Here is a 56753-nt window from a genome sequence, read left to right as displayed (position 1 = left end):
GCGCGTTCGACAATACCGGGGGGATCGCCCAGGCCCAGGGCCAGGAATCCATCAGCGCCGGTTCGATACAGAACACGGCCGGCAAGATCCTTTCGTTGAACGGCGACGGTCTGACGCTCAGCGCGACGGGGCAACTGCTCAATGGCGCGGGCGGCGACATTGGCGGCAACGGCGCGGTGTCGCTGCAGGGTGGCACCGTGGTCAACCAGGGCGATGTTACCGCGCAGACGAATCTGCAGGTCTCGGCGCAATCCGTCGATAATTCCGGTGGTTCGCTTGAGGCGGGACAGGACGCGACCCTCAACGCCGGTTCGCAGTTCAAGAACGTCAGCGGGACCGTGTCGGCCCAGGCGGCGACGATCAGCGCGACAACTCTCGACAACAGCGCAGGCAGCACGCAGGCCGCGCAACTGACGCTGGACGCGACGAACTTCGTCAATCACGCGGGCACGCTCACGCAGACGGGAACCGGCCCGATGGCGGTTAACGTGAGCGGCCTGTTCGACAATTCCGCAGGCGGCACGTTCCAGACCAACAGCACGAACCTGACGCTGTCGCCCGCTGCCATCGACAACGACGGCGGCTCGATCCTGCATGCGGGCACCGGCACCCTCGCGCTCGATCCCGGCAACGGTTCGGGGTCGATCTCGGACGTGGGTGGCCAGGTCACGAGCAACGGGCAGGTCGTGGCGACTGCCGGGTCACTCAACAATACCTCGGGCGATGTCGGGGGCAAGGCGGGACTCACGGCGAACGTGAGCGGCGAAGCGAACAACACGGACGGCAAATTGCTGTCGGGCGCGGGGCTGGGTCTCGCGAGCGGCACCTTCGTCAACGATGGCGGGACCACGAGCGCGAACACCAGCGCCACCATCACGACCGGCTCCCTGTCGAACCGCAACGGCGGCAGCCTCCAGGCCCCGGACCTCACGCTGGACGTGAGCGGCACGGCCGACAACAGCGGCGGCAGTGTGGCCGCGAACCAGCTCCAGGTGTCTGCGACCAACCTTATCAACGAGGGCGGGACGGTCACGCAATACGGAACCGGCCCGATGGCGGTCAACGTGAGCGGCCTGTTCGACAATTCCGCAGGCGGCACGTTCCAGACCAACAGCACGAATTTCACGCTTGCCCCCGCCACGCTCGACAACGACGGCGGCTCGATCCTGGATGCGGGCGCGGGCGTTTTCACGCTCACGCCAGGTAACGGCGCGGGGGCGTTCTCGAATGTGGGCGGCAAGCTTATCAGCGCGGGCACCATCAACGCGCAGATGGGCAGCTTCAACAACGGCAGCGGCACGTTCGCTGCGCAGCAGGGCATGACGGTCGCCGTCCTGAACGGGATCAACAACACCGCCGGCCTGATGCGCTCGTTCGGCTCGCTCGCGCTCACGAGCGGCGGTGCGCTCACCAACGCAGGGGGCAGTGTCCAGGCGGGTACGGGCGGAGCAAACGACAGCTCGACGCTCTCGGTACAGGCCGCGTCCATCGACAACACCCAGGGCGTCGTGAGCAACCTGGGTACCGGTAATACGTCGGTACAGGGCGGCAGCCAGATCGTGAACGCCGATGGCGTCATGACCGGCAACGGCGCGGTGTCGCTCGCCGCATCGTCCATCTCGAACACCCAGGGCGGCCAGGTGAGCGGCGCGAGCCTCGGGGTGCAGGCGGGCGACATCGACAACACCGGCAGCCAGATGGGCACCCTGCCGGGCTCGCAGGGCGATGCGGACATCACGGCAACCGGCACGATCACGAACACGAACGGCCAGATGGGAGCCACGCACGACCTGACCCTGTCGGCCACTACGCTGCTGGGCGGCGGTGTCTATTCCGCCGGCAACGACGTGTCGGTGAACCTGCAGGGCGACTTCACGACGACGCCCGACCAGCAGTTCGACGCCGGCCACAACCTCACCTTCACGCTGCCGGGCACCTTCACCAATGCCGCCATCGTGGAGGCCGCGAACGACCTGGGCGTGAACGCGGGCGATATCGTCAACAGCGGCGCCATGATGGCCGGCGGCACGCTCACGACGCACTCGGCTACCCTCACGAACACGGGCGCGATGGTCGGCGGCAGCGTTTCGCTCAGCGCGACCAGCAGTTTGCAGAATCTCGGACCGTCCGCGCTGATCGGCGCGTCGGATAGCAGCGGCACGCTCGAGCTGCTCGCGCCCGACATCGAGAACGTCGACAACGTCACGGCGACCGACACACAGGCGACCACTGCGATCTTTGGACTCGGCAGTGTCGTGCTGGCGGGTGGGAAAAATGCCGATGGCAGTTACACCAATGCGAACCTGATCGACAACGTCTCGGCGCTGATCCAGTCCTCGGCCGACATGGCGCTGTACGCGAACCAGGTCACGAACACACGGCGCGTGATGACGACCTCGGGCTCCTACAGCGTGCCGCTCGATGCCGGTTCGTCGATCATCCAGCAGCTCGGCATCAGCCTCTCCGGGTGTACCGCCACCTACATGGCCGCGTGCGGTCCCGGCAATCCGCAGGTGATGGGTTCCACGGGCGACCCGTCGATGATCGGCGGCGTGCCCACCGATCCGCCGCATGGCGGCCAGTGGAACAGCACGTACCAGTACACGACCTATACGGGCGTGGCGCTCGCGAACCTGATCACGGCGATCAGCCCGCAGGCACAGATCATCTCCGGCGGCAACCTCAATGCGTCGTCGGTGGGGCTGTTCCAGAACTACTGGAGCGCGGTCGCGGCGGTTGGCAACATCGCCATGCCGGCCACGCTCGACCAGAACTCGTGGCAGGGCCAGCTCGCGCCCGGTGTGCAGGTCACGTATTCGGGCTACTACCACTACGACAACTACGACAACACCGAATACAACTGGCAGTTGCCGTTCGGCAACCCCAATCCCCTGTTTCCGACCAACCACCCGGGCGGCTACACCCAGGCGGCGCCAGCCGATATCCGCACCTACGCCCTGCCGTCCTACGAATCGACGTTCGTCGCGGGCGGCACGATCAGCGGAACAGGCATCAACATCGACAACACGGCAGGCGATGCGGGGTTGCCGTCGATGAATCTCGCACCGGGTACGTCGCTGGCCGTCGGGATCGGGACGCTCAGCGGCTCGGCGGGCGGCGCGAGCGCCGGCACCGGTCCCATCAAGGGCGGCGGGGGCACGGTCGATCCGGCCATCGCGAGCGCCACCGCGCAGAACGTGCTGGACAATCTGACCATTCCGCAGGGTGGTCTCTTCCATCTGGATACCACGCCGGGTGCGGACTACCTGATCGAGACCAATCCGGCCTTCACGAGCACGAATTCCTTCCTCTCCAGCGATTACTACCTGAACCTGCTGGGATACAACCCGCAGACCACCGAAAAGCGCCTGGGCGACGGCCTCTACGAGCAGCAGCTCGTGCAGAACCAGATCACGTCGCTCACCGGCAAGGCGGTACTCGGCCCCTACACGAACACACAGTCGATGTACGAGGCGCTGATGGCCTCGGGCGCGTCGCTTGCGCAGTCGCTCGACCTGCCGCTCGGCATGGGCCTGTCGGCCGCCCAGGTGGCCGCGCTCACGTCCAACGTCGTCATCATGCAGACGGAGGTGGTGGACGGACAATCCGTGCTCGTGCCGGTCGTCTATCTCGCGCAGGCCAGCCAGCAGAACATGAACGGGCCGCTCATTGCTGCGACCAACATCGACCTGCAGAACGCGCAGACCTTCAACAATAGCGGCACGGTGGAGGCTGGCAACTCGCTGTCGATCAGCGGCCAGCAGATCAACGACGCGTTCGGCGCGCTGAAAAGCGGCGGGCTGATGGACCTGAACACGACGGGCGACATCAACTTCACCTCGGCGAACGTGAGTGCGGGAAGTCTGGCCTTGAACACGGGCGGCAACCTGATCCTGAACACGGCGACGAACACGCTGAACCAGGTCAGCGCCACGGGCGCGACGCGCGTGAACACGACGCTCGGCCCCATCGCGAACCTGGACGTGGCGGGCAACGCCTCGATCGTCACGGGCGGCAACTTCGAGCAGAACGGCAGCAACCTGGACGTCGGCGGCAATCTCGGCATGGCCGTGGGCGGCAACTGGGATATCGGCACGGTGCAGACCGGTGAGCACAAGGTAGTCGAGCGCGCGAACGGCGTGTCGGATACCAATATCAACAGCGCGACGGGCAGTACCGTGAACGTGGGCGGCGTGTCGGAAGTCGGCGTCGGCAACAACCTGACGGCAACGGGCGCAAACATCAACCTGGGCGGTGGCGGCATTCTCGCGGCAAAGGGTGACGCGACGTTCCAGGCGGCCACGACCACGTCGACGGTCGACAGCAACGACTCGGGCAGCGATTCCCACGGCAGCTACGCACAGACCTCGCACGTTTCCAGCCAGACGCTGACGGGCACGACGCTCAACTCGGGGAACAGCCTCACGGTTGCCTCGGGCAACAATATCAACGTGACGGGCAGCACGATCAACCTCGCCCAGGGTACGGCGACGCTTGCGGCGACCAACGACGTGAACATCGGCGCGGCCACCGCGACGCAGGTCGACAACTCGCAGGAGCAGCACAGCCACAGCAACCTGGTGAGCGGCATGCAGGAGGCCAGCTCGCGCGATACGACCATTACACAGTCCCAGGGTAGCACGGTCTCGGCGGATGCCGTGTCGATCAGCAGCGGTCACGATATCAACGTGACGGGCAGCACGGTTGTCGGGACCAACGATGTGGATCTCAGTGCGAAGAACGATGTCAACATCACCACGTCGCAGGACACGATGCAGTCCTCGGGCAGCCAGCAGGAGAAGCACACAGGCCTCGGCACGAGCGGGCTGTCGGTGACGGTCGGCACGAACAAGCTCGCCACGACCGACCAGGAGTCGAGCGTGACGAACAATGCGAGCATGGTCGGCTCGCTGGATGGCAGTGTCTCGGTCAACGCGGGCAACAACCTGACCGTAACGGGCAGCGACCTGATTGCCGCGAAGAACATCACGGGCACGGCGGCGAACGTCACCATCAACTCGGCGACCAATACGAGCAACACGAGCCAGACGCAGCAGACGAGCAGCAGCGGCCTGAGCATCGGCCTGGGTGGCAGCATCGGGGATGCGATCAACGGCGCGTACCAGCAGGGCCAGGCGCTCGCGAGCGGCAACAGCAATGGACGTGCCGACGCCTTGCATGCGATTGCGGCGGTGGGCGATGCGGCGCTGGCGGGCTACGGCGCGTACCAGATGGCGACAACCGGAGTCTCCCAGGCGGCGGGCGCACCGAGCATCGGCGTGCAGGTCAGTGTCGGGTCGAGCCACAGCCAGAGCCAGTCGTCGGAGGACCAGACGACGCAGGTGGGTTCGAACGTGCAGGCGGGCGGCACGACCACCTTCGTCGCGACGGGCAACGGCACGGCGGGTAGCGGTAATGTGACGATTGCCGGTTCGAACGTGAGTGCCAGCGATGTCGTGCTGGCCGCGGCGAACCAGGTCAACATCGTGAATACGACGAACACCGATTCGACGCGCAGCTCGAATTCGTCGTCCGGGGCGAGCGTGGGCGTGTCCCTCACCACGAACGGCTTCGGGGTCTCGGCCTCGATGCAGAACGCGCACGGTGACGCGAACAGCGATGCGGCGACGCAGAATGCCTCGCACGTTACAGGCACGAACAGCGTCACGATCCTGAGCGGCGGCGACACGAACATCACCGGCTCGCAGGTCGCGGGAAACCAGGTGACGGCGGCCGTGGGCGGCGACCTCAATATCGCGAGCGTGCAGGATACGACGACGAGCGCAGCACACCAGAGCAGCGCGGGTGGCGGGTTCAGTATCAGCGAGGCCGGCGGCAGCGCGAGCTTCAGCGCGCAGAACGGGCATGCTGATGGCAATTACGCCCAGGTCAATGAGCAGGCGGGCATCGCTGCGGGTACTGGCGGCTTCGATATCAACGTCAAGGGCAATACGGGCCTGACGGGCGCGGTCATCTCCAGCACGGCCGACGCCTCGAAGAACAGCCTGACGACGGGCACGCTGACGTACAGCGATATCCAGAACCAGAGCCACTACGACGCGACGAGCAACGGCATCAGCGCGGGTGTGGGCGTGGGCAACACGGGCAAGGCAATCGGCCCCGGCTCGGTGAGCGGGACCGGCAGCGTAGCGCCGATGATGTCGCAGGATGCAAATGGCGATTCGAGCGCAACGACGCGCAGCGCAATCAGCGTGGGCACGATCAACGTCACGAATCCCGGCGCGCAGACGCAGGACGTGGCGAACCTGAGTCGCGACACGACGAATACCAACGGCACGGTTGCGAATACGCCCGATGTGAACACCCTGCTCAACCAGCAGGCGGACACGATGCAGGCGGCGCAGGCAGCGGGCCAGGTGGTGGCGCAGGGGATCGGCATGTATGCGGACCACAAGCGCGATACGGCGACGGATCCGACAACGGCGGCGGCGTGGGACGAAGGCGGAACAGACCGGACGCTGGCGCATATCGCGGGCGGCGCGCTGATTGGTGGCCTGGGTGGAGGAACGGCATTCAGCACGATTGGCGGCGCTGCGGGCGCGGGCTTTGCTTCGATGTCAGCCAAGGGCCTGGCGGATATCGCAAACGGTGTAAGCTCGGCGACGGGTTCGGAACTGATTGGGAATCTCGCGGGCAATATTGCTGCTGGACTTGGTGGCGCGATTATCGGAGGGACAGCAGGCGCGGCGACGGGCTCGGCCGTGCAACTGTACAACCAGAGCCTGGACAACAAAAAGAGCCTGTTGTCGAAGGTCTGCGATGGTTCGGGGCCCTGCGATCCGTCGCTGGCGATGGCTGCCGTTAATGCTGAGGGAGCGAATGCGCAGACGGCATCGGACAACATGAAAACTGAAGCCCTGTATGGAGTTCCTGCGGTTGCGGTAATCGCTCTCGGACCAGAAGCCGTAACCGCTGCGCTTCTCGCGGGTGGCTATGATTACGGGGGTAGTTACTACAGCTACAAGAATGGACTTAGCCCTGACGCGCCAAATTTTACAAATTCGTATATCGCCGGAATCATTGGTGGCCTGTCAACTCCCTTTATGATTGGCGATGCTGCAATCGCAGGAATGGGAACGGCTGGGAAAATCGCGGCCAATACGTACAACGCGGGAGTCACAGGTGTTGGTGCGTTCGGCAGCGCAGGGATGACGAGCAGCAATCCGGACTTGTCTGCAGGAGTCGCAACAGCAACAACGGCAGCCGGTTCGTTTGCAAAAGCAGTATTGCCGCCGCCGCTGGGAAGTCTGGTGAATCAAATCATGCAGGGATCAGCCGGACCGATACAAGCCGCAATCCAATATAGGAAATGATTATGGAGAATCAAGAGAGGCGCAAGTTCATCGTTCGTTACGTCAAAGCATACGTTTCCGTGCTGGCAGTTGTTGGCGTAGTGGTTGCAATTTCGGAATGGAAAGGTGCGGGCTGGAGGCCCGCGTTAGCAGGGGTTCCAATGTATGTTTCGCTTTTCGCCCTTGTTACCTATGCGATGCTCAGAGAGCTTCTCGCACTTAGGAAAAATTCAGATAAAGATAAGTCGTAGTGCTTGACAGAGCAGGTTCGAACGTGGCTACTAAAAATGCGGAAATGGATACCAACTATTGCGTCGTTAACAGTATTTTCGATTGCTGTCGGCGTTGCCAGAGGGGCTGACTGGAAAGCTACCATAGGGAGGCTGATTCCACTCTCGATCTTGGTCGTGGCGATCTATGTATATCAGACAATAAAGGCACGAAGAATTTTGAGGGGAGCGCCTCAATTGAGTAGAGGGAAGTTATTTTTTAGATTTTATATGGCGGTTTTATTTTTATTTTTATCATATTTTGGCATTTCAATTGCATTGGAGCTGCATGGGAAAGGTGTGGAAGCATTTTCCATGTTGATTCCAGTTCTTCTCGCCTGTGTGGCGCTATGCGGCTTTGCCCTATATCGAGAGTTGGGTGATCTGGAGGATGACTTTGAAGGGCTGGACTAGGATATTCAAAAATGACGATAAGGAAAGACCAAAATTCATAGGGTGTGGCCTCGTGAAAGCGCACGATCTGGCCTGCGGGCCTTGGGCACTCATTGAGGACGGTATCGAGCGCTAATCCCGCAAGCACCGGTAACGGCATCGCAGGTGCGAGCAGTGGTATCCCGTCGGCGTCTGTGACAGTCATGGGTCAATCAACGAAGATTCGGTTTGGCGGGAAATAAGGAGTTTTGAAATGAATAAAATATTCGATGTCATTGTTGCGCCCCCAATCCTTCCAGGTCGTTTTGTTTCCGACGATTTCAGTCATTTTCTGTTCTTTGACTTCTCTCTGCGAGGGAGTCCGCAATTTTTAGATGAAATTCAGACGCTTGCTGATGAAAATTCAAGGATTCAGGTCTTTTACGCGCACTCATTGGAGCTACTTGCTGAGGCAGATCGTCGCGAAAAATGGTCGACTATTGTTAGTCGTGTCGACCAGTCATTAGATCAACAAGGTGAACCCTACGGACTCGTTATCGCTGATCTGAATAGTGGCTGGCTACTTGCTCAACATTCTCCGGTTGAGTGGGGCGTATTTGCCGTCAAATCGAACTCCCGGTCTGCGCAGGTAATTCTCGACTCTATGGATAGCGAAGATTTTCTATCTGTCGACGAGTTTCGATCTGCCAAACGTAACGCGGATTCTAGGCTGCATGATTGCTTCGATCGTGAATTCATCGATGCTATTATCAACAACTACTAAAATTCCAATAATAGGTGGTTGCTATTCGCCAGAGATGTGGCAGGATTTTTATGGATGGGACGTTTTTCATCGCGGGTACAATAGTGTCGAGAATTCTTGTAAGCATAGGTGTGGGAATGTTTGCTGCTTTCTGCGCAGGAACTGCGGCAGCCTTATTCGCAAGCGGATATTTCTTTTTAAAAATGATTAATAGCCCGCGGCCTGGACAGACCATCTTCGATGCTCGAATGCTCAAGGGAAGATCCCTTTTTTCGAGTGACTACCTGAGCGAAGCAGGAAAAACTGCGCGGACAAAGTTCCTGAAATCGTTGCTCTGCTTCTTCACCTTCTGGATCGGTGGAGTCTCTATCTTTGCAGTAATGCAGCTATCGATCCACGGGTTCCGGTAATGACCGAGAGATACTAATTCCAAGACGGGAAAAATCAAGGGTGTAGTTTTATGAAAGCATTCGATCTAGCCTGCGGGCCGTGGACACTCATCGAGGACGGTATCGGGCGTTACATCGTCCTCAATGACTGCAAGCCCTTGGCGCTGGTCCTGCACCCGTTCCAGGCGGTTGCCCTGTGTCTGCAGGACATAATCAAACCCGGGTTGCTTGATAGTATCTCCATCATCGTCAGTCGCGTATATCCGCTGCCCATTCTGCCCGGCAAGGACGGCAGTCATTTCGAACTGTAGTCCCTGTCACCAACAGCGAATCACCGTATGAAAATCCGCAATACGCTGGCGGCGTTGCCCCTCACAATCTCGGCACCTCCGCATCGATAAATTGCAGGCATTCGGCAGAGTGTAAAACCCTGCCTTTTCTCGCGTGTTTGATCTTTTACATCTTCACCACGAAGTCGGCGGCGGCGAAGATGAGTCATGCCGACATTGATACAGGAAGGAAACAATGTTCTATAAAAATATCGCTACGGGTTTAATCGTTGCAACCATGCTGGCGGGCTGCGCAAGTGCAGGCGTCCAGCAACTGAAGACGGAAGATGCAACGACTGTCAGTGCCAAGATTACCCGGGACAGGAGCACGAAGGATGATGTGCGCGCGGCGTTTGGCGATCCAACCGAAACATCATTTACGGACAGCGGCAACGAGATCTGGCGTTACCGCTATTCGCATTCCACCGCCAAGGGGATCAACTTTGTCCCTCTCGCCAACCTATTCATGTCTGGCCAGGATGTGGACAAGAAGGAACTCGTGGTGCTCTTTGACGACAAGGGTGTCGTGAAGAATTTTTCCATGCAGTCCAGCAAGGAAGAAGTCAAGGGCGGCATCCTGCCGCAATAATCCGCTTTTCACCGGAAAATAATGATTCGTACCCAACGGCGGTCAGCGGCAACGCTTGCAGCCCTGATACCTCTTGCCGTTTGCGCGCAGGAGACCCCGCCCGATGTCGCGGCTGCCGCTCGCGCAAACGCGCTGCAAAACCAGCAACTCCAGCAGCAACGCGACGCGCAACAGCGCGCGGCCACCGTCGCCGCGCCCGCTGTCCTCTCGGCAGCGCCCGCAGCAGGCGCATGGCCGGTCCTGCCCTCCGAGACGCCGTGCTTCCGCATCGACACGTTCACGGTCGAGGTGCCGGATACGCTGCCGGAGGCACAGCGCGTCAAGGGCGCTTCGGCATTGCCGATGGACCGGTTTGCATTCCTGCAGGGCTGGTTGCAGCACTACCGGGGGCAATGCGTCGGCAGGCAGGGCCTCGACGCACTCACGAAAGGTCTGCAGCGCGAAATCCTGAGCCGGGGCTACGTCACCACGCGCGTCCTGCTCGCACCGCAGGACCTGTCTAAAGGCGCGCTGAAATTCTCCCTCATCCCCGGCGTCATCCGTCACCTGGAGTTCGTGGACCCGTCCACCCGCGGCACCTGGAAGAGCGCATTTCCTGCGCGCGACGGCGATGTGCTCCAGTTGCGCGATCTTGAACAGGGTCTGGAGCAGATGAAGCGCCCGGCAAGCCAGGATGCCACCATGCAGATCGTACCCGGCACTGTGCCCGGCGAAAGCGACGTCGACATCACCGTGAAGCGCTCGAAGCCCTGGACCTTCGTCGCCTCGGTCGACAACTCGGGCCAGCGCGCCACCGGCAGACTGCAGGGCAACGTATCGCTCGGCATCGACAATCCGCTCGGCCTGAACGACATCTTTACGGTCGGTGCGAACCAGGACCTCGAATTTGCCGACCATGGCCTGGGCTCGCACGGCTTCAACGGTTCGTATTCGATCCCCTGGGGCTACTGGACGGCCACGCTCTACGGCAACACGAACACGTACTACCAGCAGATCGCGACCGCGAACCAGGCCTTCGTATCGAGCGGCAATGCGCAGACAGCAGCCCTGAAAATCCAGCGGGTCATCAGCCGCAGCCAGAACGACGTACTCGGCCTCGAATTCCAGTTGATCAAGCGCTGGGGCGCGAGCTTCATCGCGGACACGACGATTCCGCAACAGGACCGCAACAACACGTTCATCGAAGGCGGTGTGACCGACCGGCATTATTTCGGCGCCGCTCAATTCGATGGCACGCTCGCGTACCGCCAGGGTATCGGGGGGCTCGGGGCAACGCCCGACCCGGACGCTGGCGACGGCACGCCGCAGATGGCCACATACCGCTTCCACATGGCGACGCTCGACGCGAATCTCTCGGTGCCGTTCGCGGTCGGTAGCCAGCCGCTGCGCTACGTGGCTACCGTGCATGGCCAGTACACCGGCGACACGCTGTTCTACATCGACGACCTGAGCATCGGCGGGCGCTATACGGTGCGCGGCTTCGACGGCGAACAGATGCTCGCCGCCGGGCGCGGCTTCTACTGGCGCAACGAACTGCAATGGCCTGTCGGACAAACGGGACAATCGCTCTACGCGGGCATCGACTACGGCCATGTTTTCGGCCCCGGTACCGAAGTGCTGGTCGGAACACAACTGGCGGGGGCCGTCATCGGCATCCGGGGCGGTCTGCCCATCCGTATCGGCACGCTCTCCTGGGACCTCTTCGCGGGCACGCCGATCTACAAGCCGGACGGGTTCGATACCGCCCGCGTGACGCTGGGGTTTCAGGTCATGGGGCAGTTCTGACGATGAACAGGGGAAAACGCCGACCACTCACGCGCGCCATGCTGCTACCGCTTCCGGTGCAGAAGGCACGGGCGCTCTCGCTCGCATACCATCTTGCGCTTTCGGTGCTGAATGCCGGGCGGGGTGGCCTGGAAGAGGCTGCCCGGCTTCTGCAGGCGGTCTATCTCGCCCGCTTCATGGCGGGTCCCGATCCGGGCGACGTCGGTCTGCTTGACGCGGCGGAGACCGCCCTCGATCACATCGGGGCACGCGTGGAAGCGGGCGGTGCCTGGACAGTCACGGAGTCCGAACACGCGGCTGTCCGGGCCGCGACGACAACTGCCACGTCGCCTGAGTGGGCGGCGTGACGTAGGGGCGCACGTCCTGCTGCGCGGCGAGAGAAACGCCCATGGCGGCCAGCGGTTCGCCGCGCCGATTGGGTGCCGGGGCCGCGAGATGGCGCCCGTTCGGGCCGATGTCCGAACGGGCCAGCGCGTAGCCGGCGCGCCTGATTTCCGCGAACTCGTGCATCCATTCGTCGGCGCTGACCGGTGTGAGCGACGCGTGCGCGGCGCGATCCGAAATAAACTCGCTCCAGTCATGCTTCTGCCTGTTCGCGGCAAGCATGCTCATTACCCCCTTCCCAGCCGCGCATCGGCGCTGGAGGCGCATCGTTTGTCGTCACGATGTTGCCACCTTGCGTCTCTATCAGTCTGCGGCAGACTCCGAGGTTCTGTTGTAAAGGACCGCCGCGACCGTCGCCGAAAAGCCTGAACCATTTCCTGGCCTTCCCTCAAACAGTGTGGCGCGCCGCCGCATCAGAAGTCAGACTTGTCCTACGCCGCAGTAGTCGCCGGGACTCTATCCTTACACCTGTCCTGAAGACAGGCAGCAGGGAGGTCGTGGTTGCGCATATTCGCGACCCCATTCTTTCCGTAATCGAGCCTTGTATTTCGGATTCCAAATCAATTAAGCTTGAAAAGGAGCATGTAGATGGTCGTTTCGTTCCTGACCTGGATTCGAACACAAGCTGAGCGGGACGATCCCGTTGGCCGCCTGGCGCGCGATGTCGAAGCGCGTACTGGAGCGCCGGAAGGACTGTGGAAGGCAAACTGGCTGGAGCATCTGGTGCTGCGCAAAGCCGGGCCGGGTGCGATGGCTGCGTTTGAAAAAGCCTGGGAAGAATACGCCGTCTCGTTTCTGGACAAGTACCGTTAAATATAGGTGTTGGACAACTGCCATGAGCCCGCTTTCTTTGATCGATGTTTCGTCCCTGCGCGACCGCGCTCACTCGATTGTTGGCGATGACCGCGCCCGGTCGGCGCCGGTCGACACGCTGCGAGCGCGCGATGAAATTGGGGCCCTTGCTCAAAAGCATGACAGCCGGTTTGCTCTGACAGGCGCAATCTTCGCGGGCATTCTCATATCGTTCGGTGCGCTGGTCGCGGCTCACGTCATGTTCGGCAGCAACGGCACGTCCCACGAGACGCGCAATTCGCATTAATACATAATCAGGTATCCTTCATATGTTCGAATCGATCATGGTCAAGCTTCGACAGCCACAGGGGATAGCCGCGATCCCCGTCGATCCGGACATCCTGCTGGCGGAACACATCGAATACCACATCCACCTGTATGTGGACTTTGCCATGTGCGCCGGATGCCTGCTTGTCTTTTCCGGCGCCTACGCGAGCGCTCACCTTCTTCTCGACAATCTTTGGTGAGGGTTCTGCCCGTTGCGGCGCGGCATTGGCTCAGGTGGCATAGTCCGCAACTAACGGTCCAATCAGCGCGACTCGATAAACAGTCCGACTGGTCGGGTTATCCGGCATCGGTTGAAGCAGCGCATTTCCCCCATACGCAGGCGTCAAGAACTGCCGCGGCGTGCCGATAACGCAGAGGCGAGGTCGGCGGTGTCGGCCGTCGCGGATTGCACAGGGGCTTCTGGCGGGCCGCATGAAGGCGCATGAGCGCGGGCCGCGCCCGGCCGCCGCCCCGGACTGGAACGCAGATACGAACGCACGAACGAACGCACACACGCGCGGCGGTGGCATGGGTTTGCCGCCGCGCCAGGAGATAGCGCGGGTATGAGCTATTCGGAGAGGACGGACGGCGCAGGCGGGGCTCAGCCACGCGGCCCACGTTCGTCCCATGATTCCGCAGAGGAGGCGTTTGCGTTCGAGCGCGGCATGCTCAAGCTCATTGCACGTAGCGTGCCGTTGCCGGAACTGCTCGCCGAGGTATGCCGCCGCGCCGAGCGCCTGCTGGGCGACGGCGCGTCGTGCTCGATCCTGCTGGCCGACGCAGACGGCCAGCATCTGCGCGTCGGCAGCGCGCCGTCGCTGCCCGGGCGTTACCACAGCGAGTTCGACGGCGCGCGGATCGGGCCGGGCAGCAGCCCGTCCGGCATGGCGATGTACGAGAACCGCATCGTGCTGGTGGAAGACTTCCACGTGGAAGCCGGTTGGGGCGATGCCGTGCGTATCGCCACGGCGAGCGGCCTGCGCGCCTGTTGGACGATGCCGCTAGGCAACGACGCCGGGGGCGTGCTGGGGGCATTCGCCGTCTACCAGCGCGTGCCGTGGCGGCCCGGCGAGGCGCAAGAGGCGCTGCTGCGCGACATCGGCCTGAGCGTCGCCGCGCTGCTCAATCAGGTGACGGTCGCGCAGCGGCTCGCCCAGAGCGAGGAGCATCACCGTCTCGTGGTCGATCACTTGAACGAGGGGATCGTCGTACAGTCGCGCGACGACACGGTGCTCGCCTGCAATCCCAGTGCGCGGCGTATCCTGCGTCTTTCCGGAGACGTGATCGGCCGGAGCATCATGAGCGTGATTCCGCGCGTGCTGGACGGCGACGGACGGCCCATGCGCCACGGCGAGCGCCCGAGCATGCGTGCGCTGCGCACCGGCAAAGCCGTCATCGGCGAGACGGTGGCGCTCGAACTGGCGAACGGGGGGATCGTCTGGGTGACGGAAAACGTGCTGCCGATCTTCCGCCCCGGCGAGACCGAGCCGGTTTCGGTCGTCGTTTCGTTCACCGACATCGGCGCCGTGCGCGAAGCGCAGCAGCAGCTCAGATACCTTGCTACGCGCGACCCGCTAACGGGCCTCTACAACCGCGCGTGGCTTGCCGACTGCATGCGCGATCTGCTGGACGGCGAGGCGGGCGACGGGCGTCTCGCGCTGCTGTTCGTCGATCTGGACGGCTTCAAGAAAGTGAACGACACGGGCGGCCACGAGGCGGGCGACATGCTGCTGCGCGTGGTGGCCGAGCGGCTCATGCGCTGCGTACGCGACGCCGACACACTCGCGCGCGTGGGCGGCGACGAGTTCGTGATCGCCGTGCGTCATCACGACGACGAGGGCGAACTCGTGACGCTGGCGCAGCGCGTGCTGGACGCCATTGCCGAGCCGTTCGCGGTGGCGGGCAACGAGTATTACCTGGGCGCCTCGATCGGGATCAGCCGTTTTCCCGACGACGGGCTCGACGCCGCGGCGCTCATGCGCAATGCCGATTCCGCGATGTACGTGGCCAAGCAGCGCGGCACCAACCAGTTCCAGTTTTTCACGGCCGAGCTGAGAGACCGGCTGCAGCGCCGCTTTCTCGTGGAGCAGTCGTTGCGGCGCGCGCTGGCTTCGGGCGAACTTGCGCTCGTGTACCAGCCTATCGTCGACGGCGAGACGGGCAGGCCGATAGGCGCGGAGGCATTGCTGCGCTGGGAGAGCAGCGAACTCGGCCCGGTGTATCCCGCCGAATTCATTCCGGTGGCGGAAGACACCGGCCTGATCGTCGCGATTGGCCACTGGGTGCTCGAGCATGCGTGCCGGCAGGCCGCGCAATGGCGCCGCCTGCTCGCGCCCGATTTCGTCATGGCCGTCAACCTGTCGCCGCGCCAGTTCACCGAAGGGCTCGTCGAACAGATCGAGCACTGTCTGGCACAGGCGGGCCTCGACCCTGCAGGTCTCGAACTGGAAATTACCGAAGGACTACTGATGAACGACACGCAGACGGTCATGCCGATGCTGCGTGCGATCAGCGACCTCGGCGTGCGTATTTCCGTGGACGACTTCGGCACCGGCTACTCGTCGCTTTCGTACCTGAAGCGCTTTCCGCTCCATCACCTCAAGGTGGACCGCTCGTTCGTCATGGGCTTGCCCGACAACCGCGATTCGGTGGCGATCACGCAGGCCGTCGTCGCCATGGCCCATTCGCTCGGTATGCGCGTTACGGCCGAAGGGGTGGAAACGCCCGAGCAGTCGTCCTTCCTCAAATCGCTGGGCTGCGAGCGCCAGCAAGGCTATCTGTTCGGGCGCCCGGTCGGCGCCGCGGCCTATGCCGCCATGCTGCGCGGGGGCTGCGAGACCGCTTCGTAATTCGTAATGGGCAGCGGGATTCTCGGCAAATGCGGCACAATCTCCTCCGTGGCGCCAGCGAAGCAGGAGGAAGCGATGAACCGCAGCACCGAAAGGAACCGGACCGACTGGATTGCCCGCTCCGAAGCGGCGGAGGGCATCGAGCGGATCGAGGCTTTTTTGCACGGCAATGCCTACTCGATGCACCGGCACGACACCTACGCGATCGGCGTCACGCTCGCGGGCGTCCAGTGCTTTCATTACCGGCGCGGCTTGTGCCGCAGTCTGCCGGGGCAGACGATGGTCCTGCACCCGGACGAGGCCCATGACGGTCAGGCGGGCACGAGCGAGGGTTTCCGCTACCAGATGCTCTACGTGCAGCCTGCCGCCATTCAGGCCGTGCTCGGCGGCAAGGCGCTCCCGTTCGTCGAGGGCGGGATCGCCACGGATCCGCGCCTGTTCGAAGCGACACAAAATGCGCTGCGCCGCATGCACGCCCACGCGGAACCGCTCGAACGGGACGATGCGCTCTTCGAACTCGCCATCGCGCTCGATGCCGCAGCGGGCGCACGTCCGGCCAAACCCTCCGCGGATTATGCGGCGGCGCAACGCGCACGGGATTATCTGCAGGCGGCCTGCACGGAGAACGTCACGCTGGACATGCTGGCCGCCGTCGGCGGACGGGACCGCTGGAGCCTGTCACGCGACTTCAGGACGTTCTACGGGACGAGTCCCTACCGCTACCTGACCATGCGCCGGCTCGAAGCGGCCCGCGCGATGATGCTGCGCGGCATGCCACTGGCGGATACCGCGGCTGCCGCCGGCTTTTCCGACCAGAGCCACATGACGCGGCATTTTCGCAGTGCCTACGGCATTTCTCCCGCGCGCTGGCTCGCGATGATGGGCGGCCCGCGCCGCGGCTGATGCAGGCCGGCATAATAAGGCATCCTATAAAATGACTCCCTGGTGTTCGCTGGGTCCGGCCGCACCATCGGCCGATCGGGTTGCATGGCGCTGCGGGCCGTCGGCGCACGCTCTATTGATGGTAGAGCGTGGCCATGTCGGCGAAGGAGGCGGGCCGCGCAACTGCGGCGTACTTCACCTTCTTGTCGCGCCGCGCATGCTTGTGCGCGTGGCTTGTCTCTCGCGCTTTTTTCGTCGAGGCATTCGATTCCAGATTCGCCCTGTGTAGGCCGACCGCTCGTGCGGCTGCGTGCGGCCGGGGCGATTTCCACGCTCCTGCGTTCATGGCCTGTTCGAGCAGCGCGCGGTCGTTCTATCGCGCCACCTGGACGCGAGACGAAATGACTGGCTGTTCCTATATGCAATTCGGCCGATTGTCGACAGACGGACAGCGAGGGGCGCGTTAAATTCGACCCGGTTACTTGCCCCTCATTTCTCAGACAACAGGAGATTCAACGAATGTTCATCGGGTTCATTCCGGTGCTGGTTGCCTTCGTTGCCGCGCTGACTTCGCTACGCAGTCAGAAAGGCGCACGCCTCTTATGGATCATGTGTGCGCTGCTGGTCGTCAGTTGGACCCTGTTCCATGGTCGTCATCATCTGCATGACCTGTCGACGCTGGGGTCGTGGTGATGAAAGTGAACTCGCGACACCTGAACGCTATCGACATCGCAGCACTGCTGGGCATCTGCCTTGTCCTGCTCGAGGCGTTCTACTACCAGCTCGTCAAGGGCGAGCTTCCCTGCGCATTCTGCAATCTCATACGCGTGGGCTTCATGTTGCTCGGCAGCGGCCTGCTGCTGAACCTGCGCTTTGGCACGAACGTCTGGAACTATGTGCTCAGCGCATTTGGCGCCCTGATTGGCAGTCTCATCAGTCTGCTCTTCATGTTCGCCAAAGCGCCGGCGTGGACCACGCCAACCGGTTCAGCCGTTTTCGGGCTGCACATGTATACGTGGACGTACATCCTGTTTACGGCGGCCATCATGTTCTGCACGGTGATGCTAGCCTTCGCTTGTGGAAACCCGGGCTCTGTTCCGGAGCGGGCCAGTGGGCGATATGCGACGTTTCGGTCGATCGTCACGGCTGCGTTCCTCTTCCTCGTTGGCGCCAACCTCGTCTCGGCGTTCCTGCAGAACGGCTTTCACACTTTCAGGGCAGGTGGCCAGAAGCACTATCAGATGCTTTACGACGGAGATGTGATGAAGTCGTGATGAGGCCTCGACGCAAGCGAATCTCGACCTGGGCCATTTTCTTCAGGAAGGCGAACCAGCCTCCTGAATCAGCCAGTCGCGGAATGTGACGAGCTTCGGCAGCGATGCGCACTCTGCGCGATAGACAATGAAGTACGCCAACTCCGAAGCCTGCTCCAACGTCGGGAAGAGCTGGATGAGCCGGCCGGCGGCGAGGTCGTCGCTCGTCATGACGCTTCGCGCCAGCGCCACGCCGTGCCCGTCAATCGCTGCTTGCAGCACCGCCGCCGAATTGTTGATCTGCATGCCTCGCGTCGCATCGACCTTCGCGGCGCCGGCCCGTTGAAGCCAGTCGCCCCAGGACGCAAATCCAATATGCGCGTCGACCGAGAGGTCATGGATGAGCGCCTTGCCCGCCAGGTCATCGGGGCGTTTGAGTTTTCCATTCTTCGCGAGCCAGGCCGGCGAACAGACGGGAAAGATTTTCTCGTCCATCAGCTTTTCGGCGACGAGACCCGGCCAGGCGCCGCGGCCGTATCGCACACCGATGTCGATGCCCTGCGCGGCAAAGTCCACGAGCTTGAGGTTCGTATCCAGACGAACATCGGTCTCCGGGCAGACGGCATGAAAGTGCTCGATTCGAGGTAGCAGCCACTTTGCGGCGAAGGAGGGGCTGACGGCCACGGTCAGCACGCCATTCTTCGAACTCTCGCGCAGGCGGCTCAGCCCGATAGCCAGCCGGTCGAACCCGGCACGGATATCGGGTAGCGCCCGTTCGGCGGTTTCCGTGGGCACAAGCCGGGCTCGACCGCTGGTCTCTCGATGAAACAGGGGCGCACCCAGCCACTCCTCCAGGGAGCGGACAAGCTGTCCTACCGCCGCAGGCGTGACATTGAGTTCGGACGCAGCCGAAGAGAAGCTCTGATGCCGGGCACTGGCTTCGAACGCACGCAGTGCGTTAAGAAAGATGGGCGCTCTCATGAAAGATTTTCTTTGCATCCAGCAAAGAATATAGCAGTTGTGAGCCGCGAGTGAGTTCCGAAAAATGATGACGGGTGCCTTCTTGTGATTTTGTGATCGCGGATGTTTGAGCGAGGGGCGTCTGGAGGCGGTTCGCCGTGCGAGCCGAAGTGACTATGGTTTTTTGCAGGAGAGTTTTATGAGCAGCAATGTACGCGTCACCCCATGGAGGGAGGGCGATGCCGCCCCCGAAGAGCTACTTGCCGGCATGCGTGCGCGTCGGCCCAATGGCGAGCTCATCGGGATCGACCGCGTTCTGCTGAAAAGCGTTCCGCTCGCGACCGGGTGGAATGAGTTGCTGCGCAGGGTTCGCGCCGATTTCAGTCTGGAGCTGGAATATCTCGAGCTCGTTATGCTGCGCGTAGCGGTGCTCAACGGTGCCGACTTCGAATGGAATGTGCACTACCCGGCCTATCTGGCGGCAGGCGGAACCCGCGAGAAGACCGAGGCTCTCAAAGCGGCACACGTCGAGCACGCGGCGTTCAACGTCCATGAAATCGCGCTGATAAAGCTGACCGACCAGTCCACCCGGAACGTTGCGGTGGAGGTCGCCGTCATCGAGGAATTGAAGCGCCTTTTTGGCGAGTCGAAGACGGTGGAAGCCGTCGCGACGGTCGCCGCGTACAACATGGTTTCGCGCTTTCTGGTGGCGCTGGCTGTCTGAAGTCTTGCCGGATGGGGCTCCGGGGCATCCATGAGCTACGCTCACTGCACCATGAGAACATACCATTGTTGCTCAAAATTTCGGGCTGCTACTCTAATCGCAATACGAAGCTACGCCGCGGGCGTACCGTTCTATCGCGAATGGAAGTGACTGTGAAGATTCATCCAGAAATGCAGGGCCGCGGAGCCTCACCCGGAAACCAGAGATCGGTGTTTGACGAGGTCATCGACCGAAAGCACTCCAATTCCCTGAAGTGGGCATTCGGAGAAAGGCTTCTTTCCGCAGACGAACAGGCTGCCGACCCCTTGCCGATGTGGGTCGCGGACATGGACTTCCGCGCGCCCCAGCCGGTAATCGATGCGCTCCATGAGGCAGTCGGGTATGGCGTCTTCGGGTACTCGCGCGGCGCCACCGAGAGCTATGTCGAAGCGGTGACGGCCTGGCAGGCCAGGCGCTTTGGTTGGGACGTGTCCAGCGACTGGGTTCTCCAGTCGAGCGGCATCATTACCGCGCTCAAAAACGCCATCCAGGCCTTTTCGGCGCCGGGCGATTCGGTTCTGATTCAGCCTCCCGTCTACGCCCATTTCCACGACGACGTCCTGCTGAATGGCCGCCGTCTTGCGTACGCACCCCTTGAACGCGTGGGGACGGCATACCGCTTCAACGAGAAGGTATTCGAGGCGGCCATCCAGGATAACACCAGGCTGTTCATCCTTAGCAACCCTCACAATCCAACGGGCAATGTCTGGTCCGAAGGCGAACTGCGTGCGATGGGCGAAATCTGCCTGCGCCGTGGCGTTCTCGTGATTTCGGACGAGATTCACCAGGATCTCGTCATCAACCCGCTCAAGAAGCACGTGCCGTTCGCATCGCTGGATGAAAGGTTTGCCGAAAACAGCATCACCTGCACTGCACCGAGCAAGACATTCAATCTTCCTGGCCTGCAAAGCGCAAACATCTTCGTGCCGAACCGCCGTTTGCGGGAAGCGCTTCATCGCCAGTTCGACCGGAACATGTATCCGGCGGTGAATGTCCTGGGCATGGTCGCGGCAGAGGCAGCCTATTCCCACGGCGAGCCATGGCTCGACGAGTTGCTCGGCTACCTTCGCGAGAACCATGCGCACTTTCGCAGCGCGGTACACAGCATTACCTCGAAGATCGAGGTCTTGCCTGCCGACTCGCTATACCTCTCGTGGATGGATTGCCGCGGTCTCGGCATGGATGCCGATGTCCTGAATAAATTCATGTTGACCAACGCGAGACTCTGGCTCGACAAGGGACAGAAATTCGGCATCGAAGGGCATGGCTACATGCGTGCGAACCTCGGGTGCCCGCGTTCCATCATCGACGAAGCAATCCGCCGTCTGACCACCGCACTCGCGGGACTCTGACAATCGACGGCGCATCCCATCTCGCTTACGACATCACTCGTAAGTGATCAGGATTGCAGAATTAAATACAAGAACAACCGGATATTTATCAGGAGGCGACATGAGCCACAGTAATGACATTCAGACGTACGAACAGGAAGATCTAAAAAGAGACCTGAAAAACAGGCATATCCAGATGATCGCCATCGGCGGCGCAATCGGAACCGGATTGTTTTATGGGTCGTCGTGGGCAATCAAGACGGCCGGGCCGGCCATCCTGCTGGTGTACGTATTGGCTGCCATCGCAATCTATTTCGTGATGCGCGCGCTGGGGGAGATGGCTGTGGAGGAGCCGGTATCCGGCTCGTACGTCTCCTATTCGAACCGCTATATCCATCGATTCGCCGGATTTCTGAACGGCTGGAACGCGTTTATTTTCTTGCTCGCCACGAGTGCCGCCGATTTGAACGCACTCGGAAACTACATGCATTTCTGGTTTCCGGCCATTCCAATCTGGGTGACAGCCGGTGCGGCCGTGTCGCTGATGTTTCTGGTCAATATCATTGGCGTAAAGGTATACGGCGAGGCGGAGTTCTGGTTCGCGCTGGTCAAGGTCATAGCCATCGTGGCAATGATCGCTTTCGGTGTGGGAATGATTGTCTTCGGCATCGGGAACAATGGCGTGCCTATCGGCTATCGCAACCTCGTCGACCACGGCGGGTTCTTTCCCAAGGGGGCCGGCGGAACGTTCCTCGCTATTGTGATGGTTGCCTTCGCATTCGGTGGGGTTGAAAATCTGGGGCTCGCGGCTGGAGAAGCGAAGGACGTCAAGACCACGATGCCCAAGGCCATCAACGCGACGTTCTGGCGCCTGCTGATTTTCTACGTCGGCGCCATCGCCGTCCTGCTGATGGTCTTTCCGTGGACTTCCTTGACGACCAGGGGCAGCCCATTCGTGGAGGTGTTCACGAAAATCGGTATTCCGGCGGCGGCGGGCATTATGAATCTGGTCGTCATCATGGCGGTGCTGTCTGCGGTGAACGCGAGCGTCTTCACCAATAGCCGGACGTTCTACAACCTGTCGCTTCAAAAGAATGCGCCGGCGTTCCTGGGTGTCACGAATAGCCGTAAGGTTCCGCACCGGGCGATCCTGATGGTCTTCGCGACGATGTTCGCGGGCGTGCTGCTGAATTACTTCATGCCCGGGCAGGCCTTCGAACTGTTTTCTTCCGTGACCGTATTCGCGCTGGTCTGTGCGTGGGGCTCGATCGTGATTAGCCACCTCGGGTTCCGGAAAGCCAGGCGGCAGCGGGGCGATGAAGGCCAGATTACGTACAGGATGCCGTTCTATCCGTACAGCAATTACATCGCACTGATTTTTCTGGCGGCGGTACTGGTTGGAATCGCTATTCTGCCGGACATGCGAATCTCACTGGTCGTTTCCGCCGTCTGGGTCTTCGTGGTTTTCGTCGGCTACAAGTTTTATATCAGAAACGAATCGTCGCGCACCAGCGTTAGCGTAGAAACCGGCGACGCAAAGGACATGCTCGCGTGATGACGATTTAACCGGCTTTCTCCGGCGGCTTGCCATGCATGATCGTGGCGAGCCGTTCTTGCCCCGGATTTTACGGTCCTTTCCTTCTGGTGACCGTGGCCGGGTTGTCCCCTGTCTTCGTCGAAGGCGGCGCCGCTTGTGGCGTCACCCGGCCGGCCAGATCATCGCTGCGGCCCCGCATATAGACTTGCGGACTGCTACCCATCTCAAGGCGAAACGCGTAGACAAACGCCGAGGTCGAGCCATATCCGAGCTCCATCGCCGTTCGCGTGACGCCCATCCCTCCGCCCAGCAGTTCAATCGCTCTGAAGAGGCGCATTCGGCGTCGCCACGAACGCAGGCTCATCCCGGTTTCGGCGACAAAGCGCCGGGCAAGGGTGCGCGCCGACATGCCCAATATTCGCCCCCATTCCTCCGGGCCGCGCGTGTCCGCCGGGTCCGCGTAAACTGCTTCGCACAGCACTGCCAGGGATCCATCGCGCGGCCAGGGTAGCGCGGTAGGCAGCGGGCGCGCGCGCCGGAGCTGGTCGAGAATCAAATGCGTGATGCGGCCAGCGTATCCGTCAGGGTCGTCCTGCCCCTCTATCTCGGTCGCTTCGACAATGAGCGCCTTGAGCAGCGGCGAAACAGCAAAGACGCTTGGGCCCGTTCCCGGCAAGGAGTCGCCGGTGTCATCGGCGATCCACAAGCTGCGAAACTCGGCGCCCAGAAGCGAACCGACGCGATGGCGCAGGCCTGTCGGCAGCCACACGGCCTGTTCCGGCGAAATGACGAGAGACCCGGCTTCGGATATGACGGTTAGCGCACCAGATATCGCGTAGACCATCTGATGCCAGTGATGCGAATGCTCGGGGAAAAAGTGGCGGGCGGGGATGAACTGCGCGCGTACCTTCAGGGGAGCCGGGGGCGATACGCCAGCGGGGGCTTCGATGGTTTCCCAATTCATGTCGGTCATCCAGTAGACCGATATTCTATACATCTTGACCATTCGTCGAAATACCGACACGAGAAAAACGGGTCTAATAACGACTCCCTGTACTAAAGCATCGCGCCGTCGGCTATAACGGACTGCCGATGCTCGAACGCCCGCGATTGCCACCGACTGCCACTGGAGTTACCCGCTTTATGTCCCGCCTCGACCGCTACAGCCTGCCACTCTCGACGACTTCCGACCTTGCGGCCGAGCGCTATCAGGCTGGCGTTGACCTGCTTCTGTCGCTGTGGCCCGGCGCCGGGGAGACGCTCGATGAATCGATCGCGGCAGACCCGGATTTTGCGCTCGCCTATGCTGCACGGGCACGTTTGCATGCCATCCGCGCGGAAGTCACGAACGCGCGCGCGAAGATTGCAAAGGCGATGGAACTCGTGCTTCGCAACGGCACGGAGCGTGAACGCAGTCACGTAGAAGTCCTTGCTTTCGCGATCAACGGGCAGGCGCCGAAAGCCCTTGCGGGAGCGCTGGCGCATACGGACCGGTGGCCGCGCGACATCGTCGTCCTGTCGTTGCCGCTTGGCGCATTCGGCCTTTTCGCGTTCTCCGGAATGGCCAATCACGACCAGGCGCGCGTGGACCTCTGCGAGCGTCACGCACGACACTTCGATGCCGACGACTGGTGGTTTCTGACCTATCGGGGCTGGGCGCACGGCGAGAACGGTAACGTTCAACTGGGCCGCGCCCTGACGCAACGCGCACTTGAATTGCGCCGCCACAATGTGAACGCAGCCCATGCAGCTGCGCACGTCTTGTATGAAGCCGGCGCCAACGACGAAGCTGAACGAATGATTGCTGGCTGGCTGCCGGAGTACGAAAAAAGCGGCGTGCTCCATGGCCACATCGCATGGCACGCTGCGCTCATCGCGCTGGAGCGCGGGGACACCGGGCGGGCACTCGCGGTATACAGCGAGCACGTTGCACCGTCCGCCTCAACGGGGGTTCCCATCAATGTCGTGAGCGACACCTCGTCGTTCCTCTGGCGTATGCAGGCGTATGGCCACACCGTCCCTGCGGGGATGTGGGATGACGCCGCGAAGTACGCCTCCGGCTATTTCAAACAGGCCGGATTCGCCTTTGCGGACTTCCACATGGCCCTGGTTGCCGCAGCCACAGGGGATAAGGAAGGGCTCGAGCAGCGCGTCGACTCGCTCCTCGGACTCGTCGAGGCAGGAAGCCTTCCTGCCGGGCCCGTTGTCCCGGCGATTTGCCGGGCGGCCCTTGCATTCGCCGAAGAAAACTACGCGCGTTGTGCGGAAATTCTCGGACCCGTCGCTCACGATGTCGTCCGCATTGGCGGAAGCGGCGCGCAACGCGAGATTGTTGAAGACACGCTTCTCGTCTCGCTCATGCGAAGCGGGGAGATTGCCAGGGCGCGCGCGCTGCTCGACAAGCGGTTGCATCGTCGCCCGTCCCCGCGAGACTCGCGTTGGCTCAGCCAACTGACCGCTGCGTAGGCCGTCTTTCGTCAGATGATGAAATGAGTTCAAACGTATCAATCAGGGCTACCGGGCTACGAAAGCTGCTCGTCGATGGGGCACGCCCGGTGGCCGCAATTTCAATCGCGCAGCTCTTCGGTACCGCGTTGTGGTTCAGTGCCAATAGCACCGCCACCGACCTGATGCGAATCTGGCACGCGAGCGCGGCCGACATCGGGTGGTTGACGAATGCGGTGCAATTGGGATTCATCCTTGGCACCCTCTTCATTTCGTTGAGTGGCGCAGCCGACCGCTTTCGCGCGAGCCGGATTTTCGTCTGCAGTGCAATAGCCGGGGCGGTTTTCAATTTCTGTTTTGCATGGCTTTCGACCGGCCTTGTCAGCGGAGCCGTCTTTCGGTTCGGCGTAGGCGTTTGCCTTGCCGGTATCTATCCAATGGGGATGAAGCTGATAGTTGGCTGGGCGCCGGAGCGCACGGGGCAGGCCCTTGCTCAACTGGTGGCGATGCTCACGCTGGGCACAGCCCTGCCTCATGCGATGCGCGTGTTGGGGGCAGGCTTTCCCTGGCAGCTCATCATTTCCGCCTCGTCGATACTGGCGATGGGTGGCGCTCTCATCATCGCCGCGCTGGGAGACGGACCGCATGCCGCTGTGAGGTCCCGCGGGACGACAGACCCGAATCAATCGGCGGCCCGGCAACCCTCCGTGCTGGTCGCATTCCGGATTCGCGGGTTTCGTGCCGCGACGCTTGGGTACTTCGGCCACATGTGGGAGCTCTACACGTTCTGGACGGCGGTGCCCCTGCTGGTCGCTCGCACTTCGCTGACGACGCATTTTCCCGGCACCCGTGTTTCGGGTTGGTCGTTCATCGTCATCGGCGTAGGCGCCGTGGGCTCCCTGATTGGCGGAACGCTGTCGCGATACATCGGGAGCGCCAGAGTGGCCACCGGCGCGTTGGCGATTTCGGGGCTCTGCGCGCTTGTTTTTTCGCTCGGTTGGCATTACCTCACGCCGGGGGGCGTCGTGGCCTTGCTAATGGTTTGGGGTGCTTCGGTTGTTGCCGATTCGCCCCAATTCTCCGCGCTCGCGGCGAAGGCTTGCCCGCCCGCTCTCGTGGGAAGCGCGCTCGCGATTCAAAACTCAATCGGCTTTGCACTGACCGTGGTATCGATTGCCGCTACGACCACCTTGTTCGAGCACATCGGGCTCGATGCGACCTGGCTCCTCGTGCCAGGCCCGGTACTCGGTCTTGCCGCATTCGCGATGACATCACGAAGCCCGGGTCCGGTAAACGGAGACAGATGATGCTAGACCTCCAGTACCTCTCGATCGTGATGGAAGTCGAGCGCCTCGGCAGTGTCACTGCCGCTGCGGAGCGGTTGAACGTCACGCAGTCAGCGCTCTCGCACATGGTGCGCAAATTCGAGGAGCGGCACGGCGTCAAGCTATGGACGAAGAACGGGCGCGGCCTGCGCTTTACGCAGGCAGGCGAATACTTGCTCGCACTCGCGGAACGCGTGCTTCCCCAGATGGAGCACGCGGAGCGGACGCTCGTTGATTTCGCGGAGGGTCGCAGAGGCGCGCTGCGCGTGGGGATGGAATGCCATCCCTGCCAAAAGTGGCTGACGCGACTGACTCCGCATTATCTGGCTGCCTGGCCGGACGTGGACTTCGACGTGAGGACGGCCTTTCGCTTCGACGGTGTTGCCGCCCTCCTGGGATTTGAAATCGACCTGCTGATTACGCCCGACCCCATCGACGTTCCGGACGTTGTCTTCACTCCGGTAATCGACTACGAGCTGGTTCTGGTGGTCCCGGATGCGCACCGGCTGGCTACGCATGAGTTTGTCTCGCCGAAAGACCTGCTCGATGAGGAGCTCATCACGGTTCCGGTAAGCAAGGAGCGGCTCGACGTCTACACGCGATTTCTCGTGCCCGCCCATTGCAAGCCGAAATTTCACCGAACCGCCGAGCAGACCGACCTGATGCTGCAACTGGTTGCGGCCGGGCGCGGCGTAGCCGTGCTTCCCGAATGGCTGGTGGTCGAGGAAGGAGAGGGGCTTTCCATTCGCACCGTGCGACTCGGCGAGCACGGCATCAACAAGAGCATCAATCTTGGCGTTCGCCGGGGAGAAGAAGGCGTCGCTTACATTGCAGGCTTCCTGGCCCTGGCGCTCGAAATGGGCGTAGCGGTCGGAAGAAACCTTCACAGCTAGCCCGGTCGCCAGGACATATTGCGTCAACGCGCCATCGTGAGCACCATGCGGAATTTGACGTCACCGGAGCGCATCCGTTGATAAGCCTCGTTGGCCCTCTCTAGCGGCATGACTTCAATCATCGGGCGAACGCCGGCCAGAACGCTGAAGTCGAGCGTTTTCTCCTTTTCGCAGGGTGTGCCGGTGATAGAACCCTGGATGCTGCGCTCGCCACCGACGAAGTAGCCGGGTGAAACAGTCAACGGATCCCGACCCGCGCCTAGCAGAATCAAACGGCCTCGGGGAGCCAGTCCGCCGAGCACTTGCGATACCGTATCCGCGTGACCGATGGTGGTTACGATAGCGTGTGCGCCGCCCATGCCGATGAGCGCTGCTGCCGCATCTTCCTTGCTGTTGTCGATGTAGAGGTGCGCTCCCAATGCCTTGGCGTCGTCGGGCGTTTCACTGCCGCGACCGATTGCGACGACCCTGAAGCCCATGCGGCGAGCGTACTGCAATGCCATGTGTCCCAGGCCGCCGATTCCCAGAATAGCCACCGTGTCGCCCGCTTCGGCGCCGCATTTCTTGAGGGCGTTGAACGTGGCGACGCCGGCACACAGGATGGGCGCGGCCTCTTCCGAACCCAGTTCCTCCGGAATTGACACGAGCCCGGTGCTGCGCGCCAGCATCATTTCTGCATAGCCGCCATCGCAAGACGCCCCCAGGACGGGCTGGTTCAGACAGAGCTGGAAGTTGCCCTGCCGGCATTGAGGGCACTCATTGCAGTGGCCGCCAAGCCGGCCCACTCCGACACGCTGGCCAATTTTCCAGATCGACGGTGTGTTTGCTCCTCTGGCGACGATGCGGCCGACAACTTCATGCCCCGGTATTCGCGCATGCGGCGAAGCCGGGCCCGCGTTCTCGATATCGCGTGCATCCGCACCGCAGATTCCGCACGCTTCGACCTCGATCAGCACCTGGCCATCGCCCGGCGTCGGCGTTTCCCTTTCGACCAGCTCCAGGACGCCTGGCCGGGTAATTTGCACTGCTCGATAAACTGATTTCATGACTGCTCCTTCAAATAGACTGTCGTTTTCCCTGTCTCGACGCCGAATGATTGTGCGAGCTTAGTGCTTGAACGCCGCGATGGGCCGCATCGATAGCCCCGGCGAGGTATCCGGGAAACTGCGGTGACCATTCGCTTGCGATACCGGTCAGGCGTTCGCTCCACGAGCCGAGTGGTGCGTTTGCCGCGGGCAGGGCAATGCGTTGCGAAGCGCCTTCGATGTCGCGAATGGTGGCCGTATGGGGATCGCAAGCCCAGTCCTTGATGAATTCCGCTTCAGGTGTTGCGGCGCGTGGGCCAAACAGTCGCGCTAACTGCGTTCGACAATGCATGCGCAGAACCGCTTCCTTCACGTTCCGGCGAACGCCGGCAGGTATGCCGAAGAATCCAAAGAGGGCCGCGTTGCCGCCCTCCGTGGAGGCATCGTGTATCTCTCCGAGCGGGCCGCAAGCGCTGCGAGCCTCGCCGGAGAGGCCCGATTGACGCCAGAACGCGGACGGGTACGTTGCAACATACTTGGCATGGGGCGCCATCCATGTGTCGATACTGCGCCATTGCTGTACCAACGCTTGCGGCAGGGCGGGTTCGAAGCTGATGTTGGACTCGACGAGGCGCGGAGGTAGCGCCAGCAAGACATGGTCGACGCAGGCGGTTCGGAAATTTCCTGCCAGGTCTTCGCTGCTTAATTCCACATCGCGACCTGTGAAGCGAAGGCTGCGCACCGCTTCGCCCGTGAAGACCGATTTTGCGTCGAGCGCTGCGGCTAGCGTGTCGGTCAACGTCGCGATCCCGCCAGCCAGACGCATCGAGACTGGCGCAGTCGTGTAGCCTCGCATTCGCATGGGAGGCTCGCCATGCGAGCGCTCTACCATCATGTCGCCGGTCTGGCGCTGCTCGAAGCTCGTGATGCCGAGGTCGTGGATCAAACCGCCCAGTTGCGGTTGGAGGTCTGGCCAGAACCACGTCGGACCGAGGTCAAGGCGATCCCGTTTTGCGTCGCTCTTGCTCCCGGCGTCTCCGTGCGCCGTAGCGGGAACAGACAGGATTCGTCCTCCGGGCGTTTTACGTGCCTCGAAAACGAGGTAATCGTGAATGCCCCGCTGCTGCAGCAGAAATGCCGCGTAGAGGCCGCTTAAGCCGCCACCGACGACGGCAACACGTGCAGTCTGCATGGTTACCCCTTTAATCCGGCTTCGGTGAGATGGCCAGTCTTGATGTAGAACAGCGCACCCGACTCCCCTGCGGAAAATTCCGGATATTCGCCCGCAGGCAGACGTATCCAGGTGCCGCGCTTGCAGGAGAGACGTCCTGCCTTAACCGCTCCCGCAAGTACCAGCAGTTCCGCCGTGCCCACCTCTCCATCGAACAAGGGTTCGCGAGGAGGGAGCCGATGAAGGGAAACCTGCTCCGTGTCGCCCGAAAACAGCGGACAAACTGCCGCGCGGCCACGGCGTTGCCATGCTGCGCGAGCGTTGGTATCGACGCGTACCCGTTCACTGTCCGTGGGTGGCATTTGCCACAATTTCACGAAGATGATCGCGCCGTCGAGGCTATACGGCTGATGCGATGAGCCGGGCGGATTGCGCAAATACCAACCGGAAGGGTAGTGATCGCGGCCTTCGGAAAAGACGCCTGAAAGGACGAAAATCTCTTCTCCGCCCGGATGCTCATGTAAAGAAAAGCGGGACGCAGGCGCGTAGCGCACGATGCTGGTTGCCCGAGCCCTCTCGCCGCCCAGACGGTCCAGCATCATGCGCTCGACGCCGCCTTGAGGCGACGCAATCCAGCGGTAGTCGGCGGGCGTCATGGTGACACGGCGCGAGAAATCGGCATTGACCAGCATGGGGGGGACTTGAGGTACGGGTGCCTGTCAAGATCCGGCCAGATAGCCAGGCAAAGCCTCTCTGGCCGGTAGCGGGATGAAATTACGCTTTGGACAATTGAGCGTGCGCTTCGATCACGCGCGCCGAATAGACCAGTGCGGGACCAGCGTTCAGCGCGATGGCGACGCCTAGCGCTTCCGTGATTTCTTCGAGTGTGGCGCCATGCTCGACGGCTTTCTTCGTATGCACGGAAATGCATCCGTCACAGCGTGTCGTGACCGCTACGGCAAGCGCAATCAGCTCGTGAATCTTGGGCTCGAGCTTGCCGGTCTTCTCCGCGGCAGCGTCGATGACGCCGAGGCCGCGCATGATTTCGGGAGCCTGCTTTCCATAGTCGCCGACACGTTCCAGCAGCGCGCTGCGATAGGCATTCCAGTCTTTCATCATGGACGTTTCTCCGGTGAGGGGCGTGACACCGCGTTTATTGAGCGATGCGAATCAAGCGACTTGATAGATGCGCACTTCAGGCTCGGCGGCCAGAAGGGGGCGAAGCTCGCCGACGACGTCATTGGCGAACAACTCGCTCGTCAAATAGGCTCTGGCATTCTTAACGCTGTCGAAGCCATGCAATACCTGTACGTCTTCTTCGCGTATCAGCAGGTCTTTCGACTTCGCGCCGACGATGGTGTTGAGGAACGGCGCTTTGTACTCCCGATAGACTTTGGCAGCCGCCGCGCGATTGGCTTCGGGAATTTTGAGAGTGATCTGCAACCAGGCCATGGAACATCTCCTTGTTCTAGAGGTAGAGATGGCTCGCGCTCGCCTGCCGCGCTGCGAAGCGGCCGTAAAGCGTCGATGCCGACGGGTTTGAGGAACGCAAGCCTTGCTTCCACGACATTCTTCACGTGTCCCGTCGTTCCGGCAAAGGAGATAATGTGTCAGCGTCCGAAAGAAAAACTTTCTCGCTGCGCATTTTCTGGCTGCAACGGACTTTTGGCCCGACTAGTCTAACTACGCGGCTCCATAACCGAGCCGCGTTGCCGCGTTTTGCGCGAGCGCCAGAAGCTTGGCGTCGGTCGGCGGGGTGTTCGGGACGATGTAGAGATCGGCGAGGTCGGTAACGGGGTCGCTGAACGGTGTGGGCGTGCGGCGCTGCGCGTGCAGAAAATTCCTGAGCGCAGACGGGTCGGCCAATGCAAGAAAGTCGCCGAGGCTTGCAATCGTGGCATCCGGATCCTCGACGAGACTGCGATAGGCAATCGTCAACCGCTGGTTCGCGGGTACTTCGTCGAAGAAGTCGAGTATTTCCGTCACATACTGCCCCCAGACTCGAACGCCGTCGTCGACGGACCCGATCCAGCGCTTGCGCACGAGAGAGTTGGCCACGCGCGCGGGATCGCGATGAATATGGATGAAGCGCGCATGCGGCAACAATTCGCGTATCAACCGAAGGCACGAGCCCGAACGCGGCAGGCGTTCGATTGAGCCAAGGCGGCCGGAAAGCAGGGTGGGGTCCGCATAGGGGGGATGCTTGTCCCCCCAGATAGGCGCCGCGATCTGGAGCGCCTCGCGGTAAAAGCGCTCGACCCAAGGGCCCAGCGTGCTATTGCCGAAGCGGACAAGCGACTCCCGGTGGGCGGGACTGAGCAGATCCGGGCGGCGGCTGCCGATGTCCAGCGTCTCCTTCAGCAGTGCGAAGATCCGGCATTCGTTGGTCAGATGGATAAGCGGGTGCTCGTTCAGGACAGAACAAAGAAAGGTCGTTCCCGAGCGGGGCGCACCGACGATAAAGAGGGGGAACGAATCCATTTGCGCCTCTCGTTCTCTGTTGCGCTCATCCTACGCGTCTGTGATGGCGCGGAACTGACGCCGTGATGACACGGCGGAAGGCGAAGGCGAGAAGGGCGCGAGCAGGCGGCGTGCCTGAAGGATTCGCTTAAATCGCTTGAATGTTTCGCAGGAGCCCTGGTGGCTTCGCGCGCGTTGGGCCGGGCGCCGCCGCGCACAATCGTTCAAGACGCTTCGCGCCCGCTTCGCCTAAGCTCGGCTGAAATCCACCGTAACGGAGCCGTCATGGACATCGATTCTTCCCGCACGCCCGAGCGGCGCGGCCAAGGTCAGACGATCGACCTGCTCGACAAGATTCGCCGGATCGAGGGGCACTGGCAGCCGCGCGTCGTTGCCGAAATGAACGACTATCAGTTCAAGGTCGTAAAGCTGCTCGGCGATTTCATCTGGCACACGCATAGCGACACCGACGAGACGTTCATCGTGCTCGAAGGGACCTTGCGCATCGATCTGCGCGACGGGGCGATCGAACTGCGGGCGGGCGAGATGGCCGTGGTGCCTAAGGGCGTCGAGCACAAGCCGTATGCGCAGGCGGAGGTGAAGCTGTTGCTGATCGAACCGCGCGGTGTGGTCAATACCGGCGAAACGGAAAACGACAGGACGGTCGAAAACGACATCTGGATATGAGACCCGGAGTGCAATAAACAGCGCGATAAGCAGCGCAATAAGCACCGCTGGCCGGCGCATGGGCCGTCGCGCCGCTTCGTGTACAGTTCCGCTTGACGCATGACTGCTTTCACGCAACGGCCCATGATACGACTGGAAGATCTCGTCATTTTCATCAGCGCGGTAGACCACGGGAGTCTTTCGGCTGCCGCGCGGCAACTGGACCTCACGCCCGCGGTTGCCAGTGCGGGCCTCAAGCGCCTCGAAGCGGAGCTGGGCACGCGCCTCATCGCACGATCGACGCGCAGCCTGCGCCTGACGCCCGACGGCGAAGGCTATCTCCGGTACGCGCGCAACGTGATCGAGCAGGTGGAGGCAGGCCAGAACGCCGTGGCGCACGGACGCAAAACGATAGGCGGCACCGTGTCGCTTTCGGTGCCCTCCGATCTGGGCCGGAACGTGCTCGCCGTCTGGCTCGACGAATTCCAGTCGCAGCACCCGGCCGTTTCGTTGCAGGTGCATCCCGGCGACAGCGTGACCGACATGTTCCGTGCGCCGATCGCGCTCGCGATCCGCTATGGCGTGCCCGAAGACTCCACGCTGGTGGCGCTGCCGCTCGTGCCCGAAAACCGCCGCGTGCTCTGCGCCTCGCCCGACTATTTCGCGCGGCACGGGCGCCCCGGGTCGCCCGCCGCGCTCGCGCAGCACAACTGCCTGTGCTATGCGTTGAGCGACACGCTGCATGACCGCTGGACCTTCTCCAGGAATGGTGAAGCGACGGTCGTGAACGTGCGCGGCGACCGCAGCAGCGATGACGGCGAACTCGTGCGCCGCTGGGCGCTGGCGGGACGGGGCGTCGCCTACAAGTCGCGGCTGGACGTGCTGGCCGACCTCAAGGCGGGGCGTCTCGAAGCGACGCTGACCGATTTCGAGGGCGAGAGCGCGCCGCTGCATCTCGTCTGCGCGCACCGGACCATGCTCTCGCCGACTGTCAACGCGCTGCGCGACCTGCTGCGCGAGCGCCTTTCCACCTACGCCGCCTGAAGCTCTGCAGTCCCGCTGGCGTTGGATTCGGCGGCGATTTTCAATTTCTGTTTGAAGCTGATTCCTCGCTACGCCGCTTTCCGGGCCGGGCGCGCTGACCGATGATCGAGCCGTGACGGACGGAATGGCCGGCGTGGACTGATTCACGAGGCCAGGGCGTCCGGCTTCCCAACATTGTTAGCTGGAGGTATCGACCATGAAGGCCGTTGGCTACTATCGCAATCTGCCCATCGGCGATCCGGAATCGCTCGTGGATCTCGAACTGCCGGAGCCCGCGCCCGGTCCGCACGACCTGCTGGTCGAAGTGCATGCGGTGTCGGTCAATCCGGTCGACACCAAGGTGCGCGCGAGGATGGCGCCCGAGGGCGGCCAGCCGAAGGTGATCGGCTGGGACGCGAGCGGCGTGGTGCGCGCCATCGGCCGCGACGTGACGCTGTTCAAGCCCGGCGACCGCGTGTGGTACGCCGGCTCGCTGCTGCGGCCGGGCACCAATAGCGAGCTGCATGCCGTCGACGAGCGCCTTGTCGGCCCCATGCCGCAGACGCTCGGCTTTGCGCAGGCGGCGGCGCTGCCGCTCACGAGCATCACGGCCTGGGAGCTGCTGTTCGACCGGCTGAAGGTGCCCCAGAGCACGGCGGGCACGGCGCCCACCGGCGAGACGCTGCTCGTGATCGGTGCGGCCGGTGGGGTGGGCTCGATCCTCGTGCAGCTCGCGCGCAAGCTGACCGGCTTGACGGTGATCGGCACGGCGTCGCGGCCCGAGACGACGCAGTGGGTGACCGACCTCGGCGCGCATCACGTGATCGACCATACGAAGCCACTTTCGCAGGAGCTCAGGCGCATCGGCTTCGAGGGCGTGGACTTTATCGCGAGCCTCAATCAGACCGACCGCCATTTCGACGAGATCGTGGCATCGATCAATCCTCAGGGGCATCTCGCGCTGATCGACGACCCCGAGATCTTCGACTTCCGCAAGCTCAAGACGAAGAGCGTCGCGCTGCACTGGGAATTCATGTACACGCGCTCGATGTTTTCGACGAAGGATCAGATCGAACAGCACCGCCTGCTCGCCCGGGTCGCTTCGCTGATCGACGAAGGCGTGCTGCGCACGACGTTCAACGAGAGCTTCGGGACCATCAACGCCGCAAACCTGCGCCGGGCGCACGAGCTCGTGGAAAGCAACCGGGCGCGCGGCAAGCTGGTGCTCGAAGGCTTCTGAGCGCGGCGGCGCTTACGGGTGTTTATGGGCGGTTGAGATAGCGCGGCAGCGCCGCGATATCCTGCTTGCGCAGCGGCTTGCTGTAGAGGAAGCCCTGGGCGACCTGGCAGCCGTGAGCATCGAGAAATGCGGCCTGCTCCATCGTCTCGACGCCTTCCGCCACGACCTGCTGCCCAAGGCAGCGGGCGATGGAGAGAATCGCCTTGACGAGTTCGGCATGACGCCGGTCCGTGGTGACGCGTTGCACGAACGTACGGTCGATCTTGATTGTGTCGATCGGAAAGCGCGCCAGATAGGCGAGCGCGGAGTAGCCGGTGCCGAAGTCGTCGATGGCGATCGATAGCCCCATGTTCTTGAACGCCAGGAGCGTGCCGGTTACCGTGTCGTCTTCTTCCAGCAGCAGGCTTTCGGTGATCTCGAACTCCAGCCATTCGGGCCGGCAGCCGGTTTCGTCGAGGATCTCCTTCACCGTCGTCGCCAGGTCGCGAAACTGGAACTGCCGCGCGGACAGGTTGATGGCCACTTTGTGACGCGTCTTGCCGCCGGCATTCCATTCGGAGGCCGAACGACAGGCTTCGCGCAGCACCCATTTTCCGAGATCGCCGATCAGGCCCGTTTCCTCCGCCACCGGCACGAACTGCACGGGCGACACGTAGCCCACGCCGGGCCGGTTCCATCTCAACAGCGCTTCGGAGCCGATCACTTCTGCGTCGCGAAACAAGACCTGAGGCTGGTAATGCAGTTCGAGTTCGCCTTGATCGATTGCGCGGCGAAGCTCCGATTCCAGCAGCAGATGCGCGGTCGCTTCGACGGTCAGTTCTTTCGTGTAGAAGCGAAAACCTCGCCGGCCCGAGCGCTTCGCGAGGTACATGGCCGAATCCGCGTACTTCAGCAGGTCTTCGGCGTCGGTACTGTCGACGGGATATAGCGCGATGCCAAGGCTGCACGAAACGAAGACCTCTCTACCGTCCAGCAGAAAGCGTTCGTCGAGCCGCTTGATGATCCTGGCGGAAATCTGTTCGAGGAGGCAGCGCTCGCGAATCCCGGGCAGCAGCACGGCGAACTCGTCGCCGCCGAAACGCGCGACCGTGTCGCCGGGGCGCACGCAGCCCAGCAGGCGCACCGCCGCTTCGCGCAACAGCTCGTCGCCCACCGCGTGACCCATCGTGTCGTTGACGCCCTTGAAGCGGTCCATGTCGATCATCATCACGGCCGTCAACTGGCCCGGCGTGCTGACGGCGATGGCTTGACGCAGGTACTCGTTGAACCGGGCGCGATTCGGCAGCGCCGTCAACGCGTCGAAATACGCCATGCGATGAATTTTCTCCCGCGAGGCGTGAAGTTCCGTGATGTCGCGCCCCACGGCAAGGACCGTTTCCACCGTGCCGTTCGCTCCAAGCTCCGCGGTGAGTCTGATGAGGTGGCATAGCTGCCTGCCGCCGGGCTCGCCCCAGCTCAATTCGAATTCCTGGTCGCGTGCCGTGGTGAAAACCGCTTCCAACTGATGCTCGTAAAGCTCCATGTTGGTGCCGCCCGGCGATTCGGCCGGGGTTTTGCCGATCAGGGCCGCCGCGCCGCCCGAGAGGAGCGAGGCGAAAGTCGGATTGACGTAGATGCGCCGAAAATCCCTGCTATAGCGTGCCACCGTATCGGGCGAGTGCTCGACGAGGGTTCTGAATTCGCGCTCGCGCCGGGCCAGGGTTTCGTCGGCGCGGCGCCGCTCGGTCATGTCGCGCGCCACGCCAAGCACGCCTGTCACGGTACCGCGCGCGTCGAGCACCGGTAGCCGGCGGGTTTCGAGCAAGGCCCGTTCGCCCGTTGCCGGGGAGACCACCCATTCGTCATTGACGCAAACACGCATTGCGTCGATGGCCGCCTTTTCACGTTCGTGAAAGAAGTCGGCCATCTCGGCTTCGTAGAACGCGTAGTCGGTTCTCCCGAGAATTTCGGCTTTCGACTTGCCCACAAAGCGCTCGACACCGTGATTGCAGAGCATGAAGACGCCCGCCGTGCTCTTCAGCCACACCATGTCGGGAATGGTGTGCAGCACGTTCATCAGTTGCGCGCGCGCTTCGGAGAGCTCCCGCGCCTTGTCTTCGAGGCGCTTGTTGAGCTGGAGAATTTTTTCGTACTGGGCACGCTGTTCGCCTTCCGCGCGCTTGCGCTCGGTGATGTCCTGAATCGCGCCGATCAGGCCGGCCTGGCGGCCTTCGCCATCGTGGAAAACGGCCTTGCTGAACTCCACGTCGCGCACTTCGCGCCGCGCGTTTCGGACCTTGAATTCGTATTGCTGGATGCCGCCGCTCGTGAAGAGCGCTTCGTCCATGTCGAAATAGGTTTGCGCCAGTTCGCGCGGGCTGGTTTCGAAGACGGTCTTGCCGACGAATTGCTGCTTCGGCACGCCAAGAAATGCTTCGAACGCCTTGTTTAGATGCAGATACCGTCCTTCGCGGTCCTTCGAGAAAACAGGAATGGGAATGGTATCGAGCAGGGATTCAAGGAAGGATTCCCGTTCGCGCAGCTTGGCCTCCGCGCGTTTGCGCGCGGTGACGTCGAACCAGATCGCCAGCACGCCGGGCGTGCTGCCCTTGACCGGGTCGCTGACGAACTGCACGACATAGTGCTCGCAGCGTCCCGCGGGCATGCCGTCGAACGACAGTTCGAGCTCCCGAGCGACACCGGTGGTGGCGACTTCGAGAATGGCGTCGAGGTAGCGCCGCAGCGTTTGCGGCGACAGCAGCTCGGCCTCCGTGTACAGCCGCGGCCCGGGTTCGGATGCGGCGCTCATCGTGGCGATTGCCGCGCGATTCAGGTGGCGCCGTCGACCGCGTGCATCGTAACGGATGACAGGCATGGGCAAACCGTGGACCGGCACAGAGTATTCGCTTTCGGCGTCGATTTCAGGGTTTTCCATGCTGTTAAAGAAACTGATTGTCCGCTCAAGGCCGTCTACGCTGGCGCTCCCGGAACCGGCATCTCCGCCGGGGCCCAACAGGACACGCCATCCGTACAGTAACGGCGGAAAATGAGGATTCTGAAGTGTGCCGAACGAGGCTTTCGGGTTGCCTTCAGCGCGGTGTCGTGGCGCGGCGCGGTATGCGTTACCTGCGCAGCCTGCGATGATCGGGGAATATCCCCTGCCGCGTGCGGCGGATGCCCAGGATCGAATGATGAGCGACAAAGCGCGCCTCAGGGTTGGGTTGAGATCCGCGCCGGATTGCCGGCCATAGCCATAAGACAAGATTACTGATCGTCGTCATCGGCCGACGGGCCCGCGTCGAGGCTTCCCGCGGTGCTCGCTCCACGCCTGGCGATGGCGCGCGCGAGCAGCTCGCTCGCCGGGTGGCTCGATGCGTCGACGGTCAGGGCGTGGCCCGCGTTTTGCCACGCGCAAACCCATTGCCCCTGACGCGCGCATAGCCGTGCGTAGCCCAGCAGGGCGTCCCGTTCCCGTTCGCGCGAAACCAGTTCGGCCTGCATCTGTAGCGCCTCGCTGTTGCCGGGCTCTTCGGCCAGTGCGCTCATGATGGCCCTGCGTGCCGGCCAAAGATTGCTCTTGTCCAGACTCGCGCGGGCACTGGCGAGATTTCTGGCCGCGTCGGCATGGAGGTTCGCGCTGGTCTTCCGCACAGCAACGCGTTCCTCATGACGATTCATTGGCGCATCGGCGTTTTGCCGAGCGGCGTCCCTGTTCGCCATGCGGGGTGGCGCTCGCGGTGCGGGTTCCGCCAGCGCCTGCGGGGCCGCGGGCGGCTCGGTGTCATTGGCTGGCGCGCGGGTTGCCGGGACCGCAACCACCTGGGGCGCGAGCACCGGCCCTTTGGCCGTCTGAGCGACGGGCGCCGGTTCCTTTTCTTCGTGATGTGCGATCCCGTAGGCGGCAAATGCGAGCGCGAACACGGCCACGCTGGCGAAGGCATAGAACTGCTGTCGCGAGCGGTGCCCTGGGGGTTCGCCGGCCGTCTCCTCCTGGGAGGAAGCGATCATCTGGTTCGCCCCGCATTCGGGACAGAATTTCATCGGGCCACTGAGTCCGGTCCCACAGCGGGAACACTGCCGCGAGCCGGGTTCAACCCGCTCAAATTCCTTGGACATGGGAAAACCTGGAGTCGGAAGATCGAACTGATTGCCGCTACAGCCTGTCGCGTAGCGGCGGGTCAGGGAAGTGCCGCAAAATCGATGCCTGGGAGAATCATCGGGCGGTGCGACGGCTGCCGGTTTCGCCGCACGATGATTACATGGGATGTAATTGGCGCCATGCGCTGCTGCCGCTACGCTTCGATTGTCGTCTTTTCATTTTCATCCACCTCGATCAGGGAAATACGATGAATGCCACCAGTCTCGATTCGAAAGTACCGCTGAACGAACTCGGTGGTCTGCTGCGCTATTGGCGCGACCTGCGCGGCGTGAGTCAGCTCGATCTGTCGCTCGATGCCGGCGTTTCGCAGCGTCAGATCAGCTTTATCGAAAGCGGGCGTAGCGTGCCGGGCCGGGACACGCTGCTGACGCTTGCTCAGACACTCGATGTGCCGCTGCGCGAGCGCAATGACTTGCTGCTCGCCGCCGGTTACGCGCCCGTGTATTCGGAAGCGGCATGGAATGCCCAGGAGATGCATGGTGTCATCCGCGCGCTGGAGCGAGTCGTTCGCCAGCACGAGCCGTTTCCGGCGATCGTGATGGACCGTCACTGGAATGTTCTGATGACCAACGAGGCAGCACCGCGTTTCTTCAATTGCTTCATCGACATGGCCGCGCGCCCGAGCCCGCGCAACATGCTGCATCTGGTCTTCGATCCTCAGGGGATGCGGCCATTCGTGGCCGATTGGGACACGGTCTCGCGTAGCCTCCTGCAACGCGTGTATCGCGAATCGGTGGGCCATATGATCGACGCCGGCACGAAGCATCTGCTCGACGAACTGCTGGCCTATCCCGACGTACCGCGCGACTGGAAGGCCCATCGTGGGTCGTCTACCGCGGCCACCATGCCCGTCATTCCACTGAGCTTCGTCAGCGAGGGCGTCGAGCTTCGCTACTTCTCGATGGTCACGACCGTGGGCACGCCGCAGAACGTTGCAGCTCAGGAACTGCGGCTGGAATCCATGTTTCCCGCCGACGACGAAACCGAAGCACGCCATCGGCAGTTGCTCGCGGCACATTCCAGGCAGCACTGAGCGGCTTGCCGCTAGGGGCTTGCCTCATCCGACGGCGGCGCGAACCTGACCCAGTTGTCGCAACTGTTCAACACGACCTTGAACGCCGCGTTGCAATCGGCCGGCCTGCAGGGCAAAGTCATCCAGATCGATTCGTACACCTGGGTGAGCCAGATGATCGCGAATTTCCAGGCGAACGGCTTTACGGTGTCCAACACGGCGCAGGCTTGCGATCCCTCGAAAACACCCGACGACACCTCGTTGCTCTGCTCGCCGGCGACCTACGTCGTGCCCAATGCGGACCAGACGTACCTGTTCGCCGACGACCTGCATCCGACCACGCGTTTGCATGCGCTTTTCGCTCAGTACGTGGAGCAGCAGATTGCCGCCAGCGGATTGGGGCATTGAGCGTCCGGGATGCGATCATCGGGGGGAATTCAGGAGTCCCGTCAGTTCGTCCGGCGAGATCTCGTCGTTGTCCTCGCTCTCTTGACGGCGGCCCCGGATCTCTGCCCGCTTCTGTGGGTCGAACCTGGCCAGGTCCTGGAAAATGAGCCGCCCCCACGTTTGGCCTCGCGCCTGGACGAGCAGGCCGCCCTCGGCGATCTTCCCGAGTTCGACCGGCGCGAAGCCGAGCCGGTCGACCAGATCCGCCACGGAGGCGCTGGCCGCGCCGTCGTCGCTGGAGACGAACACGACTCGCCGGCCTCCCTGCGGTGTCGTGGCCCCTTGGGCCAGGGTCCCGGCGGGCAGGTGGTTGAAAGCCTTCACCAGTTTCGCTCCCGGCAGCGCTTTCGCAATGGCGGCGGTCGAGGGCAGCCCGTCGAGTTCCTCCGGGGGGACGCCGAACGCATTGGTTGCGTCGACCACGAGTTTCCCCTGCCAGCTTTCGGCGGCCCGCGCGACGTCACGGTGGGCAGCGAACGGCATGGCCAGGATAACGACGTCGGCCTTGACCGCGTCTTCCATATGCTGCGGGACGAGCGACGGGCCGATTTGCGCCGCCAGTGCCGCGAGTGCCGCCGGCGGCCGTCTGCCCGCCACCGCGACTTCGATTCCCTGGCGCGCGAACGCCTGGGCGATGGCCGTTCCGATCTTGCCGAGGCCGATGATTGCGTAGCTCATTGAATGCTCCTTCCGTCGTGCCCGAAGTCAAACCTGGCCGACGCCACCGTCGTCCATCAGGTCCGCGCCCGTCATGTAGGAACTCTGGTCGGACGCGAGGAAGAGCGCCCCATTGGCCATCTCTTCGGGCCGGGCAAGCCGGCCGAGCGGGACCATGCTCAGGTACATGTTCACCAGCGCCTCGCGTTCTTCGGGCGTCGAGACCTGGGAGTCGAGCATCGGGGTGTCGGTGACGCCTGGGCTCAGCGTATTGACGCGAATGCCGCGATCCTTGAATTCCGCTGCCCACGTGCGGGTATAGGAACGCAGCGCCGCCTTGGTCGCCGCGTAGGCGGTATGACCGGGAATGCCCATGAGGTGCATGGCCGAGGAGACGAGGATGATCGATCCGCCTCGTGTCATCAGCGGCAGCAGCTTCTGCACGAGGAATACGGGGCCGCGGGCGTTGAGGTTGAAGGTCTTGTCGAAGTGTTCGGGCGTGAGCGTGTCGATGGGAGCCTGCTCCACCAGGGCCGCGTTCGACACGACGATGTCGACGCGTCCCTTTTCGTCCCTCACTGCCGCGGCGACGCGGTCGAGGTCATCGAGGTTCGCGGCGTCGGCCCGGATTGCGGTGACGTTGCGGCCTATCTGGGCGGCGGCCTCGTCGAGCTGGGTCTCGCGACGGCCGAATATGAAAACGTGAGCGCCTTCGGCGGCGAACCGCCGGGCGATAGCCAAACCGATGCCAGTCGTTCCGCCGCTAATGACGGCAACTTTGTCTGTGAGAGTGGACACGGGAACCTTCCTTCGTCTGCTGATGGATGACAGGAAGAGCGTAATTGCTGGCCGTGCGGATGATAATCCGCAAATTTTTCATAAGACCTATTCGCGAGGGGAATCGGCCATCTTCGCCCGCGCCGCGTGAGTCATGCCGAAAGTGTTCATAATGACAGAGCGTCCCGCGGTATTGATTCTTTGGAGGAATGCGGTGGATCGGTTTCACGAATTGAGCGCCTTCATTGCCGTCGTGGAAGCGGGCGGGTTTTCCGCTGCGGCGCGCAGGACGGGCGAGTCGCAGTCGGCCATCAGCAAGGCGATCGGCGCCCTCGAAAAGCGTCTTGGCGTCGTGCTGTTCAACCGCAGTACGCGCAGCGTGACCCTGACCGATCAGGGGCAGCGGTACTACGACCGGGCCAAACCGCTGGTGGACGAGATGGATGAAGTGGATGGAGAACTGACGAGCAGCACGCTCGATGTTTCGGGCTTGATCCGGATCGCCTCGGCGTCGACTTTCGGCCGCCTGCACGTCGTTCCGCTGATACCCGAGCTGTTGTCGCGCCATCCGGGCCTGCAAGTGGATCTGATCCTTTCCGACTTCGTGCGCGATATGGTGGAAGACCGGATCGATCTGGCGATTCGCGTGGGGCCGGTCGACGAACCGGACGCCGTGGTCAAGCCCGTGGCCAGCAGTCCGCTCGTCTGCGTCGGGTCGCGTCGTTACTTCGAGCGATTCGGCACGCCCAGAACTCCCGCCGACCTCGTTCATCACAATTGCCTTTTATATGGAGGCCTGATGGAATCGGTCAACTGGCCGTTTGTCGGGCCAGAGGGGCGGTTCAGCGTAACCGTTCACGGGAATCTTTCCTCCAACAGCGTCGAAACGATCCGGGCGGGCGTGCTGGCCGGTATGGGCATCGGCCTGTTCACGAAGGCTTCTCTTGCCGACGAACTCCGGCATCCGGAAGTCGTCACGGTTCTCGACGACTTTATCCGCGACGCCAGAGACATCAGCCTCATCTGGCCGAAGCGCCGGTTCGTTCCGGCACGCCTGCGCCGCGTAACCGAGTTTTTTGCCAAGGCGCTCCCGGCCCGGATTTAGGCGGGCGAGAGCCCACCCACCGGGCAGCATGGCAGATGTCGAGAGACGGCCTTCGGTCATGCCGCGAGCTTTGCCGCCGCATCCCGAAGCGCCGTGCGCAGCCCCTCCTCGACGACGGGGTGATAGAACGGCATGGCCAGCATTGCGTCGACGGTCAGGCCCATCTGCAGGCTCCACGCGAGCAGGTGGCCGATGTGCTCGGCCGAGGGGCCCAGCATCTCCGCACCGATAAAGCGCCGCGTCGCGCGATCGACGTACACATGCGCCCGCCCCTGGTTTTTCAGCATCACACGGCTGCGCCCCTGGTCCTCGAAACTCACTTCGCCGGTCACGAAACTGCCCTCGGGCAGCTCGCGATGCCGCGCACCCACGAGGGCGATCTGCGGGTCGGAGAACACGACCGCCAATGGCGCCCGGCGCTCGATTTTCGCCACGTCGGGATAGCGCGCCGCGTTGCGGCCCGCTGCGCGGCCTTCGTCGGCGGCTTCGTGCAGGAGCGGCACGACGCCGTTCACGTCGCCTGCGATGAAGACCGGATGCGGGCCCACTTGCAGCGTGTCTGCGTCGAACTGAGGGATGCCGTGTTCGTCGAGTTCGATCGATGTGTTCTCGAGCCCGAGGTTCCCGACATTGGGCTGCCTGCCGGTGGCTGCCAGCACATATTCATAGCTATCCTCAGTAACGGTTCCATCGGGGCGGCGATAGCGCAACCTCACATCGTTGCCGTCGCGCGTTGCGCTCAGCATCGTGCCGCTCGGCTCGAAATGGAACGCTTCCCCGAAGATCGCGCGCGCCGTTTCCACGAGCTTCGGGTCGGTCAACTGGCCGACGCTGCCGCGCCCGCCGTACACGCTCACGCGTACGCCAAGCCGCGCGAGCGCCTGCCCGAGTTCGAGGCCGATCACGCCGGGGCCCATCACCGCCACGCTGCGCGGCAGGGTCGTCCAATCGAACACGTCGTCGTTCACCACCACGCGGTCGCCAAGCCCGGCCAGCACCTCCGGCACAACGGGCTTCGAGCCGGTTGCGATCACCACGCGCCCGGCGCGCACTTGCGTATGGTCGCCCACCTGCAGCAGGCGGTCATCGACGAAACGCGCATATCCCACCAGCCGGTCCTCCGCCGGCAGGGCTTCCACCCCCTCGATCACGAAGCCGACGAAGCGGTCCCGCTCGCGGCGCACACGCGCCATCACCGCTTCGCCATCGACCTGCACGCCGGCTACATGGATGCCGAACGGAGCCGCGTGGCTTGCCGTATGCGCCGCCTCGGCCGCCGCGATCAGGAGCTTGGACGGCATGCAGCCCACGCGCGCGCAGGTCGTGCCGTATGGACCGCCCTCGATGATCACGGCGGTGGCGCCCTCCGCACGGGCCGCGCGGTAGGCGCTCAGCCCCGCGGTGCCCGCGCCGATGATGGCGACGTCTTTCTGTATCATGCGCATGGCGCAATCCCTCCTTGAATGGCGGAACGTAACCGATGGGCTTCGCGCGATTTCGCGGTGCGCCACTCGTCACGGCTTGCATACAGTGTAAGAAGGGCGCGCAGGCCGATGAATGCCACGAAGAAGCAATATCCTGCTCAATCGTCTCATTCGGCCAGCCAGGGGCCGCTACGATGCGATTTTTACACCGGAAACCTGCAATCGTCTCGCGCACCTGCTGTAGCCCGGTGCCGGGCATTTCCGTGAGGACGGAACTCAAACCCGGACGCAGGGCGCGCCCTGGCCTTGCTAGCGGCATGTCAATGCAGAGGCGTGGCAAGGCGTGCGATGCGGCGCACCTGGCGCGGCAGCACGATATACATGCTCCAGATCACGAGGAGCATTGCGCGCAGCACGTCCTCGACATGATGCGGCAGCGCAACGATCAGTTCCGCAATCAGCAGGCTGCCCGGTACGGACCACAGATAGGTGGTCAGGCCGAGCAGGGTTGCGTGCCATAGACCGAGCCGTTCGGGTCCGGGCAAGGCGTGCGCGGCCAGTCCGCTTCGAACCATGTAGCCCGAGAGCGGCAGGCTCAGGAGTACATAGACCAGAACGGTGGCCACGAGCGGCAGGGCCATGATCACGACCGGCACGATGGCCGATAATGCCGTTGCGCCCGACGGGGTCAGCGCGGCCGAGAGCCGCATGAGCGGCGCGGCCGTCTTCCAATCCAGGTAGTTGTACCCGACGAGAAAGGCGAGGCAGAGCAGCGCGCTGGCGAGCCACTGGCGCCAGGCGCAGGACCACCACACATAGAGGCGCCGCCCGAAGCTCATGCTCCGGGTGAGCCGGAACAGAGGCCGCCGGTCCGTGAGCGTGGCTACGCCAGCCATCACGACAAAGAGGCCTGCTGCGAGAGCCAGCACGTAGAGATTCCACGGGAAGAATCCCGCGTGATGACCGACGACCGTCGACGCCGGTTGGGGTACGGAGAAATGCTGCAGATGCCGGGCAATATATTCGGAGGGGTCGAGCGCCTGTGCCGATCCGTTCGTGCTCATGCCGCCTCCCTGTTGAAGGAAACGCAACAGCGGGAAAGCAACCGCGCGAAGAGGTTGCGTTCGTCTTGACGGAAGCCTGGCAGATTATGCGGCGTTCGCTACGGACGTTAGCATTTTAGAATTCCTCATCTGAATGTCCAGTCTCTTCGGTTCCCTAAACAGATTGAGCAAGCTTGCGGCGGACTGGAAAAGCGAGGGTGTTTGCGGACATGTGGAGGCGCTGGACGGGCGATTTCCCGGCATGCGCGCGCCGCCTTCCTTTCCGCTCGAAAGCCTTCGCGGCCGGTCGGATCGTGCTGTATTCTGTTTGTGTCAGGCCCTTTGTGCCAGACCCGTTTGTGCCGGACGCCTGCGTCCGGTCTGGCAGCCTGATTCCGTCATGCACGAGAGCATCCAGACCGCCATGAAGCGTGAATCTTCGCTGGAACTCGTCATTACTTCGGCGCAGTTTTCGCCGGACGCCACCTTTCTCGTGGACGAGCGAGGACACATACGCCACGTGAGCGACGCCTGCCGGGAAATATTCGGGTATGCGCCGTCCGACTTCATCGATCAACAGATTATCGATTTCGTGGTTCCTGCCGATCAGGACGCGACGCTCAGGGAAGCGCGGGAGGTGCTGGCGGGCCGCAAGCGGGTAGGCTTCGAGAACCGCTATCGCCACAAGGATGGCAGCGAGGTCTACATCACATGGTCGGCGCGCTGGCTCGAACGCGAGCGGGTGCGCATAGGGGTGGCGCGCGACGTGACGGAACTCAGGCGCGGCATGACGGGCATAACGGGCGTACCGGTCCTGCTGGCCCAGCTTGCGCCCCATGAGCGCAAGGTCCTGGCGATGCTGCTGACCGAGGCCACGGAGAAGCAGATTGCCGAGAGGCTAGGGTTGGCCGTTTCGACCACCCATTCGTATATCACCGGGATTTTTCGCAAATACGGCGTGCGTGGCCGTGCCGGCTTGATGAGTCTGTGGCTGAAGCACCTTTCCTCGGGTGTCTGGCCTTCGGACAAAGGCCAGGGTTAGCGGCAAGGGGGTGCCTCGCCGATCAGGTCTGGACTGCTACCGGCGGCGTGCGAAGGCGCTCCAGCAGATGCAGCAGACGTACGCGATGCGGCGGAAGCAGGTCCGGCGCGGCCAGCAGGTGTTGCACGCGTTCGAGCCAGTAACGATGCCCGAAGATTACGCACGCATCTTCGACCGTCAGGACCCGCTCCAGATGGGCGATGGCCGCGTCGGCGGTCTGCGCGCAATACGGAACCTTGTCGGCTGTCGCCTCCCTCGTCCGCGTTTTCATGTGGCTCTCTCAGGTTGCTATGTTTTTTTGACTTGCTACGGCCCGGCGTGATGGCGGCTTATCGCCTTGCTTACAAATATCTTATCGAAGCGCGTCAGGCTGTCATACCCTGCTAATCAGAGGGATGACGCCGGGTCCATTTCCGGCTTCGCTGTGCGGAAATCGTCATTGCGGGCAAGGCAATCGACCAAGACGGTTGCGGGGGCGGGACCTACGATTAGCGGCATGAAAACGCTGACCGTAATCGATTCCCATACCGGCGGCGAGCCCACGCGGCTCGTGACCGAAGGCGGCCCGGATCTCGGCCGCGGCCCGCTTGCCGAGCGGCTCGATATTTTCCGCCGCGAGTACGACCGCGTGCGTGCCGGCGTCGTCAACGAGCCGCGCGGCTCGGACGTGCTGGTCGGCGCGCTGCTGTGCGAACCCCACGACCCGGGGTGTTCGGCGGGCGTGATCTTCTTCAACAACGTGGGCTTTCTCGGCATGTGCGGCCACGGCACGATCGGTCTTGTCGCGTCGCTGGCGCATCTCGGGCGCATCCAGCCGGGCGTGCATCGTATCGAAACGCCGGTGGGCGTGGTCGAGGCCGAACTGCACGCGGACCGCAGCGTGACGGTGCGCAACGTGCCCGCCTACCGGTACCGCAAGGCCGTGCCGCTCGACGTGCCCGGCCTCGGCCGCGTGCACGGCGATATTGCGTGGGGCGGGAACTGGTTTTTTCTCGTTGCGGACCACGGTCTGCCGCTCGACGCGGCCAACGCCGAGTCATTGACCGAGGCAGCGTGGCGCATCCGGCAGGCGCTGGAAGCGAACGGCATCACGGGCGAGGGCGGCGCGCTTATCGATCACATCGAACTCTTCGCCGACCCGGCGCGTGCCGATGTCGACAGCCGCAACTTCGTGCTGTGTCCCGGCAAGGCCTACGATCGTTCGCCCTGCGGTACCGGCACGAGCGCGAAGGTGGCATGCCTCGCGCTCGACGGTGCGCTCGCGCCGGGCGAGACGTGGCGCCAGGAGAGCATTATCGGCAGCGTGTTCGAGGCATGCTACGAAGCGGATCCGGCGCTGCCGGCGGGGTATGTGCGACCGGTCATTCGCGGCACGGCGCACGTGAACGCCGAGTCGAAGCTGATCTTCAGTGAAGACGACCCGTTCGCGTGGGGCATACGCGCGTGATGAAAGCGCCCGGCACGCATCCGGATGTCGTCGTGATCGGCGCGGGTATTGTCGGCGCAGCATGCGCTCACGAGCTTGCGCAGCAGGGCGCCGACGTGCTCGTTATCGACCGCGCCGGCGCGGGCGGCGGCGTGACGGCGGCGGGCATGGGGCATCTCGTCGTGATGGACGACACGCCCGCGGAATTCGCCCTCTCCGCATGGTCACGCTCGTTGTGGCACGAGCTGGCGCCGCAACTCGACGCGCGGCATGCCTTCATTCGCTGCGGCACCCTCTGGGTTGCTGCGGACGACGAAGAGTATGCGCTCGCGCAGACGCGTCAGCAGGCGCTCTCAGGTCAGGGCGTGGCGTGCGCCATGCTGGACGAGCGGGCGCTGCGCGAGGCGGAGCCTCAACTACGCGAAGGCTTGCAAGGCGGCATGATCGTGCCCGACGACGCAGCCGTGTACGCGCCGACGGTTTGCACCCACCTGCTCGAGCAGCCTGGGCCCGGCCGTATCGTGTGCCGCTTCGATACGCCAGTCGTGCGGGTGGACCGCTCGGGGGTTCTGCTGGCGAGCGGCGAAACGATTGCCGCGGGAGCGGTTTTGCTCGCCAATGGTCTTCAGGCCTCCGAATTGTTGCCGGGCCTGCCGCTGGAGGCCAAAAAAGGACACCTGCTCATCACCGACCGCTATCCCGGCACGGTGAGGCATCAGATTCTCGAACTCGGCTACATCAAGAGCGCGCACAACACGAACGGCACGTCGGTGGCGTTCAATGTGCAACCGCGCCCCACGGGACAATTGCTGATCGGTTCGTCGCGGCAGTTCGACAACGACGATGCCGCGGTGGAGCCCGCGATTCTCGCGCGCATGCTGCGGCGCGCCGCCGGCTACCTGCCGCAATTGCCGTCGCTGAACGGAATCCGCGCATGGACCGGTATGCGTCCCGCGACGCGCGATGGCATGCCGCTGATCGGCCCGGCTGGCCCGTTTGCGACGGCGCATGCGCATCCTTCGACGTGGCTCGCCACCGGGCACGAGGGCCTCGGCGTTACCACGGCGCTTGCCACGGCGAGGCTCATCGCCGCCCAGATGCTGCGCGCGGGACAGGGTCTGCCGATCGACGCCACGCCCTACCTGCCTGCCCGTTTCGCGGCCTTGGAGGCGGTCCGTGTCTGAGATCGTGACACTCGCTGTCAACGGCAAGCGTGTCGACGTCGCCGCGGGCAGTTCGGTGGCGGCCGCCATTGCGATCGCCGATGAGGCGCAGCGCTGCGTCACGCGCCGCTCGGTGGGCGGCGCATTGCGCGGGCCGGTCTGCGGCATGGGCGTGTGCCAGGAGTGCCGCGTGACGATCGACGGCCTGCCGCATCAGTTGGCTTGCCAGACTGTCTGTGCGTTCGGCATGGAAGTCGTGACCGGGAGCGCGGGTCTGTGAAATTCGACATTCTCGTAGTGGGCGCCGGTCCCGCGGGCCTGAATGCGGCGCGAGCGGCGGCCGAAGCGGGGGCGAGCGTCGGCGTGGTCGACGACAACGCGCTGCCTGGCGGCCAGATCTGGCGGCAGGGGCCGGGCCATGCGCCCAATCGCGACGCGCGCGCGGTACTGGACCCGCTCGGACAGCGCGCCAACGTGACTTATCTCGGTGCCGCACGCGTCGTGCAGGCGCTGGCGGAGCGCGAGTTGCTCGTGCAGGACGCGAGGCGCGGCTTTAGCGTCGGCTACGACAAGCTGATTCTTGCCACCGGTGCGCGCGAGCGGTTTCTTCCTTATCCCGGCTGGACCTTGCCCGGCGTTACCGGTGCGGGCGGCTTGCAGGCGCTCGTGAAGGCCGGCATGCCGGTAAGGGGCGAACGCATCGTGATCGCCGGCACCGGGCCGCTGCTGCTGGCCGCCGCCGTCACGGCGCACGAGCAAGGCGCACGCGTGCTGGCGATCGTCGAGCAGGCCGATACCCGGAGCGTTGCGCGCTTCGCGCTGGGCCTCGTGCCGACTCCGGCCAAACTCGCACAGGCCGTGCGCCTGCGCGCCGCCTTGCGCGCCACGCCGTACTGGTGCGGCGCGCACGTCGCCGAAGCGGGCGGGGAAACGCAGTTGACGCATGTACTCGTGCGCAAGGGCGGTGACGTCCAGCGCATCGAATGCGATCGTCTTGCCTGCGCATACGGGCTGGTTCCGAATACGCTGGTGGGCGCCGCGCTGGGTTGCCGTCTCGAAGATGGCGCGGGCGGGGCGGCGCTTGCCGTCGACGCCTGGCAAGCGACATCGGTGGCCGGTGTCTATGCGGCCGGCGAATGCACGGGCGTGGGCGGTATGGAGCTTTCGGCCGTCGAAGGCGGGATCGCCGCCTGTGCCGCGCTCGGCGAGCGCGAAAAGGCGGCCGCGCTATTCGCCACGCGCAAACGCTATCGCCGCTTTGCCGCGCGCCTCGACGCCGCGTTTGCGCTGAATCCGCAATTGAGGACGCTCGCCACGCCCGACACGTTGCTGTGCCGCTGCGAGGACGTCTCGTTCGGCGAGGCCGCGCGGCACCGTTCCTGGCGCGACGCGAAGCTGCAGACGCGCTGCGGAATGGGCGCGTGCCAGGGCAAGGTCTGCGGCGAGGCGGCGGCGTTCTGCTTCGGCTGGCAAGGGGCCGGGCAGCGCCCGCCGTTCGCACCCGCGCGCATCGGCACGCTGATGGAAGCCGAATCCGAATCCCAAACCTGAGCTTCGACGCCCGCGCGGTCTCGATGGGCGTGCCTGATGGAATTGCCGATGCGCAAGCGTTCGCAAGACCGGCATAATCGGTCCGGTTCCGACTTGTCCGATCCTGCCATGCCCGATCTGGTTTTGCCCGCCGCCGCGGAGCACCTGACGCTGCCGCAGATGGTGGCGCATTTCGCCCTGCTCGAACCGCTCTTCGACGCCATGCCCGACGTGGTCTTCTTCGTGAAGGACCACGAGGCGCGCTACGTGCTCGTCAACGCCACGCTCGCGGCTCGCTGTGCGGTGAAGGAGAAGCGCGCGATCCTCGGCAAGACGGCCGAGCAGGTCTTTCCCGCACGCTTTGGACGCATCTACACGGAGCAGGACAAGGCCGTCGTGCGCCAGAACATCTGGCTCGTGGATCAACTGGAGCTGCACCTGTATCCGGGCCGGCAGCCCGGCTGGTGTCTCACCTCGAAGGTGCCGCTGCACGACGCGCACGGCCGCGTGCTGGGCGTGGCCGGCATCTCGCGCGACCTGCAGGCCGCCGAGGGCACGCACCCCGCCTACCAGCGCCTCGCTATCGCGGCGAAGTACATCCAGGACAACTATGCGCAGCCGCTCAAGCTCTCGCATCTCGCTACGCTGATCGACATGTCGGTCGCGCAGATCGAGCGTTACTTCCACAAGATCTTCCACCTCACGCCGCGGCAGATGCTGCTGAAAACGCGCCTCGACGCCGCTTCGGAGATGCTGGCGGACGACCTGAGCATCACCGATGTCGCCACGCGTTGCGGCTACAACGATCACAGCGCCTTTACGCGCCAGTTCAAGGCCACCGTCGGTCTCACGCCGAGCCAGTACCGCGCCGTGCTGCAGTCGCAGCACGGCGCCGCCGATTCCCACGAGGGTTGAGCCGCGCGGGGCCGTGCCGCGATTGTGCTGCGATTGTGCCGATTTCGTCTCTTTGCGCTGCGATTGCCCTCAAGCCTTGCGCAATCTGGATGGCGATACTTCGTTCATGCCTCCCGCCGCTGCGTGGGAGCGACACATTCAACGAAGGAGATTGTCACAGTGAGCCGTAACGCTATCCAATGGAGCGGTGTGTTCCCCGCGGTCAGTACACAGTTGAAGGCCGATTTTTCTGTCGACATCGAGGCGACGCACCGGGTCGTGAGCAATCTCGTGAGGGATGGCGTGTCGGGCCTCGTGGTGTGCGGCACGGTCGGCGAAAACACCTCGCTCAGCACGTCCGAGAAGGTTGCCGTGATCGAAGCCGCGCGCGACGCGGCGGCCGGCAAGGTGCCCGTGATCGCCGGCATTGCCGAGTTCACGACCGCGTTCGCGCGGCAGACCGTGCGCGAGGCGCAGCGCGTGGGCGTGGACGGCGTGATGGTGATGCCCGCGCTCGTCTATTCCGCGAAGCCGCACGAGACCGCCGCGCATTTTCGCGCCGTGGCGTCGAGTACCGACCTGCCGGTCATGGTCTACAACAATCCGCCGATCTACAAGAACGACGTCACGCCCGACGTGCTGATCGCCCTGCAGGACTGCGAAAACATCGTCTGCTTCAAAGACTCCTCCGGCGATACGCGCCGCTTCATCGACCTGCGTAACGCCGTGGGCGATCGCTTCGTGCTGTTCGCGGGGCTCGACGACGTGGTGGTGGAAAGCATTGCCGTGGGTGCGCAGGGCTGGGTTTCGGGCATGTCCAACGTGTTCCCGAAGGAAGGCGAAACGCTTTTCCGGCTCGCGAAGCAAAAGCGCTTCGACGAGGCGCTCGCGCTCTATCGCTGGTTCATGCCGCTCCTGCATCTCGACGCGCGTCCCGATCTCGTTCAGTGCATCAAGCTGTGCGAAGAACTGGTGGGCCGGGGCAGCGCGGTGACGCGTCCGCCGCGGCTGGCGCTGGAAGGCGAGACGCTCGCTTTCGTGAAGACGATTGTCGAGAAGGCGCTCGCCACGCGTCCTGCGCTGCCGGACGTCGGTCTTTGATACGCCAACGCGGAGACCGGAATGGGTGACGACAGCGCGGACATCGTTCTTTCGCTTGACGAACTGTTTGCGCTGGCGCGCGAGGTGCTCGTGCGTCATGGCGCGTCGCCGGCGCACGCGGACGCGATTGCGCGCGTGATCGTGCAGGGGCAGCGGGACGAATGCCATTCACATGGTATCTACCGGCTCATTGGCTGCGTGCGCTCGATCAAGAGCGGCAAGGTCGACCCGCGCGCCGAACCGACCTTGCGCGACATCGCGCCGGGCCTCTTTGCCGTCGATGCGCACTACGGCTTTTCGCTGCTGGCGTTCGAGACGGGCTTGCCGCGGCTCGCCGAAAAAGCGCTTTCGCAAGGCATAGCGGCGATGGCGATCAACCATTGCTTTCATTTTTCCGCGCTATGGCCCGAAGTCGAGGCGATCGCGGCGCTGGGCCTCGTGGGGCTCGCGATGAATCCGAGTCATAGCTGGGTCGCGCCAGCGGGCGGGACGCGGCCGGTGTTCGGCACCAATCCCATCGCCTTTGCGTGGCCGCGTGCCGAGGGCTATCCCTTCGTCTTCGATTTCGCGACGAGTGCGATTGCGCGCGGCGACATCGAGCTGCATGCGCGCGAAGGCAAGCCGATTCCCGGGCACTGGGCCATCGATCGCGACGGCGCGCCGACGACCGACGCCCGCGCGGCGCTCGCCGGTGCGATGCAGACCTTCGGCGGGCACAAGGGATCGGCATTGGCCGCGATGGTGGAATTGCTGGCGGGCGCGCTGATTGGCGACCTGACCAGCATGGAGTCGCAAGCCTTCGACGCCGGAGCGGGCGCCAGCCCTTGCCACGGCGAACTCGTGATCGCCATCGATCCGCGGCGCTTCCTGGGCGACGACTATCGGGCGGGAGAGGCGCGCGCCGAGCGCCTTTTCGAGGCGGTGACGGGGCAGGGTGCACGCTTGCCGTCGCAGCGCCGGTTCGAAGCGCGTGCACGCAGCGAGCGCAACGGCGTGCGCATTCCCGCGGCGTTATACCGTGACGTGATGGCGCTGTGACTGGACGCCCGATGGCCTCGCGCAACCACCAGGCCATCAAGCCGTCACGCTTTCCTGCACCGCCGCCGGCTCGCGGCGGGCGACGGCAACGAGCGACGCCGCGACGATCAGCAGCCCGCCAAGCCATGCCGGAAGCGAGAGCCGTTCGCCGAGCCAGACGCTCGCAAACAGCGCGCCGAACACGGGCTCGCTGCCCATCAGGAGCGCTACGCGGGTAGGGCTGCTGCGGTGGACTGCGTAGTTCTGCACAAGAAACGCGAACAGCGTGCAGCCCGCCACGAGATAGATCACGCTGCCCCAGAACAGGCCGTGTCCACTGAAAGCCGGCGGCGGCTGCCATTGCCCGCGGGCCACCGTCCATGCCAGCACTAGGCAGCCGCACGATACGATGCCGGCCTGCACGGCCGTCAAGGTCAGGGGCGGCACGGCTCCGGTCTTCATGACGCGCTTCGCGGCACAGGTGCTCAAGGCGCGCAACAGGGCGGCGAGCACGATCAGCGCGTCGCCCCAGCCGAACACGAAGTGGCCCCCGGCCAGCAGGAAGGCGCCGAGGAACGAAAGCCCCACCGCCGCCCACTCGGCGGGCCGCGGCGCATGCCCGAACCATGCCCACTCGACGAGCGGCGTCATGACTACGCACAGGCTGATCAGGAAGGCCGCATTCGATGCACGGGTCGCGGCAACGCCGAAGGTCTCCGCGAGGAAGATGCCGAGCAGCAGGAGCCCCGCGCCGAATACGCCCCAGCGTTGCGCCGGCCGTAGGGTCGCCAGCTTGCGCAGCGCGGGCGCGAGCAGCACGAAGGTGATGCCGAAGCGCAGGGCGAGCAGGCTCAGTACCGGGTAGACCAGCAGCGTGCCTTTGACCACGCCGTAACTGGTGCCCCAGATCAGCGCCACGGCGATCACCAGCAGATCTGCCCAGCGGGACGAAGGGGGGAATGCGTTCATGAGGATCCCATGCGAGGCTGTCGTTGAAAACGCCCACATTGTCCGATGATGCGCGCTGCGCGATAATCGGCTACCTCAGAACATCTTTTATGTCTGGAATGCATAGATGCGCGTGCCGTCCGGACGGCTTCCCGCAGGCATGAATCCTACCGATCTCTTTTCCTTGCTGCCGGATCTGGCCACGTTTGCCCGGGTGGTGGAGGCGGGCAATTTCTCGGTCGCCGCGCGCCAGCTTGGCAGCACGCCCTCGACCGTCAGCCGGCAGATGCAGCGCCTCGAGCGGGCGCTGGGCGCGCGGCTGCTCGAGCGCTCCACGCGCAGCATCCGGCTCACGGAGTCGGGCGCCCAGGTTTATCGGCACTGCCAGGAAATGGTCGACGCGGCTACCAGCGCGGCGGATGCCGCCACCCAGATGACGGGGCGTCCTCACGGACGCGTGAGTCTGAGCGCCCCGATTTCTGTGGCGAGAAGCGTGATCCATCCGCTGATTCCGGGTTTCCTGCGCACCTATGAGGAGGTCGAGGTCCAGCTCGTCTTCACGGATCACGAGGTCGATCCGATCCGGGATCACGTCGATCTCGTCATCCGCCCGACGTCCGCGCCGCCGCCCGGGCTCGCCGCGCGGCGGCTGGGGACGGTGCGCTGGATGCCGTGCGCCTCGCCGGCGTATCTGCACGAGCGCGGCATGCCGGTCCATCCGAAGGACCTCGCGCAGCACGATTGCCTTTATCTGGGCGAGACGGCGGACGACAACCGCTGGTCGTTCCGGCGCGGCGCCCAGCGGCATACGGTGCAGGTCGGCGGGCGCTATATCGCCAACGACGTCGGGGCGCGGCTCGACGCGGCGATCGATAACTGGGGCATTGCCAGCCTTCCGGAGTTCGCGGCGGCGCAGGCGCTGCGCGAAGGCCGGCTGGTGCGGGTGCTGCCTGAATGGGAGTTCGAGCCGCGGGCCTATAGCGGCCCGGTCTGGATACTCTATCCGCCAAACCGCTTCCTGCCGCCCAAGGTGCGGGCGCTGATCGACTGGCTGGCCCAGACGATGCCGGCGTAGGGCCGCGAGGGGATTACTTGCCCGCTTGCGACGTGCCGCCGTTGGCGCCGCCATAAGCCGTGTCGCCGCTGTTCTGCTGGGCGACGCGCATTTCGGCCTGGGGCAGGTTGGTCGTGTAGTGCATCCAGTCGTTCGGCTGGTAGCCCGCCTGTTCGAGTTGCGCGAGATGGTCTTCCACCTGGGCGCGGGTGACGGGCTGCTGGCTCGTCTGGGCCAAAGCGGCCACCGGAGCGGCGATGAGCAGGGCGACTGCAAGGGTGCGAATGACCGACTTCATGGTGACTCTCTCCACGGATTATTTTGAAATGCGCTGCGGACGGTTTTGCGGCGCTGTGGCGATAGTCTAGAAGTGGCCCGGAGTGGGGCAAAGACCCGGTTGTGCGATTGACTGTTGCGGGTTTTGAGATAATTGCGCGGCAATGCGCGGTGGGAAGCCGGGCGCAGCGCGGGAGATGGCATCCGCCGCGCTGCGCCCGAGGCGGGCGTTACTGGCCGATTGCCCTGACCCGCAGGGCGTTCTGCACGCTCTGAACCCCGTTCACCCCCTGCGCGGCGGTCACGGCCATCTGGATCTGGTCGGCCTCGGGCACCGTGCCGCCCAGCAGGATCGCGCCGCTCTTCGCCGAAACGACGATATTGCTCGAATCCAGTCCCTTGACCTTCACGAGCGCGCGCTGCACGTTCTTCGAGAGCAGCCGGTTGGCCTTGCGCATGGCCTTGGGGCTCTGCGCCGTGCTGCTCATGGCCGGCGCGCTGGCCGCGGCGCCGCTGCCCTGCGCCCAGGCGCCTGCCGTACCGAGCAGGAGCAGCGAACACGCG

Annotated in this window: 53 protein-coding genes and 2 pseudogenes (1 of these 55 running past the window's edge); 36 read left to right on the top strand and 19 right to left on the bottom strand. The window is 63.5% G+C overall.

Annotated elements, in window-relative coordinates:
* The 8 genes from V8683_RS15850 to V8683_RS15815 all read left to right on the top strand — a co-directional run.
* Nucleotides 1–7334: the 3' portion of a two-partner secretion domain-containing protein gene (locus V8683_RS15850; RefSeq protein ID WP_462880661.1), read on the top strand. The gene continues 1501 nt to the left of window position 1, outside the view; the window shows 7334 of its 8835 coding nt (coding positions 1502–8835); its start codon lies beyond the left edge, outside the window; its stop codon occupies nucleotides 7332–7334.
* A 2-nt stretch (nucleotides 7335–7336) separates the two neighbouring features.
* Entirely contained in the window at nucleotides 7337–7564 is a 228-nt protein-coding gene (locus tag V8683_RS15845) for a hypothetical protein (protein ID WP_411192651.1), read from the top strand.
* Nucleotides 7565–7720: 156 nt separating this feature from the next.
* Nucleotides 7721–7996 carry a hypothetical protein gene (locus V8683_RS15840; protein ID WP_411192652.1) on the top strand — a complete coding sequence of 92 codons (276 nt, stop codon included), beginning with the start codon at nucleotides 7721–7723 and terminating at the stop codon, nucleotides 7994–7996.
* 232 nt (nucleotides 7997–8228) lie between these two features.
* Nucleotides 8229–8738, top strand: coding sequence for a hypothetical protein (locus V8683_RS15835; RefSeq protein WP_411192654.1), 510 nt, complete (start codon nucleotides 8229–8231; stop codon nucleotides 8736–8738).
* 116 nt (nucleotides 8739–8854) lie between these two features.
* Nucleotides 8855–9127, top strand: coding sequence for a hypothetical protein (locus tag V8683_RS15830; protein WP_411192656.1), 273 nt, complete (start codon nucleotides 8855–8857; stop codon nucleotides 9125–9127).
* Nucleotides 9128–9177: 50 nt separating this feature from the next.
* Nucleotides 9178–9417 carry a hypothetical protein gene (locus tag V8683_RS15825; protein ID WP_411192658.1) on the top strand — a complete coding sequence of 80 codons (240 nt, stop codon included), beginning with the start codon at nucleotides 9178–9180 and terminating at the stop codon, nucleotides 9415–9417.
* A gap of 214 nt (nucleotides 9418–9631) precedes the next feature.
* On the top strand, nucleotides 9632–10024 hold the full coding sequence (bamE, locus tag V8683_RS15820) for an outer membrane protein assembly factor BamE domain-containing protein (RefSeq protein WP_411192660.1): 393 nt from the start codon (nucleotides 9632–9634) through the stop codon (nucleotides 10022–10024).
* Nucleotides 10025–10045: 21 nt separating this feature from the next.
* Nucleotides 10046–11809 (top strand): ShlB/FhaC/HecB family hemolysin secretion/activation protein, encoded by a 1764-nt coding sequence (locus tag V8683_RS15815; RefSeq protein ID WP_462880660.1) that lies wholly within the window; start codon nucleotides 10046–10048, stop codon nucleotides 11807–11809.
* 276 nt (nucleotides 11810–12085) lie between these two features.
* Here V8683_RS15815 and V8683_RS15810 read toward each other — a convergent pair whose 3' ends face one another.
* The gene (locus tag V8683_RS15810) at nucleotides 12086–12460 is read right to left on the bottom strand and encodes an IclR family transcriptional regulator domain-containing protein (protein ID WP_411192664.1); all 375 of its coding nucleotides are present in this window, start codon (nucleotides 12458–12460) and stop codon (nucleotides 12086–12088) included.
* Nucleotides 12461–12781: 321 nt separating this feature from the next.
* Between V8683_RS15810 and V8683_RS15805 the strand changes: the two genes are divergently transcribed.
* The 7 genes from V8683_RS15805 to V8683_RS15775 all read left to right on the top strand — a co-directional run bounded on the left by V8683_RS15805 (nucleotide 12782) and on the right by V8683_RS15775 (nucleotide 18317).
* Nucleotides 12782–13006, top strand: a complete 225-nt coding sequence (locus V8683_RS15805; protein ID WP_411192665.1) for a YozE family protein — start codon at nucleotides 12782–12784, stop codon at nucleotides 13004–13006.
* A 22-nt stretch (nucleotides 13007–13028) separates the two neighbouring features.
* Nucleotides 13029–13292 carry a hypothetical protein gene (locus V8683_RS15800; protein WP_411192667.1) on the top strand — a complete coding sequence of 88 codons (264 nt, stop codon included), beginning with the start codon at nucleotides 13029–13031 and terminating at the stop codon, nucleotides 13290–13292.
* A 22-nt stretch (nucleotides 13293–13314) separates the two neighbouring features.
* Nucleotides 13315–13512: a hypothetical protein gene (locus tag V8683_RS15795; protein WP_411192669.1), complete on the top strand. Its 198-nt coding sequence runs from the start codon at nucleotides 13315–13317 to the stop codon at nucleotides 13510–13512.
* 363 nt (nucleotides 13513–13875) lie between these two features.
* Nucleotides 13876–16161 (top strand): bifunctional diguanylate cyclase/phosphodiesterase, encoded by a 2286-nt coding sequence (locus tag V8683_RS15790; RefSeq protein WP_411192671.1) that lies wholly within the window; start codon nucleotides 13876–13878, stop codon nucleotides 16159–16161.
* Between the two features lie 75 nt (nucleotides 16162–16236).
* Entirely contained in the window at nucleotides 16237–17064 is an 828-nt protein-coding gene (locus V8683_RS15785) for an AraC family transcriptional regulator (RefSeq protein ID WP_411192673.1), read from the top strand.
* Between the two features lie 498 nt (nucleotides 17065–17562).
* Nucleotides 17563–17736: a hypothetical protein gene (locus tag V8683_RS15780; RefSeq protein ID WP_411192675.1), complete on the top strand. Its 174-nt coding sequence runs from the start codon at nucleotides 17563–17565 to the stop codon at nucleotides 17734–17736.
* A gap of 5 nt (nucleotides 17737–17741) precedes the next feature.
* Nucleotides 17742–18317, top strand: a complete 576-nt coding sequence (locus tag V8683_RS15775; protein WP_411192677.1) for a disulfide bond formation protein B — start codon at nucleotides 17742–17744, stop codon at nucleotides 18315–18317.
* A 42-nt stretch (nucleotides 18318–18359) separates the two neighbouring features.
* Here V8683_RS15775 and gcvA read toward each other — a convergent pair whose 3' ends face one another.
* On the bottom strand, nucleotides 18360–19277 hold the full coding sequence (gene gcvA, locus V8683_RS15770; protein WP_411192679.1) for a transcriptional regulator GcvA: 918 nt from the start codon (nucleotides 19275–19277) through the stop codon (nucleotides 18360–18362).
* Nucleotides 19278–19455: 178 nt separating this feature from the next.
* On the opposite strand from gcvA, the gene V8683_RS15765 reads away from it, so the two are divergent.
* The 3 genes from V8683_RS15765 to V8683_RS15755 all read left to right on the top strand — a co-directional run bounded on the left by V8683_RS15765 (nucleotide 19456) and on the right by V8683_RS15755 (nucleotide 22905).
* Nucleotides 19456–19980: a carboxymuconolactone decarboxylase family protein gene (locus V8683_RS15765; protein ID WP_411192680.1), complete on the top strand. Its 525-nt coding sequence runs from the start codon at nucleotides 19456–19458 to the stop codon at nucleotides 19978–19980.
* 140 nt (nucleotides 19981–20120) lie between these two features.
* Nucleotides 20121–21371, top strand: coding sequence for a MalY/PatB family protein (locus V8683_RS15760; RefSeq protein WP_411192681.1), 1251 nt, complete (start codon nucleotides 20121–20123; stop codon nucleotides 21369–21371).
* 100 nt (nucleotides 21372–21471) lie between these two features.
* Nucleotides 21472–22905, top strand: coding sequence for an amino acid permease (locus tag V8683_RS15755; protein WP_411192682.1), 1434 nt, complete (start codon nucleotides 21472–21474; stop codon nucleotides 22903–22905).
* A 70-nt stretch (nucleotides 22906–22975) separates the two neighbouring features.
* On the opposite strand, the gene V8683_RS15750 is transcribed toward V8683_RS15755, so the two are convergent.
* Nucleotides 22976–23893, bottom strand: coding sequence for an AraC family transcriptional regulator (locus V8683_RS15750; RefSeq protein ID WP_411192683.1), 918 nt, complete (start codon nucleotides 23891–23893; stop codon nucleotides 22976–22978).
* Nucleotides 23894–24030: 137 nt separating this feature from the next.
* On the opposite strand from V8683_RS15750, the gene V8683_RS15745 reads away from it, so the two are divergent.
* Genes V8683_RS15745 through V8683_RS15735 form a run of 3 tightly spaced genes read left to right on the top strand, consistent with a single transcriptional unit; the run spans nucleotide 24031 to nucleotide 27550 of the window.
* A complete protein-coding gene (locus V8683_RS15745) occupies nucleotides 24031–25353 on the top strand; it encodes a tetratricopeptide repeat protein (protein WP_411192684.1) in 1323 nt (440 codons plus the stop codon).
* 23 nt (nucleotides 25354–25376) lie between these two features.
* Nucleotides 25377–26639: an MFS transporter gene (locus tag V8683_RS15740; protein ID WP_411192685.1), complete on the top strand. Its 1263-nt coding sequence runs from the start codon at nucleotides 25377–25379 to the stop codon at nucleotides 26637–26639.
* On the top strand, nucleotides 26639–27550 hold the full coding sequence (locus V8683_RS15735) for a LysR family transcriptional regulator (RefSeq protein ID WP_411193500.1): 912 nt from the start codon (nucleotides 26639–26641) through the stop codon (nucleotides 27548–27550). Before V8683_RS15740 ends, V8683_RS15735 begins: the two co-directional genes overlap by 1 nt.
* Nucleotides 27551–27573: 23 nt before the next feature.
* On the opposite strand, the gene V8683_RS15730 is transcribed toward V8683_RS15735, so the two are convergent.
* The 6 genes from V8683_RS15730 to V8683_RS15705 form a co-directional block, all read right to left on the bottom strand.
* Nucleotides 27574–28596 (bottom strand): alcohol dehydrogenase, encoded by a 1023-nt coding sequence (locus V8683_RS15730; protein WP_411192686.1) that lies wholly within the window; start codon nucleotides 28594–28596, stop codon nucleotides 27574–27576.
* 10 nt (nucleotides 28597–28606) lie between these two features.
* Complete coding sequence (locus tag V8683_RS15725) at nucleotides 28607–29767, bottom strand: flavin monoamine oxidase family protein (protein WP_411192687.1); 1161 nt, start codon at nucleotides 29765–29767, stop codon at nucleotides 28607–28609.
* 2 nt (nucleotides 29768–29769) lie between these two features.
* Nucleotides 29770–30438, bottom strand: coding sequence for a cupin domain-containing protein (locus tag V8683_RS15720; RefSeq protein WP_411192688.1), 669 nt, complete (start codon nucleotides 30436–30438; stop codon nucleotides 29770–29772).
* An 82-nt stretch (nucleotides 30439–30520) separates the two neighbouring features.
* A complete protein-coding gene (locus tag V8683_RS15715; protein WP_411192689.1) occupies nucleotides 30521–30865 on the bottom strand; it encodes a carboxymuconolactone decarboxylase family protein in 345 nt (114 codons plus the stop codon).
* A gap of 51 nt (nucleotides 30866–30916) precedes the next feature.
* On the bottom strand, nucleotides 30917–31198 hold the full coding sequence (locus V8683_RS15710) for a hypothetical protein (RefSeq protein WP_411192690.1): 282 nt from the start codon (nucleotides 31196–31198) through the stop codon (nucleotides 30917–30919).
* Between the two features lie 231 nt (nucleotides 31199–31429).
* Entirely contained in the window at nucleotides 31430–32227 is a 798-nt protein-coding gene (locus tag V8683_RS15705) for a sulfotransferase family protein (RefSeq protein ID WP_411192691.1), read from the bottom strand.
* A 264-nt stretch (nucleotides 32228–32491) separates the two neighbouring features.
* Between V8683_RS15705 and V8683_RS15700 the strand changes: the two genes are divergently transcribed.
* From V8683_RS15700 to V8683_RS15690, 3 genes are all read left to right on the top strand, one after another.
* Nucleotides 32492–32893, top strand: coding sequence for a cupin domain-containing protein (locus V8683_RS15700; protein WP_411192692.1), 402 nt, complete (start codon nucleotides 32492–32494; stop codon nucleotides 32891–32893).
* 123 nt (nucleotides 32894–33016) lie between these two features.
* A complete protein-coding gene (locus tag V8683_RS15695) occupies nucleotides 33017–33916 on the top strand; it encodes a LysR family transcriptional regulator (protein WP_411192693.1) in 900 nt (299 codons plus the stop codon).
* A gap of 196 nt (nucleotides 33917–34112) precedes the next feature.
* Nucleotides 34113–35135 carry a zinc-binding alcohol dehydrogenase family protein gene (locus V8683_RS15690; RefSeq protein ID WP_411192694.1) on the top strand — a complete coding sequence of 341 codons (1023 nt, stop codon included), beginning with the start codon at nucleotides 34113–34115 and terminating at the stop codon, nucleotides 35133–35135.
* Nucleotides 35136–35157: 22 nt separating this feature from the next.
* On the opposite strand, the gene V8683_RS15685 is transcribed toward V8683_RS15690, so the two are convergent.
* Together V8683_RS15685 and V8683_RS15680 are read right to left on the bottom strand one after the other, a co-directional pair.
* Nucleotides 35158–37923, bottom strand: a complete 2766-nt coding sequence (locus tag V8683_RS15685; RefSeq protein WP_411192695.1) for a sensor domain-containing protein — start codon at nucleotides 37921–37923, stop codon at nucleotides 35158–35160.
* A gap of 455 nt (nucleotides 37924–38378) precedes the next feature.
* Nucleotides 38379–39122, bottom strand: coding sequence for a hypothetical protein (locus V8683_RS15680; protein ID WP_411192696.1), 744 nt, complete (start codon nucleotides 39120–39122; stop codon nucleotides 38379–38381).
* Between the two features lie 338 nt (nucleotides 39123–39460).
* On the opposite strand from V8683_RS15680, the gene V8683_RS15675 reads away from it, so the two are divergent.
* Both V8683_RS15675 and V8683_RS15670 read left to right on the top strand, forming a co-directional pair.
* A complete protein-coding gene (locus V8683_RS15675; RefSeq protein ID WP_411192697.1) occupies nucleotides 39461–40306 on the top strand; it encodes a helix-turn-helix domain-containing protein in 846 nt (281 codons plus the stop codon).
* Between the two features lie 15 nt (nucleotides 40307–40321).
* Nucleotides 40322–40693, top strand: a pseudogene (locus V8683_RS15670) (SGNH/GDSL hydrolase family protein); the annotation flags it as partial.
* A gap of 117 nt (nucleotides 40694–40810) precedes the next feature.
* On the opposite strand, the pseudogene V8683_RS15665 reads toward V8683_RS15670, so the two are convergent.
* Nucleotides 40811–41410: pseudogene (locus tag V8683_RS15665) on the bottom strand (NADPH-dependent F420 reductase); the annotation flags it as partial.
* A gap of 27 nt (nucleotides 41411–41437) precedes the next feature.
* Nucleotides 41438–42187 (bottom strand): SDR family NAD(P)-dependent oxidoreductase, encoded by a 750-nt coding sequence (locus V8683_RS15660; protein ID WP_411192698.1) that lies wholly within the window; start codon nucleotides 42185–42187, stop codon nucleotides 41438–41440.
* Between the two features lie 193 nt (nucleotides 42188–42380).
* On the opposite strand from V8683_RS15660, the gene V8683_RS15655 reads away from it, so the two are divergent.
* Nucleotides 42381–43271 carry a LysR family transcriptional regulator gene (locus tag V8683_RS15655; RefSeq protein WP_411193502.1) on the top strand — a complete coding sequence of 297 codons (891 nt, stop codon included), beginning with the start codon at nucleotides 42381–42383 and terminating at the stop codon, nucleotides 43269–43271.
* A gap of 56 nt (nucleotides 43272–43327) precedes the next feature.
* Here the strand turns inward: V8683_RS15655 and V8683_RS15650 are convergent, their stop codons facing one another.
* Together V8683_RS15650 and V8683_RS15645 are read right to left on the bottom strand one after the other, a co-directional pair.
* Nucleotides 43328–44716 (bottom strand): dihydrolipoyl dehydrogenase, encoded by a 1389-nt coding sequence (locus V8683_RS15650; RefSeq protein WP_411192699.1) that lies wholly within the window; start codon nucleotides 44714–44716, stop codon nucleotides 43328–43330.
* Nucleotides 44717–45015: 299 nt separating this feature from the next.
* Nucleotides 45016–45759, bottom strand: a complete 744-nt coding sequence (locus V8683_RS15645) for a hypothetical protein (protein ID WP_411192700.1) — start codon at nucleotides 45757–45759, stop codon at nucleotides 45016–45018.
* Nucleotides 45760–45892: 133 nt separating this feature from the next.
* Here V8683_RS15645 and V8683_RS15640 point away from each other — a divergent pair, with 133 nt between their 5' ends.
* Complete coding sequence (locus V8683_RS15640) at nucleotides 45893–46780, top strand: helix-turn-helix transcriptional regulator (protein WP_411192701.1); 888 nt, start codon at nucleotides 45893–45895, stop codon at nucleotides 46778–46780.
* A gap of 22 nt (nucleotides 46781–46802) precedes the next feature.
* On the opposite strand, the gene V8683_RS15635 is transcribed toward V8683_RS15640, so the two are convergent.
* The gene (locus V8683_RS15635; protein ID WP_411192702.1) at nucleotides 46803–47051 is read right to left on the bottom strand and encodes a hypothetical protein; all 249 of its coding nucleotides are present in this window, start codon (nucleotides 47049–47051) and stop codon (nucleotides 46803–46805) included.
* 216 nt (nucleotides 47052–47267) lie between these two features.
* Here V8683_RS15635 and V8683_RS15630 point away from each other — a divergent pair, with 216 nt between their 5' ends.
* From V8683_RS15630 to V8683_RS15600, 7 genes are all read left to right on the top strand, one after another.
* Nucleotides 47268–48227: a 4-hydroxyproline epimerase gene (locus V8683_RS15630; RefSeq protein ID WP_411193504.1), complete on the top strand. Its 960-nt coding sequence runs from the start codon at nucleotides 47268–47270 to the stop codon at nucleotides 48225–48227.
* A complete protein-coding gene (locus V8683_RS15625) occupies nucleotides 48227–49390 on the top strand; it encodes an NAD(P)/FAD-dependent oxidoreductase (protein WP_411193506.1) in 1164 nt (387 codons plus the stop codon). The genes V8683_RS15630 and V8683_RS15625 overlap by 1 nt, the downstream gene beginning before the upstream one ends.
* Nucleotides 49383–49649: a 2Fe-2S iron-sulfur cluster-binding protein gene (locus V8683_RS15620; RefSeq protein ID WP_411192703.1), complete on the top strand. Its 267-nt coding sequence runs from the start codon at nucleotides 49383–49385 to the stop codon at nucleotides 49647–49649. The genes V8683_RS15625 and V8683_RS15620 overlap by 8 nt, the downstream gene beginning before the upstream one ends.
* Complete coding sequence (locus V8683_RS15615; protein ID WP_411192704.1) at nucleotides 49646–50920, top strand: FAD-dependent oxidoreductase; 1275 nt, start codon at nucleotides 49646–49648, stop codon at nucleotides 50918–50920. The genes V8683_RS15620 and V8683_RS15615 overlap by 4 nt, the downstream gene beginning before the upstream one ends.
* A gap of 108 nt (nucleotides 50921–51028) precedes the next feature.
* Nucleotides 51029–51814 carry an AraC family transcriptional regulator gene (locus V8683_RS15610; RefSeq protein ID WP_411192705.1) on the top strand — a complete coding sequence of 262 codons (786 nt, stop codon included), beginning with the start codon at nucleotides 51029–51031 and terminating at the stop codon, nucleotides 51812–51814.
* Between the two features lie 159 nt (nucleotides 51815–51973).
* The gene (locus V8683_RS15605) at nucleotides 51974–52894 is read left to right on the top strand and encodes a dihydrodipicolinate synthase family protein (protein ID WP_411192706.1); all 921 of its coding nucleotides are present in this window, start codon (nucleotides 51974–51976) and stop codon (nucleotides 52892–52894) included.
* A gap of 21 nt (nucleotides 52895–52915) precedes the next feature.
* Nucleotides 52916–53932, top strand: coding sequence for an Ldh family oxidoreductase (locus tag V8683_RS15600; RefSeq protein ID WP_411192707.1), 1017 nt, complete (start codon nucleotides 52916–52918; stop codon nucleotides 53930–53932).
* A 36-nt stretch (nucleotides 53933–53968) separates the two neighbouring features.
* Here the strand turns inward: V8683_RS15600 and V8683_RS15595 are convergent, their stop codons facing one another.
* Entirely contained in the window at nucleotides 53969–54880 is a 912-nt protein-coding gene (locus V8683_RS15595; RefSeq protein WP_411192708.1) for a DMT family transporter, read from the bottom strand.
* A 139-nt stretch (nucleotides 54881–55019) separates the two neighbouring features.
* Between V8683_RS15595 and V8683_RS15590 the strand changes: the two genes are divergently transcribed.
* Complete coding sequence (locus V8683_RS15590; RefSeq protein ID WP_411193507.1) at nucleotides 55020–55934, top strand: LysR family transcriptional regulator; 915 nt, start codon at nucleotides 55020–55022, stop codon at nucleotides 55932–55934.
* 13 nt (nucleotides 55935–55947) lie between these two features.
* On the opposite strand, the gene V8683_RS15585 is transcribed toward V8683_RS15590, so the two are convergent.
* Together V8683_RS15585 and V8683_RS15580 are read right to left on the bottom strand one after the other, a co-directional pair.
* Nucleotides 55948–56211, bottom strand: a complete 264-nt coding sequence (locus V8683_RS15585) for a DUF4148 domain-containing protein (protein WP_411192709.1) — start codon at nucleotides 56209–56211, stop codon at nucleotides 55948–55950.
* Between the two features lie 208 nt (nucleotides 56212–56419).
* On the bottom strand, nucleotides 56420–56753 hold a 334-nt coding region (locus tag V8683_RS15580), incomplete at its 5' end, for a BON domain-containing protein (protein WP_462880659.1).

The organism is Paraburkholderia sp. AV2, assembly GCF_054968425.1.
The sequence above is the reverse complement of the archived record's forward strand: the minus strand, read 5'-3'. Positions and strand labels throughout refer to the sequence as shown.

What these genes read in the sequence shown, in the direction of transcription:
- V8683_RS15715 (WP_411192689.1), bottom strand. Translation starts at nt 30,865, where the DNA reads ATGATGAAAGACTGGAATGCCTATCGCAGCGCGCTGCTGGAACGTGTC.
- V8683_RS15800 (WP_411192667.1), top strand. Translation starts at nt 13,029, where the DNA reads ATGAGCCCGCTTTCTTTGATCGATGTTTCGTCCCTGCGCGACCGCGCT.
- V8683_RS15760 (WP_411192681.1), top strand. Translation starts at nt 20,121, where the DNA reads ATGGAAGTGACTGTGAAGATTCATCCAGAAATGCAGGGCCGCGGAGCC.
- V8683_RS15750 (WP_411192683.1), bottom strand. Translation starts at nt 23,893, where the DNA reads ATGGTCAAGATGTATAGAATATCGGTCTACTGGATGACCGACATGAAT.
- V8683_RS15645 (WP_411192700.1), bottom strand. Translation starts at nt 45,759, where the DNA reads ATGAGCACGAACGGATCGGCACAGGCGCTCGACCCCTCCGAATATATT.
- V8683_RS15745 (WP_411192684.1), top strand. Translation starts at nt 24,031, where the DNA reads ATGTCCCGCCTCGACCGCTACAGCCTGCCACTCTCGACGACTTCCGAC.
- V8683_RS15700 (WP_411192692.1), top strand. Translation starts at nt 32,492, where the DNA reads ATGGACATCGATTCTTCCCGCACGCCCGAGCGGCGCGGCCAAGGTCAG.
- V8683_RS15650 (WP_411192699.1), bottom strand. Translation starts at nt 44,716, where the DNA reads ATGCGCATGATACAGAAAGACGTCGCCATCATCGGCGCGGGCACCGCG.
- V8683_RS15640 (WP_411192701.1), top strand. Translation starts at nt 45,893, where the DNA reads ATGTCCAGTCTCTTCGGTTCCCTAAACAGATTGAGCAAGCTTGCGGCG.
- V8683_RS15625 (WP_411193506.1), top strand. Translation starts at nt 48,227, where the DNA reads ATGAAAGCGCCCGGCACGCATCCGGATGTCGTCGTGATCGGCGCGGGT.
- V8683_RS15795 (WP_411192669.1), top strand. Translation starts at nt 13,315, where the DNA reads ATGTTCGAATCGATCATGGTCAAGCTTCGACAGCCACAGGGGATAGCC.
- V8683_RS15785 (WP_411192673.1), top strand. Translation starts at nt 16,237, where the DNA reads ATGAACCGCAGCACCGAAAGGAACCGGACCGACTGGATTGCCCGCTCC.
- V8683_RS15635 (WP_411192702.1), bottom strand. Translation starts at nt 47,051, where the DNA reads ATGAAAACGCGGACGAGGGAGGCGACAGCCGACAAGGTTCCGTATTGC.
- V8683_RS15710 (WP_411192690.1), bottom strand. Translation starts at nt 31,198, where the DNA reads ATGGCCTGGTTGCAGATCACTCTCAAAATTCCCGAAGCCAATCGCGCG.
- V8683_RS15725 (WP_411192687.1), bottom strand. Translation starts at nt 29,767, where the DNA reads ATGCAGACTGCACGTGTTGCCGTCGTCGGTGGCGGCTTAAGCGGCCTC.
- V8683_RS15825 (WP_411192658.1), top strand. Translation starts at nt 9,178, where the DNA reads ATGAAAGCATTCGATCTAGCCTGCGGGCCGTGGACACTCATCGAGGAC.
- V8683_RS15705 (WP_411192691.1), bottom strand. Translation starts at nt 32,227, where the DNA reads ATGGATTCGTTCCCCCTCTTTATCGTCGGTGCGCCCCGCTCGGGAACG.
- V8683_RS15590 (WP_411193507.1), top strand. Translation starts at nt 55,020, where the DNA reads ATGAATCCTACCGATCTCTTTTCCTTGCTGCCGGATCTGGCCACGTTT.
- V8683_RS15740 (WP_411192685.1), top strand. Translation starts at nt 25,377, where the DNA reads ATGAGTTCAAACGTATCAATCAGGGCTACCGGGCTACGAAAGCTGCTC.
- V8683_RS15720 (WP_411192688.1), bottom strand. Translation starts at nt 30,438, where the DNA reads ATGCTGGTCAATGCCGATTTCTCGCGCCGTGTCACCATGACGCCCGCC.
- V8683_RS15585 (WP_411192709.1), bottom strand. Translation starts at nt 56,211, where the DNA reads ATGAAGTCGGTCATTCGCACCCTTGCAGTCGCCCTGCTCATCGCCGCT.
- V8683_RS15595 (WP_411192708.1), bottom strand. Translation starts at nt 54,880, where the DNA reads ATGAACGCATTCCCCCCTTCGTCCCGCTGGGCAGATCTGCTGGTGATC.
- V8683_RS15810 (WP_411192664.1), bottom strand. Translation starts at nt 12,460, where the DNA reads ATGCGCCTCCAGCGCCGATGCGCGGCTGGGAAGGGGGTAATGAGCATG.
- V8683_RS15695 (WP_411192693.1), top strand. Translation starts at nt 33,017, where the DNA reads ATGATACGACTGGAAGATCTCGTCATTTTCATCAGCGCGGTAGACCAC.
- V8683_RS15815 (WP_462880660.1), top strand. Translation starts at nt 10,046, where the DNA reads ATGATTCGTACCCAACGGCGGTCAGCGGCAACGCTTGCAGCCCTGATA.
- V8683_RS15830 (WP_411192656.1), top strand. Translation starts at nt 8,855, where the DNA reads ATGTTTGCTGCTTTCTGCGCAGGAACTGCGGCAGCCTTATTCGCAAGC.
- bamE (WP_411192660.1), top strand. Translation starts at nt 9,632, where the DNA reads ATGTTCTATAAAAATATCGCTACGGGTTTAATCGTTGCAACCATGCTG.
- V8683_RS15805 (WP_411192665.1), top strand. Translation starts at nt 12,782, where the DNA reads ATGGTCGTTTCGTTCCTGACCTGGATTCGAACACAAGCTGAGCGGGAC.
- V8683_RS15755 (WP_411192682.1), top strand. Translation starts at nt 21,472, where the DNA reads ATGAGCCACAGTAATGACATTCAGACGTACGAACAGGAAGATCTAAAA.
- V8683_RS15790 (WP_411192671.1), top strand. Translation starts at nt 13,876, where the DNA reads ATGAGCTATTCGGAGAGGACGGACGGCGCAGGCGGGGCTCAGCCACGC.
- V8683_RS15680 (WP_411192696.1), bottom strand. Translation starts at nt 39,122, where the DNA reads ATGATCGCTTCCTCCCAGGAGGAGACGGCCGGCGAACCCCCAGGGCAC.
- V8683_RS15610 (WP_411192705.1), top strand. Translation starts at nt 51,029, where the DNA reads ATGCCCGATCTGGTTTTGCCCGCCGCCGCGGAGCACCTGACGCTGCCG.
- V8683_RS15675 (WP_411192697.1), top strand. Translation starts at nt 39,461, where the DNA reads ATGAATGCCACCAGTCTCGATTCGAAAGTACCGCTGAACGAACTCGGT.
- V8683_RS15690 (WP_411192694.1), top strand. Translation starts at nt 34,113, where the DNA reads ATGAAGGCCGTTGGCTACTATCGCAATCTGCCCATCGGCGATCCGGAA.
- V8683_RS15600 (WP_411192707.1), top strand. Translation starts at nt 52,916, where the DNA reads ATGGGTGACGACAGCGCGGACATCGTTCTTTCGCTTGACGAACTGTTT.
- V8683_RS15780 (WP_411192675.1), top strand. Translation starts at nt 17,563, where the DNA reads ATGTTCATCGGGTTCATTCCGGTGCTGGTTGCCTTCGTTGCCGCGCTG.
- V8683_RS15685 (WP_411192695.1), bottom strand. Translation starts at nt 37,923, where the DNA reads ATGAGCGCCGCATCCGAACCCGGGCCGCGGCTGTACACGGAGGCCGAG.
- gcvA (WP_411192679.1), bottom strand. Translation starts at nt 19,277, where the DNA reads ATGAGAGCGCCCATCTTTCTTAACGCACTGCGTGCGTTCGAAGCCAGT.
- V8683_RS15845 (WP_411192651.1), top strand. Translation starts at nt 7,337, where the DNA reads ATGGAGAATCAAGAGAGGCGCAAGTTCATCGTTCGTTACGTCAAAGCA.
- V8683_RS15835 (WP_411192654.1), top strand. Translation starts at nt 8,229, where the DNA reads ATGAATAAAATATTCGATGTCATTGTTGCGCCCCCAATCCTTCCAGGT.
- V8683_RS15735 (WP_411193500.1), top strand. Translation starts at nt 26,639, where the DNA reads ATGCTAGACCTCCAGTACCTCTCGATCGTGATGGAAGTCGAGCGCCTC.
- V8683_RS15730 (WP_411192686.1), bottom strand. Translation starts at nt 28,596, where the DNA reads ATGAAATCAGTTTATCGAGCAGTGCAAATTACCCGGCCAGGCGTCCTG.
- V8683_RS15765 (WP_411192680.1), top strand. Translation starts at nt 19,456, where the DNA reads ATGAGCAGCAATGTACGCGTCACCCCATGGAGGGAGGGCGATGCCGCC.